This window comes from Actinomadura coerulea (genome assembly GCF_014208105.1).
Taxonomy (GTDB): domain Bacteria; phylum Actinomycetota; class Actinomycetes; order Streptosporangiales; family Streptosporangiaceae; genus Spirillospora; species Spirillospora coerulea.
Genome location: NZ_JACHMQ010000001.1, coordinates 395,445 through 452,340, shown reverse-complemented (window position 1 = coordinate 452,340; position 56,896 = coordinate 395,445). Strand labels below are relative to the sequence as shown.

The following is a 56,896-nucleotide window of genomic DNA, read 5'->3' as shown; positions in this document are numbered from 1 at the left end:
CGTAGGTGGCGAACCCGTCAACGGGACGCCGCGTCGAATGCAGGTAGTAGGCGCCGCCCAGAGCGTCGGCCACCGAATGCCCCAAGGCCGTCGCGGTCTCGGCGTAACCCAGCACGATCGCGTCTACGGGGTTCTGGGGAGTGCGCATGAGGTCACGTAGTGCGGCGGCGGCGTTCGGCTCGCCCCGCAGCCCGTCCAGCAGAAGCGAACCGGGACGGGACGGCTCGTCGCCCCGCAGGCGCGCGCGCACGAGCTCGCCTAGCAGCAGCCCCGACCCGTACACCAGGCGCGGGTCGGTCGGCACATGCTTGCCCAGCACCGCGGACACCAGCAGATGCGCGCGCTTCGGGTTGCGGCGCACGGCGAGCCCCACGAGCGACGAGAGCCCGGCGCCCGCCGGCCGCGCGCCGTCCACGAGGCGAACGCCCAGACGCGAACCCACCCAGGAACCCGTCACCGGCTGTCCGCCGCTTCCAGCAGCTCGACGAACGTCACGCCCTCCGCCGCCACCCCGAACACCTGGGCGCGCAGCATCAGCCGCTGCGCCCAGGCGCGGTGCGGCTTGGCCTCGTTCATCTTGTTGGCGTACGAGCTGGCCATCGCGCCGCCCCCGGCGACGCCCAGGATGTCGGCGGCGTCGCTGTACTCCTCGTGCGTCACCACCGACAGGGCGTGGACGGCCGCCACATGGCTCGGATGGATGACGGTCTTGCCGGTGAGACCGTTCGCCTTGTCCAGATGCACCTCGCGGATCAGCCCGTCGAGGTCGGAGGTGATGAGCCGCTGCCGAAGCGGCGCGGCGCTCTGCCGTTCGAACGGCGACTGCCGCAGCTGCGGCTTGAACATCCGCTCCCCCTGGGAGAAGTACTCCCACACGGGGCCGGTCACCACGTGGCCGGTGCCGTCGGCGCGGCCGAGGATGTTGACCACGTCGCAGATCACGCCCGCGACGGGCCGGATGTCGTAGATCGTCAGGTCGGGCGGGCGCCGCAGCCCGTACGCGGCGGACATGTCGGTCGCCCCCAGCCGGACGGCGAGGATCCGCGACCGGTGCTTGGCGAGGAGCCGCGCCACGTCGTGCAGCATCTCCGCGCGCGTCTCGGCGTACACGGCCTCCGGGCTCTCGATCACCGGCATGGCCAGCAGCCGCAGGCCGGAGCGGTCGGCCGCGTCCTCCAGCGCGTCCAGGAACGCCCCGCCGCCGGACGCGGTGAACTTCGGCAGCACGAACCCGGTGACGAGCTCCGCCGCGTCGCCGAGCCGGCCGACCAGGTCGCCGATCTGCCGGGGGTCGCGGACGCGGACGAACAGCAGCGGGATCTCCGCGCCGCCCGGCGCGGAGCGGTCGTGCAGAGTCCGCAGGTGCGCCACGAGGTTGGCCTCCCCGGCCTCGACCTCGTCGTCGGCGATCGCGTCCTCCAGGCACACCACCATGCTCATCACGCCGCGCCCCGCCGCGCGCTCGATGTCGGCGGCGAGGGCCGGGCGCGTGGACGGGCAGTACAGCGTCGCGCCGAGCGCGACCGCCAGCACGTCCGGGTCGTCGTGCCGGCCGAACGGGCGCGGATGCCGGTGGAACAGGTGCTTGCGACGCGCGGCGTCAATATGGTCGAAATGCCGCATTTACCCCTCGTCAGACGGTGCTCTCGACGGGGGGCGCGGGGGGCCGCCCCCGGGCGGACGGGCCGGGCCGGATCACAGGTGCGCCGCCACGGCGGGGAGCAGCTGCTGGAACGTGCGGCCGGTGGCGGCGGCCCCGATCGCCGTCATCGTCCAGCCCTGCCCGTCCCGCGACACCTTGGCCATGATCTGCGCGTTGTGCTGCCCGGCGCCGCTCAGCTCGTAGCGCGCGATCTCCTGGCCGGTGCTCTCGTCCACCAGCCGGCAGAACGCGCCCGCGATCTGGGAGAAGTCCTGGCCGGTGAACGAGTTCACCGTGAACACCAACTGGGCGACGCCCGCCGGGACGCTCTGCAGGTCGACGTTGATGACCTCGTCGTCGCCCTCGCCCTCACCGGTGACGTTGTCGCCGGTGTGCTGGACGGAGCCGTCCTTGCTGCGCAGCTGCCGGAACCACACCTGGTCGGCGAGTTCGCCGGACGCGTCGAACAGCAGGCACGAGGCGTCCAGGTCGATGGACTGCGGCTTGCTCTTGCCGAACAGCCCCTTCTTGGCGACGGCGTCCCAGCCGAGGCCCATCCTGACTCTGGTCAGGGTGCCGCCGCCCGGCTTGGCCAGCGAGACCTTCTGCCCCTTCTGCAGCGATATGGACATCGTCGGCTCCTCCAGTGATCGATGTGTGTCGCGGGTCGCGGGTACGCGGTCGCGCCGGTCAGACCTGGCTGGAGTGCAGCGGCCGCCCGCCGCCCGCCGCCGAGTCGGGAGAGTCCCCGCCCTCGCCGCGGTTGCGGACGACGGAGCTGGCGAACGCGGCGATGATCAGCCCGGCGCCGAGCCCGCCGGTGATCCACTCGGGCACGTGGTGGCCGATGCTCACCAGCATGCAGACCGAGAGGGCGCCGATCGCCCAGTGCGCGCCGTGCTCCAGGTAGACGTACTCGTGCAGCGTGCCCTTGCGGACCAGGAACACCGTCAGCGACCGGATGTACATGGCGCCGATGCCGAGGCCCAGCGCGATGACGATCGGGTCGGTGCTGATCGCGAAGGCGCCGATGACGCCGTCGAAGCTGAACGAGGCGTCCAGCACCTCCAGGTACAGGAAGAGGAAGAACCCCGCCTTGCCCGTGGCGAGGGCCAGGGAGCTCGGCCCGGACCGCCCGCCGCCCTTCCCGGCCTCCGCGCCGTCCTTCGCCTCGTCCTCGTCCTCGTCCTCGTCGCCCGCCTCGGAGAACAGCTCGCCGAGACCGTTGACCAGGATGTAGGTCACCATCCCGAGCACGCCCGCGATCATGACGCTGCCCGGGTCGGAGGCCGACAGCCACGCCACGAGCGCCAGCGAGCCGCCCGCCACCACGACCGACAGCTGGTCGAGCTTGCCGATGCGGGCGAGCGGACGCTCCAGCCACGGCAGCCACTTGTCGGCGCGCTCCTCGAACACGAAGTCCAGGAACAGCATCATCAGGAACATGCCGCCGAACGCCGCGATCATCGGGTAGGCGTCGTTCATCAGCTGGTGGTAGCGGTGCGAGTCGTTGAGGGCGAGGTCGAACGCCTCGACGGGGCCCAGCTTGGCCGTGATCCCCACGATGAGCAGGGGGAAGACCAGCCGCATGCCGAACACCGCGATCGCGATGCCGACGGTGAGGAAGATCTTCTGCCAGAAGGCGCTCATCCGGTCGAGCACCTTGGCGTTCACGACGGCGTTGTCGAACGACAGCGAGACCTCGAGGACGGCCAGAACGGCGACCAGGGCGAGCCCGGTCGGCCCGTCGTAGAGCAGGGCGAGGAGCAGGCCGACGACCGTGACGCCGAAGGACCACCCGAAGGTGCGAAGAATCATGCGCGTATTTCTGCTAGGAAGGGCGGCCGGGCGGAGCGGCCGGGGTGCGGGGGCGCCGGCGGTCAGCCGACGTTGACGCCGAAGTCCATCGCGATGCCCGCCAGACCGGAGGCGTACCCCTGTCCGACGGCCCTGAACTTCCATTCGCCGCTGTGGCGGTAGAGCTCACCGAAGACCATGGCCGTCTCGGTGGAGGCGTCCTCGGTCAGGTCGAAGCGGGCGAGCTCGTTGCCGTCGGTCCGGTTGACGATCCGGATGAAGGCGTTGCGGACCTGCCCGAAGCTCTGCTGCCGGTTGTCGGCGTCGTAGATCGAGACCGGGAACACGACGCGCTCGCACTCGAGCGGCACCGCGGTGAGGTCGACGTTGATCGACTCGTCGTCGCCCTCGCCCTCACCGGTCAGGTTGTCGCCGGTGTGCTCCACCGAGCCGTCCGGGCTGCGCAGGTTGTTGAAGAACACGAAGTGCTGGTCCGACATGACCTTGCCGGTGCTCGCCAGCATCAGCGCGGAGGCGTCCAGGTCGAAGTCGGCGCCGGTGGTGGCGCGCACGTCCCAGCCGAGGCCGACGGTGACCGCGGTGAGGTTGGGCGCGGCCTTCGTCAGCGAGACGTTGCCGCCCTTGGCGAGTGAGACCCCCATGTGCGGGCTACTCCCTTCCTGTCTGGACTGTTCAGACTGTTCAGATGTTGACGCCGAAGTCGGCCGCGATGCCGGCCAGGCCCGACGCGTACCCCTGGCCCACCGCCCTGAACTTCCATTCCGTCCCGTTGCGGTACAGCTCGCCGAAGACCATGGCGGTCTCCATGGACGCGTCCTCGGTCAGGTCGTAGCGCGCCATCTCCGCACCGTCGGCCTGGTTCAGCACCCGGATGAAGGCGTTGCGGACCTGCCCGAAGTTCTGCCCGCGGCTCTCGGCGTCGTAGATCGACACGGCGAACGCGACCCGCTCGGCCGTGGCGGGCATCGCGCCGAAGTTGACCTTGAGCTGCTCGTCGTCCCCCTCGCCCGCGCCGGTGGTGTTGTCGCCGGTGTGCTCGACCGCGCCGTCCGGCGTGCGCAGATTGTTGAAGAAGACGAAGTGCTGGTCGGTAATGATCTTTCCGGAGGCGTCCAGGACCATGGCGGAGGCGTCGAGGTCGAAGTCGGTCCCGGTCGTCGTGCGCAGGTCCCACCCGAGACCGACGGTCACCGCGGACAGGCCGGGGGCCTGCTTGGTGAGCGAGACGTTGCCGCCTTTGCTCAGGCTGACGGGCACGATGGGCCTCCAAGATCGCATGCCGGATCGGACGCCGAACGGGCGCCCAGCCTTATCGACGTTGCAGCGATGCTATCCGTTCCATCCTTTATGAAGGGATGGCGACAATCTTTGTGACTCGGCCGCCGCCCGGCCGTCGTCGCGCGCCCCGCCGCCTGCGCGCATGGACGAAACCCGGGCCGGTTGCGCCAGACTGGGGGGCGGACGAAGGGAGGCTGCGTTGCGGGGACCGGGCGACCAGCGCCGCCGGGGCGGCCGCGGGGCACAGGCGGCGGCCGAGGCCGTCGAGGCGCGGGAGGCGGCCGCGGCCGCCTTCTACGACATGGACCAGGCGCAGAAGTACATCGACGGCCGCGTCACCGTGTTCGAGGACCTGGACGCCAGGGCGGCCGAGCCCGCGCGCCGGGAGTTCACCCGGCTCGCCGAGGCCGCCGACGCCGCCTCGGTGGCCTACATCTCCGTCCTGGACGCCCACGACCTCGATGACCGGGACCGGTCACCGGCCGAGTACGACGCGGCGCGGCGCGCGTTCGTCGCCTCCACCGAGCGGCTGCGGAAGACCGCCGGGGACCTCAACGGCTTCGCCGAGCGCCTCGCCCCGCAGATGGCCCGGCTGGAGTCCGCGCTCGACCAGCTCCCGCCCCGCCTCACCGCCGCCCGCGAGGCCGTGGCCGCCGCCGACGCCGCCGTGACGGCGGCCAGGGCCGCCGGGATGGACGCCGCCGACCCCGAGGAGGAGCTGGACCGCGCCAGGCGGGTCCTCGCGCAGCTCGGCTCCCAGGGGCTCGGCGGGCTCGGCCTCGACGGCGCCATCCGCAAGGCCGACGAGGTCCGCGAGATCGCCGAGGGGGCGCGGGAGGCGGCCGCGGAGCTGCCCCGGCAGGCGCAGAAGGTCCGCGACTCGCTCTCCTCCGTCCGGACGCGGGCCGACGCGGTCGCGAACCGCGCGGGGGCCGTCAGGGAGGCGATGCGCGTCCTCGTGCGCGGCTACTCGCAGGCGTGCTGGCAGGACCTCAAGGGCGCCCCCGAGTCGGTCGAGGCGGCCGTCACGCGGGCCCGCGAGCGGTTGAACGAGGCGTCCGCGCACGCGGGCCGCGCCGAGTGGAAGCGGGCGCAGCAGGCGCTCACCGCCGCCCGCACCGAGCTGAACGCCGCCGACCGCCGCGCCGGGCAGGTCACCGGGCGGGTGGAGGAGCTGAGAGCGGTCGCCGAGGATCCGGAAGGGCCCGTCGAGGGCGTCCGGTTCGCGGTGCGCGACGCCCAGCGGCTCGCCATGGCCCAGCCGGGCGGCGCCCCGCCCCAGCACGCCCGCGTGCTCGACTCGCTCGTCGAGCGGCTGGAGAGGGCGCCACGGCGGCTCACCGGCGCCCACCCCGACTACTGGGCCTATCTGCAGGAGCTGGAGTCCATCAGGAGGGCCGCCGGCGACGTGGTGGCGCGGATACGCTCGGAGCGTGCCCAGCAGGGCTAGCCCCCGGCCCCAAGGCGGAGGCGGCCCGTCAGGCGAAGAGGGTGTCTCCCCAGTAGCCGCCCTTGCGGACGCCAGGGGGGCACGCGTAGACGCCTGACCCGACGTGCTGGATGTACTCGTTCAGCGCGTCGGTGGCCAGCGAGTTCTGGACGCGGATGAACCCCGTCCGCGGATCGCGCTGGAAGGCGATGAAGAACAGCCCCGCGTCCAGCCGGCCGAGGCCGTCCGACCCGTCGGTGAACGAGTAGCCGCGCCGCAGGATGCGCGTCCCCTGGTTGGAGTCGGGGTGGGCGAGCCGCACGTGCGCGTCCGGCTTCATCCGGGACAGGACGGGCCTGTCGCGCTCCTTCTTCAGCCCGACCGGCGCGCCCTCGCCCTTGTTCCGCCCGAAGATGTCCTCCTGCTCGCGCAGTGACGTGCGGTCCCAGGTCTCGATGTGCATCCGGATGCGGCGGGCGACGAGGTAGGAGCCGCCCGCCATCCAGCCGGCCCCGTCGCCCCCGGCCGCCCACACGTGGCGGTCGAGCAGGTCTCCCTCGGTTCCGGCGATGTTCTCGGTGCCGTCCTTGAACCCGAACAGGTTGCGCGGGGTCTGCGCGTCCGGCGTCGTCGAGGACGTCTTGCCGAAGCCGAGCTGGGACCAGCGGACCGCGACCACGCCGAACCCGATGCGCGCCAGGTTCCGGATGGCATGCACCGCGACCTGCGGGTCGTCGGCGCAGGCCTGCACGGCGATGTCGCCGCCGCTGCGGGCCGGGTCGAGGTTGTCGCCCGGGAAGTGCGGCAGGTCGACCAGGGCGGCGGGCCGGCGCGACCTGAGGCCGAACCGGTCCTTGCCGTCCTTCTCGAACAGCGACGGCCCGAAGCCGATCGTCAGCGTGAGCCGGGACGGCGGAAGCCCGAGCGCCTCGCCGGTGTCGTCCGGCGGCGCGACCGAGGGGCCGCCGACCGCACCGTCGCCGACCGGCCGGCCCGCGGTCATGGCGGCGGCCGCGGCCGTCCACTCCTTCAGCATCCGCACGAGCCGGTCGCGGTCGCCCGTCGTGACGTCGAAGGCCGCGAAGTGCAGCCGGTCCTGCACCGGGGTGGCGATGCCCGCCTGGTGCGGGCCGTGGAAGGCGATCGCGTCGCCCGCGCCGTCGTCCTCCTCCGCGGAGGCGACCCGGTCGAGGCCCGCCCCGGCGGCGGCCCCGACGAGCAGGCTCGCGCCGGAGAACCCCAGCATCCGCCGCCGGGACACGCCCGGCCGCTCCTGCGTCCCTTCGCCCGTCATGCCGCTGCCGTTCCTCTCGTCCGGATCACTTGGCGACGGCGGCGGCGAGCCTGGACAGGGGCTCGCCCAGCGCGTTCACCGCGTCGGCCAGCTCCTTGCGCTCGTCCTCGCCGACCTTGTCGTAGGAGACGTAGCCGTCGCCCTTCTCGTGCTTCTTCAGCAGCGTCTCGACGCCCGCGAAGTTGTCGTCGAGGTCCTTGGCGAGCTGCGCGTCCCGCTCCTGGACGACCGGCTTGAGCAGATCGTAGATCTTCTTGGCGCCGTCCACGTTGGCCTTGAAGTCGACGAGGTCGGTGTGGCTGAACGCCTCCTCCTCGCCGGTGACCTTGCCGGTGGCGACCTCGTCCAGCAGCTCCTTGGCGCCGCCCGCCATGTCGTTGACGGGGTCGAGCGTGAGGCCGGGCAGCCGCGACTTCAGGGTGCCGAGGTCGGCCAGCAGCTGGTCGCCGTACTTCTCCTTGCCCTTGACGGAGCCGTCCTTCCAGAGGGCCTTCTCCAGCAGGTGCCAGCCGGACCAGTCCTTCTTCTCCTCCGGCTTCAGGTCGGCCTCGCGCGCGTCGACCTTGGGGTCGAGATCGGAGAACTTCTCGGCGACGGGCTCGATCGTCTCCCAGCCGACGCGGGACGGCGCGTACAGCTCCTTGGCCTTCTCGACGTCGCCGTCCTTCACCGCGGCCACGAACTTCTCCGTCTTGGCGATCGTGTCGTCGGTCTGGGCGATGACGAAGGCCTTGTAGTCGGCCGCGGCCTTGGTCAGGCGCGGGTCCGCGCCGACGGCGGAGCCGCCGGTGACAGTGACGTCCTGGGACGGGCCCTTGCCGGTCTGCCCGGCACTGCACAGCAGCTTGTACTGCCCGGCGGGCAGGTTCACGACGAAGTCGACGCTGGTCCCGGGGCCGATGTTCTCCCGCTCGGCGAGGATCTTGCCGTCCGCCTTGAGCACCTCGAACTCGTTGACCTTGGAGCCCTTGTTGGCCACCTTGAAGGTGGTCTTGCCCGCGGGCAGGTCGGTCTTGGCGACCTCGCAGGCGTCGTCGGTGGCCGTCACGGCGATGGCGCCCGCCGCGCCCGCCTCGTCCCCGTCACCGCCGCACGCCGTCAGAAGGGACATCGACACCGCGGCGGCGCCGGCGAGCGCGAGGACGGACACAGGACGCATCAGGTCTCCAGGGGCGTGCAAATGGTTAGGCTTACCTAAATTAGCGAAAGCTAACCTCAGCACGTCAAGTGGGGTCGGAGACAGTGAGTCATCCCACGCCGTGGCGCCCTGTTCCGGGCCGTCCGGCGGGACGGCTCAGCGCGGGCGGTCGTGCAGGCCCATCGTGAGGTTGCGCGCGGCCATCGGCGGGCCCCCGGCCTGCGGGTCGCCGTACGGGGGCAGGTGCCCCGGATGCTGCGGCCGCTGCTGGTGCTGGGGCGCCTGCTCGCGCTGCTGCGCCGCCGGCTCCGCCCAGACGGCCGTCCCGTACGCGCACACCTCGATGCCGCCGCCGAGCAGGGCGGTGTCGAACCTCATGCCCACCACCGTGTTCGCGCCCTTGCGGCGGGCCTCCTCGCCGAGCCGGTCCACCGCCTCGCGGCGCGCCGCGGCCAGTCCGGCGCCCGGCTGCTCCCCCGTCACCCGGAAGGTCGCGCTGCTCCCGCCCTGCCCGGGCGCGTGGACCGCGCCCTGATCCGCTCGGACCGCCAGCCCGAGGACCTCTCCGAGCACGCTCCTGATCTCGTACCCCGCCACGCCATCAGTCGTCACGATCAGCATGGTCACCACGGTAGGACACGGTTGGGACGAAATGCGACGTAACAGCGGTAACGCGTATCTCTCGCACCGCCGGACGCCGTGCCGGGCGCGGCCGCCGGCGCGCCCGGGGCCGCCCTCCCGGCGGACGGCCGGGAGGGCGGCCCGCCGGGCGGGCCCCGGCGTCACTCCAGATACTCCCGGAGCATCTGGGCCCGGGACGGGTGGCGCAGCTTCGCCAGCGTCTTGGACTCGATCTGGCGGATCCGCTCCCTCGTCACGCCGAACTCGCGCCCCACCTCCTCGAGGGTGCGCGGGTGGCCGTCGGCCAGGCCGAAGCGCAACTGGATGATGCGCTGCTCCCGTTCCGACAGCGTGGCGAGGATGTCCTCCAGCTGGTCCTGCAGCAGGATGAACGCCGCGGCCTCCATCGGCACGACCGCGTCGGCGTCCTCGATGAAGTCGCCGAGGTCGGAGTCCTCCTCGCCGATCGGCGACTGCAGCGAGACCGGCTCCTGCGCGATGCGCTGGATCTCCACGACCCGGACGGGCGACAGGCCCATCTCCAGGCCGATCTCCTCGGGGCTCGGCTCCCGGCCGAGGTCCTGGTGCATCTGGCGCTGCACGCGGACCAGCTTGTTGATCGTCTCCACCATGTGCACCGGGATGCGGATCGTCCGGGCCTGGTCGGCGATCGCCCGGGTGATCGCCTGCCGGATCCACCAGGTGGCATAGGTGGAGAACTTGAACCCCTTGGTGTAGTCGAATTTCTCGACCGCGCGGATCAGTCCGAGATTTCCCTCCTGGATCAGGTCGAGGAACAGCATTCCCCTGCCGACGTAGCGTTTGGCGATCGAGACCACGAGCCGGAGATTCGCCTCGATCAGCCGTTGCTTCGCCCGCGCCCCCTCGCGGGAGAGCAGTTCGAGGTCGAGCAGTTCGCCGCGGGCGAGGACGGCGGTGCGCGCCATCTTCTCCTCGGCGAAAAGTCCCGCCTCGATCGATTTCGCGAGTTCTACCTCATCTTCTGCCGTGAGCAGCGGTACGCGACCGATCTCTCTCAGGTAGATCCGAACCAGGTCGCTCGTCGGCGCCCGCTTGCCGAGGTCTCCCTCATCCGCTCGCGTGACGTCCTCGGTCTCCTGCTGAGAGTCGAGAACGTCCACCCCCTGCTCTGCGAGCATCCGCACGACCCGCTCCAGCGAGTCGTCCGGCAAGTCCGAGCGATCGAGCGCGGCAGCGACGTCCTCGACGGTCACACCGCCGCGCTCTCTGCCGCGTGCGACGAGGTCCGCCACCTGATCAACCGATGGCGCCTCGCTTGGCAGCACCGAAGGGCCCACGCAGACAGTCTGCGTCAAACGGGGCCTAGATCACAGGACCCATTTTCGCGGGACGGGCGCCTATTGCGACCCAAGCCCCCGCTCACGCAACACCCGTCTCTGCTGCTCAAGCGCGACAAGATCACCGAAGAGCCGGTTGTACTCCTCGGCCGCCTCGACCGGATTCAGCCGCCCGAGTTTAGATTTCACGTTCGCGATCATGTGCGTGAGCTGCCGCTCCTGCATTCGGGCCAGCAATTCCGCGGCATAGCGGTCATCCGATTCCTGGGCCGACCGGACCGGCTCCACGCCGAGCTTGGTGAGCAGATCTCTGACCTGGTCGTTCGGCGCCCGGTCCAGGAGGTGGGCGACCCACTCCGCGACGCTCCCCGCCGCCGTGACGCCGCCGGCCTCCGCGATCACCGCTCGCACCGCCGTGTGCGGGGGCGCGAGGAACGCCTCGACCGGGAGCTCGTCGAACGCCGGGCCGAGCAGCGCCGGGCGCTGGACCGCCAGTTTCAGCAGCTCGCGCTCGCGCTGGACCTCGGGGTCGGAGGGGTCGAAGGCGGGGCGCCGCGGCGCCCGGGACTCCGCGTCGCCGCCGCGCCCGTTCTCCGCGACCGGGCCGTTCCCCCGGCCGTCGCCGTTCTGCGCGCGCCCGTGCCCGTTCTGCCCGTTCTGGCCGCGCCCGTTCTGACCGCGCCCGTTTCCCGCCTGCGCGCGGCCGTGCTGCCGGCCGGCCAGTTCCCGGACGCGGCGCAGCACGAACTGCTCGTCCATGATGCCGAGCCAGCGGTCCAGGTTGACCGCGTACATGTGGCGGCGGGAGCGGTCCTTGATGGCGGCGACGACCGGGGCGGCCGCGTCCAGCGCGCCGAGGCGCCCCTCGACCGTGTCGAGGTCGTGCTGCTCGATCGCGCTGCGCACGGCGAACTCGAACAGGGGCAGCCGGGACGCCACGAGGTCGCGCACCGCCGCGTCGCCGTGCCGGATGCGCAGGTCGCACGGGTCGAGGCCGTCCGGCTGGACGGCCACGAACGTCTGGGACACGAACTTCTGCTCGTCGTCGAAGGCGCGCAGCGCCGCCTTGCGGCCGGCCGCGTCGCCGTCGAAGGTGAAGATCACCTCGCCGCGGAACTCGTCCTGGTCCATCAGCAGGCGGCGCAGCACCTTGATGTGCTCGTCGCCGAACGCCGTGCCGCAGGTGGCGATGGCCGTCGGGACGCCCGCCAGATGGCAGGCCATCACGTCGGTGTAGCCCTCGACCACCACGGCCTGCCGCCGCCGGGCGATCTCCTTCTTGGCGAGGTCGGCCCCGTACAGCACCGAGCTCTTGTGGAAGAGCGGCGACTCGGGGGTGTTCAGGTACTTGGGGCCGTCGTCGTCCTCGAAGAGGCGCCGCGCGCCGAACCCGATGACGTCGCCGGACAGGTCGCGGATCGGCCACATCAGGCGGCCGCGGAACCGGTCCATGGGGCCGCGCCGCCCCTCCTTGGCCAGGCCGCCGGCGACGATGTCGCGGTCGGCGAAGCCGCGCCCGCGCAGATGCCGGACGAGGCCCTCCCACTCGCGGGGCGCGAACCCGACCCCGAAGCGCTCGGCGTCGGCGGCCTCGAAGCCGCGCTCGGACAGGAACGTGCGGCCGGGCGCGCCGGCGGCGGAGTTCAGCTGCTCGGCGTAGTACTCGGCGGCCGCCCGGTGCGCCTCGACCAGCCGGGCGCGCTGCCCGCCGTCCTGGCGGGGGCCGCGCCCGCCGCCCTCCTCGTAGCGCAGCTGGATCCCGGCCTGGGCGGCGAGCCGCTCCACCGACTCGCCGAAGGTCAGGTGCTCGATCTCCTGGACGAACTTGATGACGTCGCCGCCCGCCTCGCAGCCGAAGCAGAAGTACAGCCCGCGCGAGGGCGTCACGTTGAACGACGGGGACTTCTCGTCATGGAACGGGCACAGGCCCTTGAGATTGCCGCCGCCCGCACTGCGCAGCTGCAGGTACTCGCCGATCACGTCGGCGATGGACGAGCGCTCCCGTACGAGTGCGATGTCCTCATTGCGAATCCGGCCTGCCACGACCAAGGAGTCTACGGCGGGCCCGTGACATCGAGGGCATCGCACCGCGACGGGCATGGGTGGGCCCCCGCCCCTGCGCGGACCGCAGGGGCGGGGGCGCCTCACCTCAGCCCGCCCGGAAGCGGCCGAAGAGCCTGTACATGAACTCCGTGCCCTGCTTGAGCGCCTCGACGGCGATGCGCTCGTCGTTGCCGTGCATCGCGATCAATTGGTCGTTGTCGACGACGTAGGGGTAGACGCCGTAACCGGGGACGCCCTTGGAGGTCCACGGCGAGAGGCTCGTCCCGGCCTCGAACAGGGCGGGCGCGAAGACCGCGTCCGGATAGGTCTCGGCGGCGGCGGCGCCGATGGCCCTGAACAGGGGCGAGTCCAGGCTGGACGGCGCCTTGGCCCAGGTCTCGTCCAGCCTCTTGAGAGCGTCCTCCTCCGACTCCCCCGGATTGCCCGCGAGCGCGACGGTCACCTCGCGGTCGGCGAGGCGCCGCCGGATCGCGGCCAGGAAGTCGCGCGGCCGCTGGCCGCCGGGGACGCCCCGGCAGTTGAGGCGCAGCGTGGCCTTGGACGGGATGACGTTCTCCTTGTAGCCCGCGTCCTCGATCACGAAGGCGTGCGTCGTGCGGAGGAGGGCCTGGTGGAGCCACGGGTAGGAGCTGCGCCTGACGACGAGCGCGGCCGCCCGCTCGCGGGCCTGCTGGGAGCGGGCGGACAGCAGCAGCCGCAGCGCCCGTTCGAACGGGCGGTCGTCGGTGGCCTTGGCCAGCGCGCCGAAGTACTCCCGCGTCACGGGGGTGAGCGCGACCGGCGCGAGCCAGGTGTCGAGGTCGGCGACGGCGCGGGAGAGCCGGGCGATGGCCGAGTCGGGGTTGGGCTTGGAGGAGTGGGTGGCGGTGCCGCCGGCGGCGAGGTCGAGGTTGAAGTAGACCTTGTCCTGGCGGGTCACCGTGATGAGCATCGGCGTCCGCCGGTCCTTCTGGGCGAGGAACCAGCCGCCCTCGGTGAGCACCATGCCCGCGTTGATCTTGTCCCAGTGGTGCTCGGCCAGCCAGTGGGAGCCGTACTGCCCGGCCTCCTCGTCACAGTCGGTGAGGACGATGATGTCGCGGTCGAACCTCGCGCCCTCCTTGACGTGCCTGAGCAGGGCGCTGATGTTCGCGGAGTTGGCGCCCTTCATGTCCAGGGCGCCGCGGCCGTAGACCTCCCCGTCGCGAACGATTCCGGCGAACGGGTCGACTGACCATTTGTCACGTTCCACCGGAACGACATCGGAATGTCCGAGCAGCAGCAGCGGCGGCGCCGCGGTGGCGCCCTCGATCCTGGCGATCAGGTGGACGTTGTCCTTCTTCGGCGTGGGGACGATCTGCGCGGGGACCCCCGCGGCCTCCCAGACCGCCTTGAGCATCTCGGCGTGGGCACGGGTGGCGCCGCCCTCCCCGAAGTTCTGGGTGTCGAACGACAGCATCTTCCTCAGCAGGGCCAGCGGGTCGAGGTCGGCGGGCGCGGGCCCGCGGGCGGGGCCGGCGAGGGCGGATCGGCCGGCCGGCGCGGCGGCGGCGGTTCCGCCGGCGAGCACGCCGCCCGCGAGCAGGACGGCGCCCGCGCCGGTGCGGTGCAGGAAGGCGCGGCGGGTGACGGCGGGTGGGGAGTCGGGCATGGGAGCTCCTCCTTCGAACCCCGGACGGGCTTCGTGATCAAAGGTGACACGGCGGAGCGCCGATCTCCAGGGCGGCGGTCCGCCGGTCCCCCCGGCACGGCCTCCGAGCAGCTCGAAGCCGGGAAACATCCCGCGGCGCCGGAATATACGATCATGGCCGGACTCGGCCGGGTTAACGGCGGGTAACCCCGGTTTTACTCTGGACAACGTGGACCGCACCGCGATGAGATGGCCCACCGTAGATTTGCCCACCCCCAGGCGGACTCGATGACGGATGTTGTGCTGGACGGCGTCGACAAGGTGTATCCCGGCGGGCACGCGGCGGTCCGCAACGTCCGCCTGCGCATCAACGACGGGGAGCTGTTCGTCCTCCTCGGACCGTCCGGCTGCGGCAAGTCGACCATCCTGCGCATGATCGCCGGGCTGGAGGAGATCACCGGCGGGGACCTGTGGCTGAACGGCACCGTGGCCAACGACCTGCCGCCGCGCGACCGCAACGTGGCGATGGTGTTCCAGGAAGGCGCGCTCTACCCGCACCGCACGGTCAAGGGCAACATGATGTTCCCGCTGGAGGTGTCCGGGGACGACCGCGCCGAGGCCTCCGCGAAGGTCGTCGAGCTGGCGCGCGCGCTCGGCATCAACACCATGATCGACCGGTTGCCGCGCACCCTGTCGGGGGGCCAGCGGCAGCGGGCCGCGATCGGGCGGGCGCTGATCCGCGAGCCGTCGCTGTTCCTGATGGACGAGCCGCTGTCGAGCCTGGACGCGGGCCTGCGCACCGAGCTGCGCGTCGAGATCGCCGCGCTGGTGCGCTCCAGCGGCACCACCACCGTCTACGTCACGCACGACCAGGTCGAGGCCATGACGATGGCCGACCGGATGGCCGTGCTGCGCGACGGCGTCCTGGAGGACGTCGGCACCCCCGAGCAGATCTACGAGGACCCGGCGACCGTGTTCGTGGCCGCGTTCCTCAGCTCGCCTCCGATCAACCTGCTGCAGGCCACCCTGTGGGCGGTCGAGGGCCAGGGGCTGATGCTCGACCTCGGACCGCAGCGGCTCACCCTGCCCTGGGACGACCCGCGGGCGTCCGCGCTGATCAGCCATCAGGGCCGGCCCGTGATCGTCGGGATCCGCCCCGACACGATGATGCCGATCGCCCCGGGCTCGCCCGCCCCGTCCGGGACCGTCCTGTCCGGCCAGGTCCGCGCGCTCGAGTTCCACGGCCACGAGTGGCTCGCCTACGCCGAGGCCGGCATCCCCACGGTGGACGCGAACGAGGTCGGGCGTCCCGAGCGGCCCCCGGTCCTCGCGGAGGAGCGGGCCGGGCTGCGCGACCGGGTGCGGGCGCTGTTCGGCAGGCCGGCCGAGGCGCAGGAGCCGGCCGAGGAGCACGCGGGCCACCACCGGCGGTCCGACCTCGTCTTCCGCATCGCGCCCGGCGGGCGGCCCGACCGGGGCGAACGCGTCGCGCTGGCGGTCGACCTGGACCGTGTCCTGTTCTTCGGCGCGGACGGCCGGCGCATCACGCCCGTTCACCGCTAGCCGCGAAGGACCCCCGCCAGCCGGCGCATCCCCTCGTCGATCTCGGGCGGCGTCACGGCGCCGTACCCGAGGACCAGGCCCGCGCCGGGCGGCCCCGTCACGGCGAACTCCGACAGCGCGAACAGCCCGACGCCCGCGGCGAGCGCCTTCGCGGCGACGGCCGCGTCGTCCGCGCCGTCCCGGAACACCGCGCTCAGATGCAGCCCCGCCTCGGACGGGACGAGGTCGAGCCGGTCCCCCGGCAGCCCGGCGACCCGCTCGGCGACGCGCTCGTGCCGCGCCCGGTACTCGCGGCGGGACCTGCGGATGTGCCGGGCGAGCAGCCCCTCGTCGATGAACCGGGCGAGCGCGGCCTGCGCGGGCAGCTCGGCGTGCCACGACGAGACGTAGCGCGCCATGCGGAACGCGTGGTGCAGCGCCGGGGGCGCCACCAGGAACCCCAGCCGCAGCACCGGCCGCATGATCTTGGAGAAGGTGCCGGTGTACAGGACGCGGCCGTCCTCGTCGAGGCTCTGCAGCGGCTCGACGGGCCGCCCGCCGTAGCGGTACTCGGTGTCGTAGTCGTCCTCGACGATCACCACGTCCCGGCGCCGCGCCCAGTCGAGCAGCGCCCTGCGGCGCGGCAGCGACATCGGCATGCCCAGCGGGAACTGGTGCGAGGGCGTGACGTAGACGGCCCGCGCCTCGGCGGGCAGCGCGTCCACCCGGAGCCCCTCGGCGTCGACCGGCACGCCGCGCACCCGCATCCCGGCGGCGGCGAGGAGCATCCGCACGGGCGGGTATCCGGGGTCCTCCACGGCCACCACGTCGCCCGGTTCCAGGAGGACCCGGACGATCAGGTCGAGGGCCTGCTGGACGCCGGAGGTGACGACGACGTCGGCCGCGCTCGCCCGCACCGACCGCGAGACGCCCACGTGCCGGGCGACGGCCTCGCGCAGGGCGGGCAGCCCGGCAGGGTCCGCCGCCGAGGCGGGGTCGGCCAGCCCCGACGGCCGCAGCAGGCCCGACGTGATCCGCCGCCAGGCCTCGTAAGGGAACAGCCGCACGTCGGGCAGTCCGGCGCGGAAGTCCCACCGGATCCCGGGCATCGGCGCCGGCCAGACCGACACCTCCCGCCACACGGCGCGCGGCCGCAGCGGCGAGGCCGAGGGCGAGGGCGCGCCGCGCGCGGCGGACCCGGTCTCCCGGACGAACGTCCCCGCGCCCACCCGGCTCGTCAGGAACCCCTCGGCCGCCAGCCGGTCGTAGGCGACGCCGACCGTGTTGCGCGAGATCGCCAGGCGCCGCGCCAGCTCGCGCGTCGGCGGGAGCGCCTCGCCCGCGCGCAGCCGGCCGTCCAGGATCGCGGCGCGCAGCTGGCCGTAGATCTGCCCGGCGAGGTCGCGGCGCCCCACCAGGCTCACGTGGAGGTCCACGGCGCCGAGCCTAAATCGGCTCAGTCATTATGCGCAATTTTGGACCTGTACCTGGGCCTCTGCGACTCCCTAGCGTGGCGGCATGGACCTGCTCAACGAACTGCTCACCACCGATTTCCGGCCACTCGACCGGAAAGCGGCCGATCTCTATCTGTCCGTCGTCGCGCAGGTGAAGCCGGACGCGCTGCGCCTGCCGACGCCGTGCCCCGACTGGACCCTGCACGGCCTGCTGCGCCACCAGGTGAGCCAGGACGAGGGCTTCGCGGCCGCCGCCCGGGGCGAGGGCGCGCGGCTGTCCGCCTGGCGGGGCGGCGACCTCGGCGACGACCCCCTCGCCGCGGCGCGGGCCTCCGCCGACCTCGTGACGGAGGCCTTCGCAGCGGTGGCCCTGGACGCCGGGTTCGCCCTCCCCGAGGTCCGCGACGGCGGCGCCTTCCCGGCCGCGCTTGCGATCAGCTTCCACTTCGTCGACCTCGTCGTGCACGCCTGGGACGTCGCCGCCTCGATCGGCGCCGCCTGGGAGCCCGCCGGCGAACTCGTGGAGGCGTCCCTGAAGGTCGCCGCCATAGTCCCCGAGGAGGGCCGGGGCCCCGGCGACTCGTTCGCCTCGTCCGTCCCCTCCCCGGCCGGCGCGGAGCCGCGGGACCGCCTGCTCACCCTCCTCGGCCGGGACCCCTCATGGCGCTCCTGAGGACCCGCTGGCGCGCCGGGTCGGTCCGGGCGACGGGCCCGGTCCTCGTCAGCGTCACCGACTTCACCTGCGCGCACACCCTCGACCTGCCGAGGGCCTTCCGCGCGGGCATGGCGTTGCGCCGGTCGTGGCCCGACCTGGAGGGCGCCGTCGGCCTGTGGCTGTGGACCGACCTCCGCCGGCGCAGGTGCGGCTCCGTCTCGGTCTGGACCGGCGACGCCGCGCTGCGCGGCTTCGTCGCCTGGCCGCCGCACGTCGCCGTCATGCGCAGGTTCCGGCGGCGCGGGACGATCCGCGCCGACACCTGGTGGGCGGACGCCTTCGATCCGGCCGGGACGTGGGAGCGCGCGGAGCGCGCCCTCGCTCAGGCGGAGGCGGGGGCGGGCTCGCAGGTCAACGACGCCTCCCGGTAGAAACCGATCTTCACCTTGATCTGCCGCTGCTGCGCGCGCAGCGTGGCGATCTGCTCCTCCACCCGGCGGTCGTGCTCCTGGAGCAGGTCGAGCCGCTCCTGGACGGTCTCGCCGCCGCCGCGGGCCAGCTCGGAGTAGCGCAGCATCTCGGCAATCGGCATCCCGGTGCCGCGCAGGCAGCGCAGCATCCCGAGCCACTGCAGGTCGTCGTCGGAGAACACGCGCCGCCCCGACGCGTTCCGCGCGATCCCGGACAGCAGCCCGATCTTCTCGTAGTAACGCAGCGTGTCGATGCTGAAACCGCTCTTCTCGGCGGTCTCGGCGGGAGAGTAGGAGCTCACGCACCCCAGGATCGCACCTGGAGCGCACTCCAGGTCAACGCCGGGCCGGTGCGGCCGCTTGACCTGGAGCGCGCTCCAGGTCGCAGAGTGGAAAGGAGAGACGTAGGCCACGAAGCACGGAGGAGTCGCCATGCGCATCGGACTTCAGGTTCCCAGCTTCACCTTTCCCGGCGGGACGGAGCGGATCGGCCCGGCGTTCGGCCGCGTCGCCCGCGAGGCCGACCAGGGCGGGCTGCACTCCCTGTGGGTGATGGACCACTTCTTCCAGATCGGCGCCGTGGGCCCGCCGGAGGAGCCCATGCTGGAGGGCTACTCCGCGCTCGCGTACGCGGCGGCGCTGACGGAGCGGATCACGCTGGGGACGATGGTCACCGGCGTCACCTACCGGCATCCGGGCGTGCTGGTCAAGACCGTGACCACGCTGGACGTCCTGTCGGGCGGGCGCGCGTGGCTCGGTGTCGGCGCCGCCTGGAACGACGAGGAGTCGCGCGGCCTCGGCATCCCGTTCCCGCCGACCGCGGAGCGGTTCGAGCGGCTGGAGGAGACGCTGCGGATCGCCCGCCGGATGTGGGACGGCGACGAGTCGCCGTTCGAGGGCGAGCACTACGCGCTGGAGCGCCCGCTCAACTCGCCGCCCGCGCTGCGGCGCCCCCACCCGCCGATCCTCGTCGGCGGGGGCGGGGAGAAGAAGACGCTGCGGTTCGTGGCGAAGTACGCCGACGCCTGCAACCTCTTCGACGGCGACGAGCTGCCCCGCAAGCTGGAGGTCCTGGGAGAGCACTGCGAGCGCGAGGGCCGCGACTACGCCGAGATCGAGAAGACCTCGCTGACCTTCTTCACCGGAACGCCCTCGGTCGGCGCCGCCGTCGACACCGTCGGCCGGCTCGCCGAGCGGGGCGTCGACCAGGTGATCTTCTCGCAGGGCACCGGCCAGGACCTGGCCGGTGTCCTCGCCGAGGCCCTGGCCCAGACCGAGAAGATCGTCCCGGCGGGGCGGTGAGACCGGCCCCGGTGCTCAGATCCCGCGCAGGGACGTGAGCTTGTCGGGGTTGAGGACCCGGCGGACGGCGGTGACGCGGCCGCCCTCGACCTCCACGGTGTCGACCGCGGCCGTCCGCCCGTCCCGCCGCACCAGCAGCTCGCGGCGGCCGTTGATCTCCGCGAACTCCAGCCGCAGCCGGTTGCGGGCGCCGACGCGCAGCAGCGCGGTCGCCACCCGTCCCGCCCCGGCGATGACCTTCCGGGCGGCGAAGACGCGCCCGCCGCCGTCGGCGGTGTAGACGGCGTCCGGGTCCAGCAGCGCGAGCAGCGCGGCCTCGTCGCCGCGCTCGTAGGCGGACCGGAAGGCCGCGAGCACCCGGTCGCGCTCGGCCGCCGGGGCCGGGCGGGGCGGCAGCGCCATGGCGATCTTGCGGCGGGCGCGGGACGCGAGCTGCCGGCACGCGGCGGCCGACCTGCCGAGCACCCCGGCGATCTGCTCGTAGGGCACCTCGAACGCCTGGTGCAGGACGAACGCCACGCGCTCCGGCGGCGACAGCTCCTCCATGACCACGAGCATCGCGGTCCCGGCCGTCTCGTCCATCAGCACCGGCTCGGCGGCGTCCGGCCCGGTCAGCAGCGGCTCGGGCAGCCACGGCCCCACGTAGTCCACGCGCCGCGCGCGGGCCGAGCCCAGCAGGTCGTAGGCGCGGCGCGCGGCCACCGTGAGCAGCCAGGCGCGCAGGTCGCGGACGTCGTCCAGCGGCTCCCTCGCGGAGGCGCGCAGCCACACGTCCTGGGTGATGTCCTCGGCGTCCGCGACGCTCCCGGTGATCCGGTACGCGGCGCCGAACACGGCGGACCGGTGCTCGGCCCATTCATCGTCGAGTCGGCTCACGCCCGCTCCGTGCGTCGGCTGTGCTTGCGTGAGGAGACAACCCCCGCGGCCGCCGTTTCATGCCGCGGCGGGGGTGAACACCCACTTCTTGTACGACCAGTAGCGGAACGCCGCCCCGAGGCCGACGCCCGCGAGGAGCCCCAGGTTGTAGGCGATCCCGCCGTGCAGGCCGAGGGTGTAGTAGGTGAAGCCGGTGCACAGCACCTGGATCAGCAGCCCCACGCCGTTCAGCGCGAAGAAGATCGCGACCTCCCGGCCGGAGCCGTCGCTGTCGCGGTGCCGGAACGTCCAGAACCGGTTGAGCAGGTAGGACGACAGGGTGGACGCCACGGTCGGCACGACGACGCTCGTGACCGGGCTGCCGCCGAGCCAGGCGCGCATCAGGTTGGCGCCGAAGATCATGATCAGCGTGCCGAGGCACCCCACGAAACCGAAACTGAGCAGTTCGCCAAGGAATGTCCGCAGCGCCGGGGCGGACGCGACCGTTTCGGCCGGTCTCGACCGCTGCATGGTGCTCACTCGCCCAGACCTTACCTGAGTAGGACATATACGAAGGTCGCAACCCCGCAAAAGATCAACGACTCGGCCGCCTCCGCCCGCCGTCACCGCTCGGCCGTCGCCGCCGCCGGGGCGAGCAGGACGATCAGCCCGACCAGCGCGACCGGGACGGCCAGCGCCCACGCCAGGCCCACGCCCTGCGCGACGAACCCGATGACGGGCGGGCCGCCGAGCAGGCCGAGGTAGCCGACGCCGGTCACCCGGGAGATGCCGGCCGCGGGCGGCACGCCGGGCACGTTGCCCGCCGCGCTGAAGGTGACGGGCGCCACGACCGCGACGCCGAGGCCGAACAGCGTGAACCCGGCCACGGCCGCGGTCGGGTCGCCCGCCGCGAGCCCGAGGCCGAGGCCGAGCGCGGCGACCAGCGACCCGCCCCGCAGGACCGGGACGGGCCCGAAGCGCGCGACGACCTGGTCGCCGGTGAGCCTCCCCACGGTCATCGCCACCGCGCACCCGGCGTACCCGAGCCCGGCCACGCCGGGCCCGGTGCCGAGGTTCTCCCGCAGGTAGATGGCGCTCCAGTCGGCCATGGCGCCCTCCCCCACGAACGAGCACAGCCCGATGACGCCGAGCAGCACCAGCGGCCGGCGCGGGGAGCGCGAGGGGGCGGGGGCGTCCTCGGCCGGCGCGGGGAGTTCGTCGGCGGAGCGGTCCAGCAGGCCGCGGCAACCGAAAGCCAGCAAGGCGATCAGCAGCGCCGCCGCGACCGCCAGGTGCGGCGCGACGGGGACGCCCGCGTGCGCGGCCGCCGCGCCGGCCAGCGCGGCCAGCAGCGTCCCGATGCTGTAGGAGCCGTGCAGCCCCGACATCAGCGGACGGCCGTAGCCGCGCTCCACCGCGACGCCCTGCGCGTTCATCGCCACGTCCATCAGCCCGAGCGAGGCGCCCATCAGCAGCAGCGACAGGATCAGCCCGCCGAGGTTCCAGGACAGTCCGAGCGGGACGAGCGCCAGCGCGCCGGCGGCCCCCGCCGCGATCGTCGTCGCGCGGCTGCCCCACCGGCCGATGATCCTCCCCGCGAACCGGACGGCCGCGACCACGCCGACGGGCGCGCCGAGCAGCGCCACGCCCATCGCGCCCTCGCTCAGCCCGAGGTGCTCCTTGATCTGGGGGATGCGGGCGACCCAGGCGGCGCCGAGCAGGCCGTGCGCCGCGAACGCCAGCGTCACCGCGACGCGCGCCCGCGCCAGCGTCGTGATCTTCTCGGTTGCCACCCGGCAGACCCTACGTGGCCTACCGGACGGACCCCGGCCCCGGGCGCGTCACGCCAGGTCCGCGAGCGGCACCCCGGGGTCGGCGAGGCGGGCGGCGTCCACCGGGCGCCCGGACCGGATCAGCGCCTGGACGTCCCCGGTGACGTCCCACACGTTGACGTTCATGCCGGCGACGACCCGCCCGCCCGACAGCCAGAACGCGAGGAACTCCCGTCCCGGGACGTCCCCGCGGTACACGACCTCGTCGTACTCCCCCGGCGCCGCGGCGCCCGACATCTCCATGCCGAGTTCGTACTGGTCGCTGAAGAAGTAGGGGAGCTGGTCGTAGACGACGTCCCGGCCGAGCATCGCGCGGGCCGCGGCGGGCCCCCCGTTCAGCGCGTTCGCCCAGTGCTCCACGCGGATCCGGCGGCCGAGCAGCGGATGGTAGGCGTTGGCGACGTCCCCGGCCGCGTAGATGTCGGGGTCGGACGTGCGCAGCGACTGGTCGACGAGGATCCCGTCGGACACCTCGAGCCCGGCCTCCTCGGCGAGCCGGCTGTTGGGCCGCACCCCGATGCCGACGATCACGACGTCCGCGGGCACCTCCGCGCCGCCGGAGGTCACGACCGCCGAGACCTGCCCCGCGCCCCAGAACCCGGCGACGCCCTCGTCCATCCGCAGGACGACGCCGTGCTCGCGGTGCAGGTCGGCGAACATCCCGCCGAGCTCGGGCCCCATCGCGGCGTGCAGCGGCACCGGCTCCGGCTCGATGAGCGTCACCTCGTTGCCGTGCTCGCGGGCGGCCGCCGCCGCCTCCAGGCCGATCCAGCCCGCCCCGGCCACCACGACCCGGCGGCCGCCGGGCGCCAGCGCCTGCTTCAGCGCGGCCGAGTCGGCCATCGTCCGCAGGTAGTGGATGCCCTGGAGCTTGGAGCCCGGCACGTCCAGGCGGCGCGGGGAGGCGCCGGTCGCCAGCAGCAGCTTGTCGTAGGCGATCGGCTCCCTGGTGGACAGCCGGACCTGGTGCGCGCCCCGGTCGACGGCCGCCACGGACGTGCCGACCCGCAGCTCCACGTCGTGCTTGTCGTACCAGTCCGCCTCGTGGACGTGGGCCTTGTCCCGGGGCTCCTTGTCCAGCAGGAAGCCCTTGGACAGCGGAGGCCGCTCGTACGGCCGCTCGATCTCCTCCCCGACCAGCAGCACCCTGCCCGCGAAGCCCTCCTCTCGGAGCGTCTCGGCCGCCTTGGCCCCGGCCAGGCCGGCGCCGGCGATGACGAACGTCTCCTCGGGCATGGTGACCTCCTGTAGTGGACCTGTAGCTATCCCTACAGCGGCGCCTGCCACGAGACAAGGGTCCGTCGGCTGGCGCGTCGAGGCGTGTCCCCTCTCCCGCGCCGGCCGCGCCCCGGATCAGTACCCGCGTCCGCCCAGCATGCGGTGGCGGGCCATCGCCGACAGGTCGGTCAGGGAGGCGATCTGGTCGATCACCGCGCGCAGCCGGGCGGCGTCGTCGGAGGCGTCGGTGAACGCGTCGCGGAAGCCCGGGTCGAGGGTCTCCGGCGCGCCCGCGAGCATCATCTCCGCGAGTTCGGTGATCAGCGTCCGCTGGCGGGCCCTGACCTCCTCGTGGCTGATCCACACGTAGTGCGCCGTGATGCCCTTGAGCAGGGCGTTCTCCAGCCGCTGCCGCCGCGGCACGATCAGCTCCGCCGCGTAGCGGGTGAGCGGGCGGTCGCCGTAGGCGTCCCGCGTGGCGGCCTCGGCGGCCAGGCAGAACCGCCCGATCAGCGTGCTGGTCAGGTTCTTGAGGGCGGCGTGGCTGCGCGGGGTGCCGTCGTAGCGGTCGGGCCAGCAGGGCTCGGCGAGCAGCGCGGCGAAGCGCTCCTCCAGCTCGGCCTGGCCGGCGTCGGGGCAGTACAGCTTCGCCGCCGTGGCGGCGACGAGGCGGCGCTCGGCGGCGTCGGCGAGGCGGACGAAGTCGACGTGCCCGGCGACCAGCGCGTCCTCCAGGTCGTGGACGGAGTAGGCGACGTCGTCGCTCCAGTCCATGACCTGGGCCTCGAAGCAGGTGCGGCCCGGCTCGGCGCCGTCGCGCACCCAGCGCGCCACGTCCGCGTCGTCGTCGTAGACGCCGAACTTGCCGTTCACGGCCTCGGCCTGCGACCACGGGTACTTCATCGCGGCGTCCAGCGCGGCGCGGGTCAGGTTGAGGCCGACGCTGCGGCCGTGCAGGGGCGGGCCCTCCGCGGCGAACGACTTGGGCTCCAGCCTGGTCAGGACACGCAGGCTCTGCGCGTTGCCCTCGAACCCGCCGCAGTCGCGGGCGACGATGTCGAGCGCGTACTCGCCGTTGTGCCCGAACGGCGGATGCCCGATGTCGTGCGACAGGCAGGCCGTCTCCACCAGGTCGGGGTCGCAGCCGAGCGACTTGCCCAGCTCGCGGCCGACCTGCGCGCACTCCAGCGAGTGGGTGAGGCGGGTGCGCAGGCTCTGCACGGTGTCGGCCACGGCGTCGGCGCCGGGCGAGGCGACCTGCGTCTTGGCGGCCAGCCGGCGGAGGGCGGCGCTGTGCAGCACCCGGGCCCTGTCGCGCTCGAACGCCGTGCGGTCGCGCCGCTTGGGGGGCTCGGGCGCCCAGCGTTCCTTGTCACGGCCGTCGTAGCCCGTGGTCACGTTGATCGTCATGTCCCTACCCAGGGTAGAGGGCCGCGGGGCCCCTCAGCGGCCCGGCGACGGCGAGGACGGGGGCGGAGGCGACGAGGAGGGGGCCTGGGACGTCGAGGGCGACGCGGACGGGTCGATGTGGATCCGCTTGATGGTCTCGTCGGGCACCTGGACACTCTTGCCCAGCAGCACGTACGACAGGTACCCGCCGGTCTCGCGGACGATGTAGTGGAACTGGGTGTCGCGGGTCTGCACGCTGGGGCCGCTGCGGGTCGGCGACGCGGCGGCCGTGATGCCGCTGTCCTCGGCCATCTTCTTGGAGCGCAGCCCGTGCCACGGGTCGGTGACGATCACGCCCGACGACCAGTGGTGCCGGTCGAACTCCTTGCCGACGGCCTTCATGCTCTCCAGCGTGTCGCGCCCGACGGGCACCTCGAAGACCCGGGAGGCGGGCACGCCGCCCTTGGAGACCAGCCAGTTCCGGCCGGCCCCGGCCTCGGTGTAGTTGTCGCCGGGCGCCTTGCCGCCCACCGTCACGATGGCCGGCGCGACCCCGTCGCGGTACAGGTCCAGGGCGTGCTGGAGCCGCCATTTCAGCGTCGGGGACGGCACCCCGTTGTACTGCGCGGCGCCCAGCACGATGATCGCGTCCGAGCGGGGCCGCTCGTCCTGGCGGGCCTGGTGCCAGATCCGCGCACCGACGGCGAGCGGCGTCAGCACCGCGATCGCCAGCAGCCCCGCGACGATCCCGGCCGGGATCGCGAACCAGGGCGACCGGCGCCACCGGCCCCGCCCACGGCGGCGCCGCGGCCCGTCCGCCCGGTCCTCGGGCCCGTCCGCCCCATCGTCTTCCGGCGTGAACTCCGGCAACTCCGCTTCCAACGTCATCGCATCGGACACGTTAGTGAGATGTTCCGGCATGCGCGCCAGGTTCGCCAGGACGGGCGTGTCATCCGTCCCACATCGGCCCCGGCGGCCGGACCGGGCGGTGGCCCGGCCGCCGGGCGCGGCGTCAGCGGCTGTCGCTGCCCCCGGAGGCGTCCGCGGCCTGGATGGCCGCGCGGCCCGCCTCCAGCCGCGCCACGGGGATGCGGAACGGCGAGCAGGACACGTAGTCGAGGCCCACCTCATGGCAGAAGTGCACCGAGTCGGGATCGCCGCCGTGCTCGCCGCAGATGCCGAGTTTGAGGCCGGGCCGCGCCCGGCGGCCCTCCTCGGCGGCGATCCGCACGAGCCTGCCGACGCCCTCGCGGTCGAGGGTCTCGAACGGCGACACCCCGAAGATCCCGAGCTCCAGGTAGCGCGAGAAGAACGCCGCCTCCACGTCGTCGCGGGAGAAGCCCCAGGTCGTCTGGGTGAGGTCGTTGGTGCCGAAGGAGAAGAACTCGGCGGCCTCGGCGATCTGCCCGGCGGTCAGCGCCGCCCGGGGCAGCTCGATCATCGTGCCGATCAACGCCGGCACGTCGACCCCGCTCGACTCCCGGACCGCGGCGAGGATGCCGCGCGCCTCGTCCCGGACGGCCTCCAGCTCCTGGACCGCCCCGACCAGCGGGATCATGATCTCCGGGCGCGGGTCGCCGCCCGCCCGCCGGCGCGCCGCCGCGGCCTCCGCGATCGCGCGCACCTGCATCCCGAACAGACCGGGAATCACCAAACCCAGCCGCACGCCGCGCAGGCCCAGCATAGGGTTCTGCTCGTGCAGTCGGTTGACTGCTTCGAGCAGTCTCCGGTCCTTGGCGTCCGCTTCGTCGCCCGCGAGCGCGACCCTGACCGACAGCTCGGTGATGTCGGGGAGGAACTCGTGCAGCGGCGGGTCGATGAGCCGGATGGTGACGGGCAGTCCGTCCATCGCCTCGAAGATGCCCTCGAAGTCGCTCTTCTGGTGCGGCTCCAGGGCGTCCAGCGCGGCCTGCCGCTCGTCGTCGTCCTCGGCGAGGATGAGCTCCTCGACGAGCTGCCGCCGGTCGCCGAGGAACATGTGCTCGGTGCGGCACAGCCCGATGCCGGCGGCGCCGAACCTGCGGGCCCGGGCGGAGTCCTCCGGGTTGTCGGCGTTCGCGCGGACCTTCAGCGCGGCCCGGGCGTCGGCGTGCTCCATGACCCGGTGCACGGCCTTGACGAGGTCGTCGCCGTCCCCGACCGGGAGCTGCCCCTCGAAGTAGCGGACGACGGGCGAGTCCTCGACCGCCACCTCCCCGAGGTAGACGTCGCCGGACGACCCGTCGATCGAGATGACGTCGCCCTCCCGGACCGTGACGCCGCCGGGCGCGGTGAAGTGGCCGCCCTTGACGTCGACGTCGAGCTCCTCGGCGCCGCACACGCACGTCTTGCCCATGCCGCGCGCGACGACCGCGGCGTGCGAGGTCTTGCCGCCGCGGGAGGTCAGGACGCCCCTGGCCGCGACCATGCCGGCGAGGTCGTCGGGGTTGGTCTCGCGGCGGACGAGGATCACCTCCTCCCCCCGCCCGGCGAGCTCCACGGCCCGCTCGGAGGTGAACACGGCCTTTCCGACGGCCGCGCCGGGCGAGGCGTTCATGCCCTTGGTGATCTTCTTGACCCCGTCCACCCGGTCGGTGAAGCGGGGGAACATCAGCTGGGCGAGCTGGTCGCCGGTGACGCGGCGGGCGGCCTCGTCCAGGTCGATGAGCCCCTGGTCGAGCAGCTGGCAGGCGATCCGGAACGCCGCGCCGGCGGTCCGCTTGCCGACCCGGGTCTGCAGCATCCACAGCTTCCCGCGCTCGATCGTGAACTCGATGTCGCACATGTCGCGGTAGTGGTTCTCCAGCGTCTCCATGATCTCGAGAAGCCGGTCGTAGGACGCCTTGTCGATGCGCTCCAGTTCCTTCAGGGGGACGGTGTTGCGGATGCCCGCGACGACGTCCTCGCCCTGGGCGTTCTGCAGGTAGTCGCCGTAGATGCCCTGCTGCCCGGACGCGGGGTCGCGGGTGAAGGCCACGCCCGTCCCCGAGTCCAGCCCCATGTTGCCGAAGACCATCGAGCAGATGTTGACGGCCGTGCCGAGGTCGACGGGGATGCGCTCCTGCCGCCGGTAGAGGATGGCGCGGGGCGCGTTCCAGGAGTCGAACACCGCCTCGACGGCAAGGTCCATCTGCTCGCGCGGATCGGTCGGGAACTCTCGACCCGCCTTCTCCCGTACGATGACCTTGAACCGGTCGACGAGCTCCCTGAGGTCCCCGGCGGTCAGGTCGCCGTCGTCGTCGCTGCCCCGGGCCCGCTTGACGTCCTCGACGGCGTCCTCGAACAGGTCGCCGTCGATGTCCATGACGGTCTTGCCGAACATCTGGATCAGCCGGCGGTAGGAGTCCCACGCGAAACGCTCGTCGCCCGCCTGCGAGGCGAGGCCGTGCACGGACTCGTCGTTCAACCCGACGTTGAGGACGGTCTCCATCATGCCCGGCATGCTGAACTTGGCGCCGGACCGCACGCTGACAAGGAGAGGGTCGTCGCTCTGGCCGAGCTTCTTGCCCATCGCCGACTCCAGGGCGGCCAGGTGCCGGTTCACCTCGTCCGCCAGGCCGTCGGGCAGGCTCCCGTGCTCAAGGTAGTGCCGGCAGGCCTCCGCGGTGATCGTGAACCCCGGCGGCACGGGCAGGCCGAGATTGGTCATCTCGGCCAGGTTGGCGCCCTTGCCCCCCAGGAGGTCCTTGAGGTCCTTGTTTCCCTCAGTGAAGTCGTACACGAACTTCCGCACGGGGAGCTCCTTCTCGCTCCGGTTCCACCCAGTGGCAGTTCCGGGCCCGCCTCCGCGGGGCGCGCGGCGACGCGTCACCCCAGGCGGCGGCGGGTCCGCTGCCCTGTTTGCCGGGACTGTACCCGCGAACCCGGGACTTGCTCGGCGCCCGGTGCGCCGAGGGAAGTTATCCCAGCTCAGACCGCGGATAGTGGTCTATTCCAATAGGAAGACCAGGGACACACCGCTCAAACCGCACCACCCGGGCGCCCCGTCCCGGGGGGCGGCCCGTACCCAAGACACGCCCATCGCGCGGGAGAGGGAATGATGAATCAAGGAGGTGACGTTGTGAGGCCGAAGGTCGCCGGCGGCCGGGCGGGAGATCCGTTCGCCCCCATCGCCGATTTCGGGTTCCTGTCCGACTGCGAGACGACCGCCCTGGTCGCGCCCAGCGGCAACATCGAGTGGATGTGCCTGCCGAGGATGGACTCGCCCAGCGTGTTCGGCTCCATCCTGGACCGTGACGCCGGATACTTCCGGGTCGGCCCGGCGGGCGTGGAGGTGCCCGCCGCGCAGCGCTACATCCCGGGGACCATGGTGATGGAGACCACCTGGTGGGTGCACGGCGGCTGGCTGGTCGTGACGGACGCTCTGCTCATGGGCCCGTGGCACCACGAGACGGAACGGTCCCACACCCACCGCAGGGCGCCCACCGACTACGACGCCGACCACGTTCTGCTGCGGATGGTGCGGTGCGTGAACGGGCAGGTGCAGGTCCGCCTCGACTGCATGCCGGTGTTCGACTACGGGCAGACGCCGGCGCGCTGGGAGCACACCGGCTCCGGCTACCACGAGGCCGCCGCGCGCGGCAACGGCGTCGGGCTGCGGCTCACCACCGACATGAACGTCGGTTTCGAGGGGTCGCTCGCCACGTCCCGGACGCTGCTGAAGCAGGGCGAGTCCCGGTTCGTCGCGCTGTCCTGGAGCGAGCACGCGGCGCCCTCGTCGTGGGAGGAGGCGCAGGAGCGGCTCGTCTGGACCGTCCACCACTGGCAGCACTGGCTCGACCGGGGCCGCTTCCCCGACCATCCGTGGCGCAGCCACCTGCAGCGCAGCGCGCTGACGCTGAAGGGGCTGACGTTCGCCCCGTCCGGCGCGGTCGCGGCCGCGGCGACGACGTCGCTGCCGGAGACGCCGGGCGGCGACCGGAACTGGGACTACCGCTACACCTGGATCCGCGACTCCACGATGGCCCTCTGGGCGTTCTACACGCTCGGCTACGACTGGGAGGCCAACGACTTCTTCTACTTCATCACCGACGTCGCCGAGGCCGCCGAGGGCAAGCTGCAGATCATGTACGGGCTGGACGGGCGCGAGGAGCTGCCCGAGTCCACGCTCGACCACCTCACCGGCTACGACAACGCCCGCCCGGTGCGCATCGGCAACGAGGCGTACATGCAGGCGCAGCATGACGTCTGGGGCGCGATCATCGGCTCCATCTACCTGTTCGTGCGCAAGCGGGACCGGCTCGACGACCGGCTGTGGAAGATCGTCGTCAAGCAGGTCGAGGACGCCCTCGCCAACTGGCGGACGCCCGACTGCGGCATGTGGGAGGTGCGCGGCGAACCGCAGCACTTCACCTCCTCCAAGGTGTTCTGCTGGGTCGCGGCCGACCGCGGGGCCCGGCTCGCCCGCATCCGCGGGGACCAGGAGCGGGCGCTGCGCTGGCAGGCCGCGGCCGACGAGATCCACGCCGACGTGCTCGCCAACGCGCTGGACGAGCGCGGCGTCTTCACCGCCCACTACGGCGCGACGGCGCTGGACGCCTCAGCGCTGCTGATCCCGCTGCTCGGTTTCCTCCCCGCCGACGACAAGCGCGTCCGGGAGACCGTCCTCGCCATCGCCGACGAACTGTCGGAGGACGACCTCGTCCTGCGCTACCGCGCGGCGGAGACCGACGACGGGTTCGAGTCCGACGAGGGCACGTTCACGATCTGCTCCTTCTGGCTGGTCAGCACCCTGGTGATGGTCGGCGAGCTGGAGCGGGCCCGCGCCCTGTGCGAGAAGCTGCTGTCCTACGCGAGCCCGCTGCAGCTGTACGCCGAGGAGATCGACCCGCACACCGGCCGCCACCTCGGCAACTTCCCGCAGGCGTTCACCCACCTGGCGCTGATCAACGCCGTCATGCAGGTGATCAGGGCGGAGAACCCCCAGGACCAGCCGCCCCTGGCCTGACCCCCGGACCCGTGGCCGGGCCCCTTCCCCGGCCACGGGATCACTTGATCACGACTCGACGACGACCGCCCGAAAGGCCGGTTTTTACCGATTTTCCGGCCTACGGTTTCGCCGTGACCACGCCACCACCTCCTGACGACGTCCCGGACGGCCCCGCGATGGATCCCGCCTGGGCACCTCCCGACACGCCCACGTCCGACGCGGACTCCACGCCCGGTCCGGCCGACGCGCCCTCGCCGGCGGATGGCGCGGACGAGACCTCGCCCGCGGACGGTCCGGATCCCTCGCCCATCGCGGGCGAGCGGCCCGACCGGGCGCGGACGAACGGCTTCGCCATCGCCGCCCTGGTCACCGGTGCCGTGGGCCTGGTCCTGTTCGCGATCGCCTTCGCCGTCGCCGCCCTGGTGCAGATCCGCCGCCGGGGAGGCGGCGGCAGAGGCCTCGCTCTCGGTGGGCTCGGCGCCTCGGCGGCCTGGCTCGCGGCAGCGGCGATCATCGCGGCGCTGTTCGGCCGCTCGCTGTTCTCGGCCGCAGAAGGAGAGGCCGACCCGCGTCAGCGGGACGGCTACGTGCTGTCGTCGACCCTGAGGGTGGGTGACTGCTTCACGGCGCAGACCCATGACTCGGCCGATCCGTACGTGTATCCCCTCCCCTGTGCCAGCCCCCACAACGGTGAGGTGGTCGCCGAGGCGCCGCTCCCCGCCGGCCCCTTCCCCGGAGTCGGACGGCTCACCGCCCGGGCGGCGGCGCTGTGCGAGGAACGCACCCCGGACAACGTGAAGAAGGTCGTGGACGACGATTTCGACGCGCGGGCCGAGCTCCCCAAGCGCAAGGACTGGGAGAGCGGGAAGCGGACTGTGACGTGCACGCTCGTCTACGTCGGCGAGGACAAGGCGCTCACCGCACCGCTCAGCCGCTCCGTGATCACTCCCCGGCACGAGGCGATGTTCGAGCAGGGCGTCTGCCTGGAGAAGTGGGACGACAACATGACCCCTCCGGTCGTGGACTGCGATCTGCCGCATCAGTTCCAGCTGCTGGCGACGTACAAGCTCCAGGACAAGGAGTACCCGGGCAGAAGGAAACTCGAGAAGATGGTCTTGGAGGGCTGCGCGAAGCGGGCGGCGGACATCTGGGGGGCCGACCCGCCGCTCGACCGCGTCTACCCCACGTTCTCCACGCCGACCAAGCAGCAGTGGAGACGCGGCTATCGGGACGTGTACTGCCTGATCACGGGCAAGAAGGGGCCGCTCAATCGGTCATTCGTGCCGAAGAAGTGACGTCCCCGCCGGGCCGTCGCCGGGGCGGGCGGCGGCCCGGCGGGCGTCAGACGACGGCGCCCGAGTCGTCGGGGGTGCGGCGGACGGGCCTGGACTTCTGCTTGGGCCGGGGCGGCGGGGCCTTCGTGCGGCGCTCCAGGACGACGGCCAGCGGCGTCGCGGTGAAGACGCTGGAGTAGGTGCCGACGACGATGCCGATCAGGAGCGCGACGGCGAAGTCGGTCAGGGAGTCTCCGCCGAGGACCGCCAGCGCCGCCAGGATGAACAGGGCGCCCACGCCGGTGTTGATCGTCCGCGGGACCGTCTGCAGCGTGCCGCGGTTGGCGATGTCGGCGAACCTCCCCTTGGGGTTCGCGGCCCACATCTCCCGGACGCGGTCGAACACGACGACCGAGTCGTTCACCGAGTAGCCGATGACCGTGAGCAGCGCGGCGAGGAAGACGCCGTCGATCGGCTTGCCCAGCCAGGCGAAGATCCCGGTGACGATCGCGATGTCGTGGAACATGGCGAGCACCGAGCCCGTGGCGAACGTCCAGCGGAACCGGATCGTCAGGTAGGCGAGCTGGGCCAGCAGGGCCACGCCGAGGGCGATGAGGGCCTTGGTCCGCAGCTCCTCGCCCAGGCTGGGGCCGATCAGCTCGTCGCGCTGCTTGGCGGCGCCGCCGCCCTCCTTCGCGAGGGCGTCCTGGATGCGCTTCTCCTCCGCGTTGCTCAGGTCGGCCGTCCTGACCGAGATGTCGTCCTTCCCCGAGGTCTGGACGACGGCGCGCGGGAACCCGGCCTCGGCGACGGCGGCGCGGGCGGCGTCGATGTCGACGTGCCTGGAGGTGGAGTACTCGACCAGGCGGCCGCCGGTGAACTCCACGCCGAAGTTCAGGCCGCGGGCGAAGATCCCCGTGACGGCGAGGACGACGGCGAGCGCGGAGACGCCGAGCCACAGGCGGCTGCGCTTCATCAGGTCGGGGCCGCTGTCCTCCAGCCACCGGCGGATGCGGCCGGCGCCGCCGATGCCGCCCCATCTGCCCTTGCTGAGCCGGGGCATGCGCGCGGCGGCGGCGTCGGTGAGGACCCGGCTCAGCAGCATCGCGGAGACGAGGGAGCCCAGCACGCCGATGGTCAGCGTGACGCCGAAGCCCCTGACCGGCCCGGAGGCCAGGAAGAACAGCAGTCCGGCGGCCAGCACGGTGGTGGCGGCCGAGTCGGCGATCGCCGACCACGCCTTGCCGAACCCGACGGCCAGCGCCGTCCGCGCGCTGCGGCCCGGCGCCGCGGCGCGCTCCTCTCTGGCGCGCTCGAAGGCCAGCACGTTGGCGTCGATCGCCATGCCGATGGCCAGGACGAACCCGGCGAGGCCCGGCAGCGTCAGGGTGGCGCCGACCGCGACGAGGGCGCCGTAGGAGATCAGCGCGTACCCGGCGAGCGCGACCGTGGCGAGCAGGCCCGCCAGCCGGTAGACGGCCACGATGAACAGGCCGGTGAGGACGATGCCGATGACGGCGGCGCGGGCGCTGGCGTCGATCGCCTCGTCGCCGAGCGTCGGGCCGACCACCCGCTGCTCGATGATCTTCACGGGGACGGGCAGGGAGCCGCCCTGGATGAGCGCCGCGAGGTCCTTGGCCTCGGCGGGGCTGAAGTCCCCGGTGATCTGGGTGGAGCCGCCGGTGATGCCGACCCCGCAGGCGACGCTCTCGGTGACCTGCGGCGAGGAGATCACCTTGCCGTCCAGCACGATCGCGACGCGGCGCTCGTCGCCGGCCGCGCAGGCGGCCTTGGCGGTCAGCCGCTCCCAGGTGGCGCCGCCGCCGTCCTTGAACCGGACGTCGACGGCCCAGCCGCCGAGGTTCTGCGGGTCGTAGGAGGCGCTCGCCGAGCCGATCCCGGCGCCGGTGAGCGCGGCGGGGCCGATCAGGATCCGCTGCCCGCTCTCGTCGGGGATCAGCTGCTGCCCCCGCGCGGGCGTGCCGGTGGCCGCCAGGACCGGATGGGCGGTGAGCTGCGCGGTCTTGCCGATGGCGGCGGCCGCGCGGGTCGGGTCCTGGACGTCCGGCAGCTCGACGATCAGCCGCCGGTCGCCGGACCGGGTGATGGACGACTCGGCGACCCCGAGCGCGTCGACGCGCCGGTGCAGCACCTCGCGGGCGCGGTCGGTGGACTCCCGGTCGGCCTTCACGGCCGGGGAGTCCTGCGTCTCCAGGACGATCTGGGTGCCGCCGCGGAGGTCGAGGCCGAGGCGGGCGGGTTTGGACCAGGCGAAGTAGAACGATGTGGCGAGCACGGCGAACGCCAGTACCGCCCGCACCACGTTGGCGCGAGTCAAGGGGTACCTCCACGCAGGGTTTCGGCACCGCACGCCTGGGTGCGGCACCGGGGACAGAGAGCTCAGATCCCTGTGGAGGCGGGCGGCGCGCGCCCGCGCGGGGCGCCCCTGGGCGCGACGTCCGGCGCGACGTGCGCGGAACCGGCCCGGACGAGGCGTCCGGACGGGGGCCGGGTCTCGTCGCCGGACGCGGGGGGCGTCGCGTGCTCGTGCTGGACGTACGGCGCCGCCGCCCCCGCGGCGCGGAGAGCGGTGGCGGCGGTCTGCGTGCGTCCGGCGGTGCGCGTCTTGCTGGCGATCCTGGTGCGGGCGGGCCCCTGGAGGACCGCCCCGGTCCGGACGCCGGAGACCGTGCCGGTGGAGGACGCCCGGCCGTGCGTGCCGCCGCCGGCCGGCATGCCCGCGCCGACCGGGCCGGCGACGAAGCCGAGGAGGCCGAGCACGACGACGAGCAGCCGCGCGAGGGGCCGCCGGAAGGCGGGATGGTGCGCGTCGCCCATTCCGCCCTCCTCCCCCGGACACCGGCGGGTCGCTCGCCCGGCCGTTCCCGCCAACCTAGCCCACTTTCCCCCGGGCGGTGCCCGTCCTGACCCAGCAGGGGAAAGGCCTGAAAGCAGGCCCGTCAAGGAGGGGTCGCGTGACAAAGACCTTGCCCGCCCCCGGGCACGCGGCCTTACCAGCAGACACTGGCTGGTGTCCCGATCCGGCCAGCCGGCAGTCCGCCGTCCGCCATTGCCCACGCGTTTTATGCGAATTACTTTCGCGTATGCCCACCCCGAACCGGACAGAGGAGTCTCCGGTGGCACGAATCAGACAGACCGCGATCGTCGGAACCGCCGCACTGGCCGTCCTCGCCGCGGGGGTCGCCCCCGCGTACGCAGCGGGCACGACCATCCGCAAGGGCTCGGCCACGGCCGCCGCCTACTCCGGCAAGGTGCAGGCCTCGCTGCTCGGCACCGCGACGGTCAGCAGCTCGATCGGCAGCGGCTCCTGCAGCCAGTCGACGATGACCGGCTCCATCAACGCCGACGGCAGCGCGCTGAACGTCAGCGCCGCCACCTTCACCGGCACCGGCGGCGGTCCCTGCAGCGGCAGCACCAGCTCGACGATCACCGCGCAGAACCTGCCCTGGACGGGCGGCAACGTCACCTTCGATCCCGCGCACACCGGCGGCCGGGACGCCACCGTCACGATCGCGAACTTCAAGGTGAAGGCCGTGGTGGACATCTTCGGCGGCATCACCTGCGTGTTCGGCGGCAACCTCACCGCCAACGGCTACAACGGCGACAACGGCTCGCGGCCGGTCACCACCAGCAGCGACGCGCAGGTCGGCGTGAAGAACGCGACGGTCAGCAAGCAGTCGGGCAGCAGCTTCCTCTGCCCGTCCACCGCCACCGTGACCGCCACGTACGCGCTGCGCGGCGAGGCGGTCGCCGGATCCGGCACCTACAACCAGGCCCTCTACGTCACGAGCTGACCGGAGGTCGGAACGGAGCTCCCGCGGAGGGCCGCAGCCGTCCTCCGACGCGCTCCCGGCAGAAGACGGGCCGCCCCATCCGGGGCGGCCCGTCGCGTCGTCACCGGGACACCGCCCGGAGCGGGGTCAGCAGCCGACGAGCTGCGCGGCGAGGAACGACTCGACCTGGCTGAGCGCGATGCGCTCCTGGCTCATCGAGTCGCGCTCCCGGACGGTCACCGCGTCGTCCTCCAGGGTGTCGAAGTCGACGGTGACGCAGAACGGGGTGCCGATCTCGTCCTGGCGCCGGTAGCGGCGGCCGATGGCCCCCGCGTCGTCGAAGTCGACGTTCCAGTTGCGGCGCAGCTGCGCGGCGAGGTCGCGGGCCTTCGGGGACAGGTCGCTGTTGCGCGACAGCGGCAGCACCGCGACCTTCACCGGGGCGAGCCGCCGGTCGAGCCGCATGACGGCGCGCTTCTCCATCTTGCCCTTGGCGTTGGGCGCCTCGTCCTCGGCGTAGGCGTCCATCATGAAGGTGAGCGTGCAGCGGTCGACGCCCGCCGCGGGCTCGATCACGAACGGGGTGAACCGCTCGCCGGACTCCTGGTCGAAGAACGACAGGTCGGCGCCGGACGCCTTGGAGTGCGTCGTCAGGTCGTAGTCGGTGCGGTTGGCGATGCCCTCCAGCTCGCCCCACTCGCTGCCGACGAAGTCGAAGCGGTACTCCACGTCGACGGTGCGCTTGGAGTAGTGGGACAGCTTCTCCTGCGGGTGCTCGAACAGCCGCAGGTTCTCCTTGCGGATGCCGAGGTCGACGTACCACTGCATGCGCTCGTCGATCCAGTACTGGTGCCATTCCTCGTCGCTGCCGGGCTTGACGAAGAACTCCATCTCCATCTGCTCGAACTCGCGGGTCCGGAAGATGAAGTTGCCGGGCGTGATCTCGTTGCGGAACGACTTGCCGACCTGGCCGATGCCGAACGGCACCTTGCGGCGCGCGGACTGCTGGACGTTCAGGTAGTTGATGAAGATGCCCTGCGCGGTCTCGGGACGCAGGTAGGCCAGGCCCGACTCGTCCTCGACGGGGCCGAGGTAGGTCTTGAGCAGCCCGTTGAACATCTTCGGCTCGGTGAACGAGCCCTTCACGCCGCAGTTGGGGCAGGAGATGTCGGCGAGGCCGTTCGCGGGCGGGCGGCCGTGCTTCTCCTCGTAGGCCTCCTCCAGGTGGTCGGCCCGGAAGCGCTTGTGGCAGGACTGGCACTCGGTGAGCGGGTCGACGAACGCCTGGACGTGGCCGCTGGCCTCCCAGACCTCGCGCGCCAGGATGACGCACGAGTCGAGGCCGACGACGTCGTCGCGGCCCTGCACCATCGACTTCCACCACTGGCGCTTGACGTTGTTCTTCAGCTCGACGCCGAGGGGGCCGTAGTCCCAGGAGGCGCGGAGCCCGCCGTAGATCTCGCTCGACGGGTAGACCAGGCCCCGCCGCTTGGCGAGGTTGACGATCGTGTCCAGCACATCGGAACGGCGTGCCATGAAAGATTCTCCATCCGGCTGGCGGTCGGCGGGAACAGTGAGTGCGCCCCGGTCCCGCGGCGACGGCGGGCGGCGGCGAGTGTGATCCCCGGTGATGTGCTCCGGCGCGGGCGCCGCCGCCGCCGGAGAGTCCCCCAGCTTAGGGCACCGGGGCCCCTGAGCAGGAACTAGTAAACGCGCCCGTCGACGACATCGCTGTCGATGTTCAGGGTGACCCCGCCGTGCGTCTCCCGATGGCCGCCGCGGTACTGCTTGACCCGGCGGTGCGGCGACCACCAGGCGTCCGGCAGGAACGGGTCCCCGTACACGCTGGCCCGGCGGTCCCAGTTGGCGAACCAGACGCAGGAGGGCTTGCTGATCGAGGACCGGCCCACGTCGCGGATCCCGGACTTGGAGCTGCTGTAGAGGCACGGCTTGTAGCCCTCGGTCTTCAGCCGGTCGACCCAGTTGTCGACGAACCGCAGGACGGCGGCCCGGCAGGCGCTCTTCTTGTGGTCGTAGGCCTCCATGTCGTAGTAGAGCGGCTTGCTCGCCGGGATGCCGAGCGCCCTGGCCCTTCGGGCGGCGTCCGCGGCCGCCTGGGTGCCCTGCCAGGCGGCGCTCCTGGCGGTGAAGCGCTGGGGGCGGCTGCCGCACGGCGCCTGGAGGCCCACGTAGGTGGCGGTGAGGCGGTAGCCCATGGCCCGCACCTGCCTCACCCACGACGCGGTGAGGTTCGGCTGGGCGCATCCCCGCGCCGCTCCGCCGATGTAGATGTTGGTGACCTTGAACGAGGGCCGCCAGGCCCTCATGGTCGCCAGGGACGGGGCGGTGCAGGTGTCGAAGCCCTTGCCGCGCACCCAGGAGCGCTCCAGAGCGGTCCCCTGGCTGGAGGGCGGACTCTCGTCGGCCACCGGCGCCTTGGGCGGCACCGGGCCTCCGCTGGGGGCCGTCCCCTCGGCCGGCGCCGTGGGCACGCCGGTCGCCATCCGGCGGACGTCCGGCTTGGCCGGCGCGGCGGTCCACCGGCCGGACAGCCGGGTGCCGCGCAGCAGCCGCTGGAGCGCCTCCGGGTCACTGCCGTACACCCCGGTGATCGTGACTCCGGCCTCGGGCAGGGTGAGCCGCGTCTCGTGGTCGGCGGTCCGCGGCACGGTCAGCGAGGCGAGCTTGTCTGCGTGCACGACGGTCCGCGCGCTCCGCCCGTCCCCGGCGGGCTGGATGTGGACGGCCTCGGTGCGGCCGACGGCGCGCGCCGGGCAGTCCGGCTGCGGGCCGGGGCGGCCGAGGTAGACGGCGTGCCGGTCGTAGCGGACGCACCGGGTCGGGTGCCGGTCGAGCCGGTGGACCTCCCAGCCGGCCGGAACGGGGACGCGCAGCCCCCGGTACTCGACCACGCGGCCGTGCGGGCCCTCAGCGCTCCCGGCCGTCCCGCTCAGGGCGAGCGAGGCGGCCTGGTGGGGCGCGAGCCGCGCGGGGGCCGTCCCGGCGACGGTGAGGGCGGCGGCGACGGCCGCCGCCCCGGACGACACACTGAACAGGACGGCATGGCGCATCACATTCTCCCCCGCAGGCCACGGCATGATCACGTGCGGCAAGGATGACCTTGGCGGAGGCGGCCAAACCGGGAGGGGTCGCTTCTTGACCGCCGATTGCCCGCATTCTGACCAGGCCCGCGAGGGGCGGCCGCTCAGGCTGAGGAGACCACCTCGTAGGCGCCGGGCTCGTCCACGGCGAGGGCGGCGAGCGGCATGAACCGGAGCCGCACCTCGTAGGCGCCGAGCGCGCGGCGGTAGTGCCCGGCGCCCTCCCACTCGGTGACGAGGGCCCACAGCCCGGGGTCGTCGACGGTCCGGGCGAGGCGGCCGGAGCGGAAGCCGGTGCTCGCGGCCAGGGCCTCCAGCACCGCGGTCATGCTCTCGGCGAAGCCGCCGGACTCCTCGTCCGGGACCCGGTACCGGGTTATCGCGATCATCCGTCCATCCTGGCAGTACGTTGGGCCTGTGGAGACGAGAGGTGAGCGGCCGACCGGGCTGCGGGCGGCCGTCGAGCGGCGCAGCGCGGCGCCGGTGGTGTTCCTGCACCGGATGCCGCGGTGGGTCCTGCTCGCCGCCGTGTTCGTGCTGCTGGTGGTCGGCATGGCCGGAACCGGCTGGGTGGCCGCGGCCGGGCTGCTGGTGCTCGCCGCCGCGCTCGGCTGGTTCGCCTACCTGAACTGGCCCACGCTGGACGGTCCGGGAAGGATCCTGCGCCTCGCCGCGCTGGCCGTCCTGGTGGGATTCGCCCTGGGACGCGGCATCGGTCGGTTTTGACAACCGTTTTCATCTTCGTCCATAATCGCGATGTGCCCCCACTCCGCGCAGCCCTGCGAACCGCGCCGGCGGCGGCGCTCGCCCTGGCCGGGTTCGCGGCGGGCCTGACGGCCTGCGCCGACGCCGACGCCGGCGCCGACGTCCCGCCCGGCAGGACCGCGGTGGTCGCGTCCTTCTACCCGATGGCCTGGCTCGCCGGGAAGGTCGGCGGCGGCGACGTGTCCGTCCGGACGCTCACCAGGCCCGGAACCGAGCCGCACGACCTGGAGCTGACGGCGCGGCAGGTCGCGAACGTCCAGGACGCCGACTACGCCGTCTACGTCAAGGGCGTCCAGCCCGCCGTGGACGACGCGGTCCGCAAACACGCGAAGGGCAGGTCACTCGACGCGGCGAGCCTCGTCCCGAAGCTCCCCCCGCCCGGCGAGACCGACGACGAGGAGGCCCACGACGGCCTACGGCACCGCGAGGCGTCCTACGACCCGCACATCTGGCTCGACCCGAGCCGGATGGCGACCGTGGCCGCCGCGCTGGGCGAGCGGCTGGCCGCCGCCGACCCCGCCCACGCGGCCGGCTACCGGGAGCGCGCCCGCGCCACGGCACAGGCGCTGACCGGCCTCGACCGCGAGTTCCAGGACGGCCTGCGGTCCTGCGCGCGCCGGGAGATCGTCACCGCGCACGCCGCGTTCGGCTACCTCGCGGCCCGCTACCGGCTCCGGCAGATCCCGGTCGCGGGCGTGGACCCGTCCGGCGAACCGTCCCCGAAGAGGCTGGCCGGGCTGGTGCGGCTCGTCTCCTCCACCGGCGCGACGACGGTCTTCACCGAGACCCTGGCCAGCACGAGGGTGGCCGCGAGCCTGGCGCGGGAGGCGGGCGTGCGGACGGCCGTCCTCGACCCGGCCGAGGGCCCGCCGGAAAGCGCGTCCGGCGACTACATGACGATCATGCGAGAAAACCTGCGGACCCTGCGGCCCGCCCTGGAGTGCTCATGAACGACACCACCGCCCCGCCGCTGGCGATGACCGGCGGCCTCGTCCGGCGGGACGGCCGCGCGGTGCTCGCGGGCGTCGACCTGCGGGTGGAGGCCGGCGACGTGCTCGCCGTCCTCGGCCCGAACGGGGCGGGCAAGTCCACGCTCGTCAAGGCGCTGCTCGGGCTCGTCCCGCTGGCCGCCGGCCGGACGGAGATCTTCGGCGAGCCGCCCGCGCGGTTCCGCGACTGGAGGCGCGTCGGGTACGTGCCGCAGCGGCTGCCGATGGGCGGCGGCGTCCCGGCGACGGTCCGCGAGATCGTGGCGTCCGGCCGGGTGGCCCGGCGGTCGCGCTGGCGGCCCGCGCCGCTCGCCGACCGGGCGGCCGACCGCGCCGCCGTCGACCGCGCCCTGGAGACGGTCGGGCTCGCCGGGCGGGCCCGCGACTCGGCGCACCTGCTGTCGGGCGGCCAGCAGCAGCGGGTGCTGATCGCCCGCGCCCTCGCCGGCGAACCCGACGTGTTCGTGATGGACGAGCCGACCGCCGGCGTGGACGCCGGCAGCCAGGCGGCGCTCGCGTCGGCCCTCGCCGCGCTGGCCCGAGCCGGTCGCACGGTCGTCCTCGTCGCGCACGAGCTCGGGCCGATGGAGCCGCTCGTCACCCGCACGGTCGAGCTCGGGCACGGCCGCGTCGTCCGCGAGACCGCCCGGCAGACTCTCGAAAGGCCCGCGTGAGCGAGATGCTGCAGTACGACTTCATGCGCGTCGCCCTGGCCATGGCGGTGCTGATCGGGCTGACCGCCCCCGCCGTGGGCACGTTCGTGGTCCAGCGCAGGCTGTCCCTGCTCGGCGACGGCATCGGCCACATCGCGCTGACCGGCATCGGGCTGGGGCTGCTCACCAGCACCTCCCCCGTCCTCGGCGCGCTGGTGGTGTCGGTCCTCGGCGCCGTCGCGATCGAGGTCCTGCGGGCGCGCAGCCGCAGCGGCGCGGACGCCGTGCTCGCCCTGCTGTTCTACGGCGGGCTGGCGGGCGGTGTCATCCTGACGAGCGTCGACGGCGGCGGCTCGGCGGGCCTGCAGTCCTACCTGTTCGGCTCGATCAGCAGCGTGACGGTGAGCGACCTGTACGTCGTCGCGGGGCTCGCCGCGGTCGTGCTGGCGATCGTCGCGGTGTTCGGCCGCGAGCTGTTCCTGCTCTGCCAGGACGAGGAGCTCGCGCGGGCGGCCGGGCTGCCCGTCCGGTTCCTCAGCGTGCTGATCGCCGCGACCGCCGCGGTCACGGTGGTGATCTCGATGCGCGCGATCGGCCTGCTGCTCGTGAGCGCGCTGATGGTCGTCCCGGTGGCCGCGGCGCAGCAGCTCACGCGGGGATTCTGGAGCACCATGCTGGCCGCGACGGGGATCGGTGTACTGTCGGCCGTGGCGGGCCTGGCGGGTTCCTTCCAGTACGATCTTCCCCCGGGCCCCTCGATCGTGCTGCTGGCGCTGGCGGTGTTCGTGGCCGCGGTCGCCGGGGGCTCGGTGGTGCGCCGCCGGCGTTCCCGCGCCGCGGCCGATGCCGTGACCGCGGGGGGCGACGGGCCCGGCGCCCCGCCGCGCGTGGATGCCGAGGCGGAGGTGCTGAGGGGATGACGACGGCCCGCCGGGACGCGGTACGGCAGGTGCTGGCCGGCTGCGAGGGCTTCCGCAGCGCCCAGGACATCTACGCCGACCTGCGCGCCGACGGTTCCAAGATCGGCCTCACCACCGTCTACCGGGCGCTGCAGGCGCTCAGCGACGCGGGCGAGGTCGACGTGCTGCGCACCGACGAGGGCGAGGCCGTGTACCGCGCCTGCCGCACCGAGCAGCACCACCACCACCTGGTCTGCCGCGACTGCGGACGGACGGTGGAGGTCGAGGGCCCGGCCGTGGAGCGCTGGGCCGACACGATCGCCGCCGAGCACGGCTTCGTCGACATCACCCACACCGTCGAGGTCTTCGGGACGTGCGCGAACTGCGCCGCGAAGCCGTCCTGAAGACCGAAATCCGCGCGCCCGGCAGGCCCTCCGCCCCCGATTCACCCCTGAACTCGGACAAGCCCGGTATTTCACACGCTCTGTAGGCGTTTCTTGTCAAATTGCTACATCTACTTCCCAGTAGCCCTATGTCATAAATGTCCCGTCGCCACGGCGGGCCCGACGGAGGGTTCTCGGGGGAGCGTGGCGCCCGCACGAGAGGGCGTTCATGACAAGACGGGCGTTCACCAGCCGAAGGATCACGCTCCTGGCCTCGGCGACGCTGCTCGCGTCGGCCGCCACCGCGCTCCCCGCCTCCGCGCGGCAGCCGGCGTCCCCACCGGGCCCGCGCGCCGCCGCCGAGCACGCGCTCCGGGCGCTGACCGGCCGCGCCGCCGAGGTCCGCGGCGGCGACGGGCAGGCGTTCCAGGTCGTCAGGGTCGGCATCGACCGCGACGGCACCTCGCACACCCGCATGACCCGCACCTACAACGGCCTCCCCGTCCTGGGCGGCGACATCGTCGTCCACGAGACGGCGGCCGGCACGTGGCGCGGCACCAGCCTCACCCTCGCCAAGGCGCCGGCGGACTCCAGCCCCGAGGTCTCCGCCAAGACCGCCCAGAAGCGCGCCGTCACCAAGAGCCGCAAGGCCGACGGCTCCCCCGCGCTCGTCGTGGAGTCCCGTACCGCCGACCACGCGCCCCGCCTCGCCTGGCGCGTCCAGACCGTCGGCAAGAAGGCCGACGGGACGCCCAGCCGCGTCTTCACCTCGGTGGACGCCGCGACCGGCAAGGTGCTGCTGAGCGAGGAGACGATCCTCACCGAGGCGGGCGACGGCAAGTCCCTCTACACCGGCACGGTCCCCCTCCAGACGACGCTGTCCGGCAGCACCTACCAGCTGAAGGACCCGACGCGCGGCAACACCTACACCGGCGACGCCCAGAACGACACCGACCTCTGCTTCCTCAGCTGGTGCTTCCACCGCGCCCCCGCCACGCTGTTCACCGACGCCGACAACCACTGGGGCAGCGGCACCACGTCCGACCGCGCCACCGTCGCCGTCGACGCCCAGTTCGGCACCAACGAGACCTGGGACTTCTACAAGAACGTCTTCGGCCGCACGGGCATCGCGGGCGACGGCAAGGGGTCCTATAACCGCGTCCACTACGGCAGCGGCTACGCCAACGCCTTCTGGGACGACTCGTGCTTCTGCATGACCTACGGCGACGGCGACGGCAGCCAGCTCGGCCCCCTCACGTCCCTGGACGTGGCCGCCCACGAGATGAGCCACGGCGTCACCAGCACCACCGCGAACCTCACCTACAGCGGGGAGTCCGGCGGGCTGAACGAGGCGACGTCCGACATCATGGCCGCCGCCGTCGAGTTCTACGCGAACAACTCGGGTGACGTCGGCGACTACCTGGTGGGCGAGGAGGTCGTCCTGCCCGGCTTCGGCAAGCCCGCGCTGCGCTTCATGGACAAGCCCAGCAAGGACGGCAGCTCCGCCGACTCCTGGTCGACCAGCACCAAGAACCTCGACGTGCACTACTCCTCGGGCGTCGCCAACCACTTCTACTACCTGCTGTCCGAGGGCAGCGGCGCGAAGACGATCAACGGCGTCTCCTACAACAGCCCCACGTCCAACGGCTCCACGATCACCGGCATCGGCCGGGACGCCGCCACGAAGATCTGGTACCGGGCGCTGACCACGTACATGACGTCCTCGACCAACTACGCGGGAGCGCGCACCGCGACGCTGAACGCGGCCAAGGACCTCTACGGCGCGGGCAGCACGCAGTACAACACCGTCGCCGCGGCCTGGTCCGCGGTGAACGTCAACTAGCCCCGACCCCCGGCGGAACGCCCCGCACCGGCCTCCGGCGCGGGGCGTTCCCGCGGTTCGGGTGATCCCTTCGCCGCGGCATGGTGAAGAATCAGGTCATGGCTACGACACGCACCGCGAACGCGCATTGGGAAGGCTCTCTCCTGGACGGCCAGGGGACCGTCTCGCTGGACTCCTCGAAGCTCGGCACCTACGACGTGACCTGGGCGTCGCGGTCGCAGGAGCCGGACGGCCGGACGAGCCCCGAGGAGCTCATCGCCGCCGCGCACTCCACCTGCTACTCGATGGCGCTCTCGCACGGCCTCGCCGGAGCCGGCACCCCGCCGGAGAAGGTGGACACCAAGGCCGAGGTCACCTTCCAGCCGGGCGAGGGCATCACCGGCATCCACCTGACCGTCCGGGCCAGCGTCCCCGGCCTGTCCGCGTCCGACTTCGAGAAGGCCGCCCAGACCGCCAAGGAGGGCTGCCCCGTAAGCAAGGCCCTCACAGGCACCAAGATCACCCTGGACGCGGCCCTGGTCTGACCCCCCGGGCCCGGAGCACAAGAGCAACCCGGCGGACACACCAAGCCCAGCGGGGAAGGAACGGGCCACCGAGCCCGGCCCCTTCCCCGGCCACGCGACAACCTGAACAATCGCGATCGCGTCCGAAGGCAGATTCGAGCGAAGCAAGAATCTGATCGCGCAGCGAGCCGCCAGGCGAGCCGGAGCGATGCAGCGATCGCACGCGGTCTTTTCGGGTCAGGCGCCCCTGGGCGTCTGACCCGAAAAAACCGCATTGGGCACAGCCCCTCCGTAGCGGCGGTCGCGGCTGGCGTAGAGCTCGCAGGCGTGCCAGAGGTGGCGGCGGTCGAAGTCCGGCCAGAGGGTGTCGAGGAACACCATCTCGGCGTAGGCGGACTGCCAGAGCAGGAAGTTGGACGTGCGCTGCTCGCCGGAGGAGCGCAGGAACAGGTCGACGTCGGGGATGCCGGGCTCGTCGAGGTAGCGGGCGAAGACCTTCTCGTTGATCTTGCCGGGGTCGAGCCGGCCGTCCCGCACGTCCCGGGCGATGGCGGCGGCGGCGTCGGCGATCTCGGCGCGGCCCCCGTAGTTCACGCAGAACTGCAGGGTGAGGACGTCGTTGTCGCGCGTCATCTCCTCCGCCGTCTCCAGCTCCCTGATGACGCTGCGCCACAGCCGCGGACGCCGGCCCGCCCAGCGCACCCGCACGCCCATCGCGTTGAGCTGGTCGCGGCGGCGGCGGATCACGTCCCGGTTGAAGCCCATGAGGAAGCGCACCTCGTCGGGTGAGCGCTTCCAGTTCTCGGTGGAGAAGGCGTACGCCGACAGGTACGGGACGCCGAGCTCGATCGCGCCCATGATCACGTCGAAGAGCGAGTCCTCGCCGCGCTTGTGCCCCTCGGTGCGCGGCAGGCCGCGCTCCTTGGCCCAGCGGCCGTTGCCGTCCATGACGATGGCGATGTGCCGCGGCACCAGGTCCGCGGGGATGGGGGGCGGGGTGGCGCCGTCCCGGTGCGGATCCGGCGGCGATACGGCCCTGCTCAAACTCTCTCCCTATCGGTGTCGTCGTCGCGCGTCTCGCGCTCCACATGGCGCAGGGAACGGATCCCGTGCTCCAGATGCCACTGCAGGTAGGCGGCCACCAGGCCGCTGGTCTCCATCCGGTGGCGCTGCTCGCTGCCGTCGGCGTACTCCCAGTCGCCGCGCAGCAGCGCCAGCATCAGCGCGAACGTCGGCGGCGCGGGGCTCGCGGCGCCCGGCTGGCGGCAGCCGGCGCACACGGCGCCGCCCGCCGCGATGGCGAACCCGCGCAGGCCGCCGCGGTTGCCGCACCGGCAGCACTCGTCGAGCGCGGGCGCCCAGCCGGCGACCGACAGCGAGCGCAGCAGGTAGGCGTCCAGGACGAGCCGGGGGTCGTGGGCGCGCTCGGCGAGCGTGCGCAGCCCGCCGACCAGCAGCAGGAACTGCCGCAGCGCGGGCTCGCCCTCCTCGCTGGTGAGCTTCTCCGCGGTCTCCAGCATCGCCGTCCCCGCCGTGTAGCGGGGGTAGTCGGTGACCAGGGCCTCCCCGTACGGGCGCAGGGTCTCGGCCTGCGTGATCAGGTCGAGGGAGCGCCGTTCGTACAGTTGCAGGTCCACGTGCGTGAACGGCTCCAGCCGCGCGCCGAACCGGGACCTGGTCTTGCGGACCCCCTTCGCCGCGGCCCGGATCCGGCCGGTCCGCCGGGTCAGCACCGTGACGATGCGATCGGCCTCGCCCAGCTTCTGGGTGCGCAGGACGATGCCTTCGTCGCGGTACAGGGTCACCCGTTCATTCTGACGCACGCCGCCCGATGCCTCGGTGCGCCGGGTGCATCTCCCCAGGATCTTCACATGTCACCCCAGCGGTCTCGTTGCGCCGCAGGTCGAACACACAACGTGACCGGATTCGGCCGTAGCGGTCCCCCGAAAGTCGTGGCTGGAACCACGGGCACCTGGCAGCGTTGTGGCATGAGATGCCACATCGTGCCACCGCACATGCTGGAACGGATCGCCCGCGATGCCGAGGACCCGGCCATACGCGGCCGGGCCCGCCGTACGCTGGCGCTCACCTCCGCCCAGTTCGCCGAGCGGCGGACGGCCGTGGCCGGGGCCCCCTCCCCGTCCGAGGACTTCGTCCCCCACCGGACGATCAACGACGCCGGGCACCGGGAGGACCTGCCCGGCCGCACCGTCCGGGCCGAGGGAGCCCCGGCCACCGGCGACCCGACCGCCGACCGGGCCTACGACTGGCTGGGAGCGACCTTCGACTTCTTCGAGGCGGTGTACCGGCGCGACTCGATCGACGGCGCGGGCCTCGCGATGGTCTCGACCGTCCACTACGGCGACAAGTACGACAACGCCTTCTGGAACGGCGAGCAGATGGTGTACGGGGACGGCGACGGCGTCCTGTTCACCGACTTCACCGCGCCCCTCGACGTCACCGGTCACGAACTCGTCCACGGCGTCACCCAGTACACGGCGAACCTGGAGTACTACGGCCAGTCCGGCGCGCTCAACGAATCCGTGTCCGACGTGTTCGGCTCGCTCGTCAAGCAGTGGCATCTCGGCCACAGCGCCGACCGGGCCGACTGGCTCATCGGGCAGGGGCTGCTCGCGCCGGGCGTCAGCGGCGTCGCCCTCCGCTCCATGAAGGCGCCCGGCACCGCCTATGACGACCCGCAGCTCGGCAAGGATCCGCAGCCCGGCCACATGGACGACTACGTCGAGACCTACCGCGACAACGGCGGCGTCCACATCAACTCGGGGATCCCCAACCACGCCTTCTACCTCGCCGCCACCGCCATCGGCGGCAACGCCTGGGAGAAGGCCGGACGCGTCTGGTACGAGACGCTCACGGGCGGCTCCCTCGCCACCGACGTCGACTTCGCCGGCTTCGCCGCCGCGACGCTCCGGGCCGCCACCGCGCTGTACGGGGCCGAGGCCGTCGAGACCAAGGCCGTGAATCGGGCCTGGACGGGGGTAGGCGTCTCCCTGGAGGCGAACGAGACGCAGTGAAGGTGACAGTCGTCCGCAGCGGGGGGTTTGCGGGGATCGAGCGGCGCGCCGAGTCCGACAGCGCCAGTGATCCCATGCTGTCCAGGCTCGTCGGCCGCGTCGATCTGAAGAGCGTGCCGCCGCCGGGCCGAATCCCTGACCAGTTCCTGTACGAAATCGACATCGACGGCGACCGGACCACCGTCGGTGAGGCCCAGCTCCACGGCCCCCTCCGCGAACTGGTCCACCACGTCCTCGGTCGCATCTGACCGTTTCGTCTCGGGTTCAGGAGCCAGGGGGCACCTGAACCCGAGGTCGCCGGCCGCTCAGCCCTGTGCGCGAGCCACCCGGTTGACCGCCGACAGCATGGCCTTGAGCGACGCGGTGACGATGTTGCCGTCGATGCCGACGCCCCACACCGTCGTGCCCTCGCCGTCGCCGAACCGCACGTCGCACTCGACGTAGGCGGCCGCGCGCGCGTCGCCGCCCGCGCTCATCGCGTGCTCGGCGTAGTCCAGCACCCGGACGTTGATCCCGACCGCGGTGAGGGCGTCCTCGAACGCCGAGACGGGGCCGTTGCCGACGCCCTCGATCTCGCGGATCTCGCCGTCCACGCGGACGTCGCAGCTGAGCGCGTCCTTCTCGTCCACCCGGGACGTCGCGCGGTGCGCCAGCAGCCCGGCGCGCGGGCCGTTGGCGAGGAACTCCGCCTCGAAGATCTCCCACATGCGCTCGGCCGTGACCTCGCCGCCCTCGCTGTCGGTGTGCTGCTGCACGACCCGGGAGAACTCGATCTGGAGCCGGCGCGGCAGCTCCAGCGCGTGCTCGGTCTTCATGACGTAGGCGACGCCGCCCTTGCCGGACTGGCTGTTCACCCGGATGACGGCCTCGTACGTCCGGCCGACGTCGTGCGGGTCGATCGGCAGGTAGGGGACCTCCCACGCGTGCTGCTCCACCGGCACGCCCGCGGCCTCGGCGTCGCGGCGCAGGTGGTCGAAGCCCTTGTTGATGGCGTCCTGGTGGGAGCCGGAGAACGCGGTGTAGACCAGGTCGCCCCCGTAGGGGTGCCGCTCGTGCACGGGCAGCTGGTTGCAGTACTCGACCGTCCGGCGGATCTCGTCGATGTCGGAGAAGTCGATCTGCGGGTCGACGCCCTGGGTGAACAGGTTCAGGCCGAGGGTGACCAGGCACACGTTGCCGGTGCGCTCGCCGTTGCCGAACAGGCAGCCCTCGATGCGGTCGGCCCCCGCCATGTAGCCGAGCTCGGCGGCGGCGACGGCCGTCCCGCGGTCGTTGTGGGGGTGCAGCGACAGGATGACGGAGTCGCGGTAGGCGAGGTTCCGGCTCATCCACTCGATCTGGTCGGCGTAGACGTTCGGGGTGGCCATCTCGACCGTCGCCGGCAGGTTCACGATGACCTTCCGGTCCGGCGTCGGCCGCCACACGTCGTTGACGGCGTTGCAGACCTCCACGGCGTACTCCAGCTCCGTGCCGGTGAACGACTCGGGCGAGTACTGGAAGTAGATCTCGGTGTCGCCCATGTCCTCGGCGAGCTTGGCGCACAGCTTGGCGCCCTCCACCGCGATCGCGGTGATGCCGTCCCTGTCCTGCCCGAACACCACGCGGCGCTGCAGCGTGCTGGTCGAGTTGTACAGGTGGACGATCGCCCGCCTGGCGCCGCGCACCGCCTCGAAGGTCCGCTCGATCAGCTCGGGGCGCGCCTGCGTCAGCACCTGGACGACGACGTCATCGGGGATCCGGTCCTCCTCGATGATCTGCCGGACGAAGTCGAAGTCGGTCTGGCTGGCCGCGGGGAACCCGACCTCGATCTCCTTGTAGCCCATCCGTACCAGCAGCTCGAACATCTGGAGCTTGCGGTGGGAGTCCATCGGGTCGATCAGCGCCTGGTTGCCGTCGCGCAGGTCGACCGCACACCATCGCGGAGCCTCGGTGATCACCTGGTCCGGCCAGGTCCGGTCGGTCAGCCTGACGGGCGCGAACGGCTTGTAGCGCTGGAAGGGCATGCCGGAAGTCTGCTGTTGCGGATACATCCGTTGAGTTCTCTCTGCTCGAACCTCACGGCCGACGTCCACGGCGAAGCCCCGCAGCGAGGGAGCCGGCCTGGTTACAGGGCCCCGCTGCGGCCGCTAAGGAGGAGCAGCTCACGCAACACGTCCGCCAAGCTAACAGATGCCATCCGCGTCACGGAAACCGGCGTCCGGATGCTGAGACGCTCTGCCCGTCCCGCGGCCCCGGCCCCGGCCCGGGGACGAGCACGGACAGGCAGGTCACGCAGCCGTCGAGCGCCTCGAACTCGCTGATGTCGACGCTCGTGACGCGCAGCCCGTCGGCCGCCAGCCGGGCGGCCGTGCGCGGTGCCGACGCCGCCATGAGGACGTGGTCGGGCCCGAGCACCACCACGTGGGCGCCCTCCCGCTCCGGGGCGACCCGCAGGCACGGCAGCACCGCGGTGTCCACCAGCTCCGGGACGCCGATGAGGCCGCCGTCCGGCAGCGCGGTCATCGCCGACTTCAGGTGCAGGCACCCGCGGACGTCCACCGGGACGACCCTCCGGCCGCCCAGCAGGCGCGCCAGCTGGCAGATGCCCTCCTCGTTCGTGCGGGCGCCGCGTCCCACGTAGACGGTGCCGCCGACGACGAGGACGTCCCCGCCGTCCAGCGTCCCCGGCTCCTCGATCCGCTCGACGCGCAGGCCGAGCCCGCGCGCGGCCCGCTCCGCGCCGGCGGTCTCGCCGCGGCGGCTCGGCGCCCCGGACCGGCACACGACGGCCAGGTCGCCGCAGACGACCAGGGCGTCCTCGACGAACACGGCGTCGGGGAGGTCGTCGGCGGGCGCGACGGCGCGGACGCCCCACCCCGCCGACCGCAGCGCCGCGGCGTACGCCTCGTGCTGGCGCGCGGCGAGTTCCACGTCCACCGGGCGGCGGGCGGCATGGGTGACGATGCCCTCGGCGAGAAGCGGGCCCGGCGGCCGGACCAGGGCCCTGCCCGCGGGTGCGGTACCGGCGGCGTCCATGTCAGCGCGCCGCCCCCTCCGTCGTCACGATGACGCCGAGCGCGTAGGCGCGGGACATGCCGAGCATGTCGGCGATGCCGTGCAGGGCGAGCCGTTCTCCCTCGCCGAGCGGGCCGTCCGCCAGCCCGATCCGGACGGCCTGCGCGAGGAACCACTCCTTGGCCTCGACGGCGAGGTGCGCCCCGGCCTGGATGACCTCCTGCTCCAGGAAGGTGCGGCGCAGCGCCAGATCGGTGTCCACGGCGTCCGCGTCGTAGTCGGGCTCGCCGTACCCGGTGACCGTCGCGACCGCGCGGGCGCGTGCCGCTGCGTCGGCCGGGTCGCCCGAGCGCAGCACCAGGGCCGCGGCGGCCCGCATCCCGGCGGCCAGGGCCTCGGCCATCTGCTGCGCGGTCGGCGCCCGCAGGGCCGCCACGGGGAGGCGGGCGCGGCACGTGCGGCACTCCACGGCCTGCCCGAGGCGCCACAGCGGCACGGTCGGCACGAAGAAGACCGAGAACCAGCGGCGTCCGGCGCGCCTGCGGTAGGCGCGGTCGCCCCCGCACCGCGGGCAGTGGAACGTCCCCTCGCTGACCGTACGGAACACCGCCGTCAGGCCAAAAACGAGCAACACCGGCGCTCTCCTCCCATAACGGACTTCGTTCCAACCTACCGATCCGCGGGCGCCGCGGTGGCTCACCCGGACAATGCCCGCCGTGCGTTTACGCTGGGTTCATGACCGGTGACCTGGGATCCGACGCGGGGCGCGCGCGGTCGCGCCCGTCCTTCCTGCCGCCCGTCGACGGCTACCCGCCGCAGCACGACGGCCCGGCCGAGGCCGTCCCCTCCCCGCCGGCCGCGTCCCCCCATCCGGGCGGCGCCGGCTGGGTCCTCGCCCTGATCGCGTCCGCGTCGGTCCTGCTGGTGTCGGCGTTCCTGCCGTGGGCGCGCGCCGAGGTCGTCGTCGACCTGTTCGGCCGCTCGCTGAGCCGCGACCTCGGCAGCGTCGCGGGCATCGACGCCGACGACATCGTCCTCGCCGTCCCGGTCCTCGCCGTGATCGCGATCGCGCTGGCCGCCTGGGACCTGATCGGGCGCGACGCCCGGATCGGCGCGCTCGCCGCGGTCCCCGGCGTGCTCGCCCTGCTGGTGTGCGGGATCTTCGTGCTGCGGCTCGGCCACGTCCGCGACGACCTGCCCCGGACCGGCCTGGACCTCGGCTACCAGATCACCGTCCGGTTCGGCTGGTACCTCGCGGTCGTCGCGGCCCTGCTCGTGGTCGGCTTCAGCCTCGCCCGCCCGGTCAGCGACAGGGTCTCCAAGTCGCAGCGGCGACCTGAGCAGGACCACCCGCGGTACCCCTCCACCGACCAGCAGTACGCCGGCGGGCAGGACCCGGAGCAGTCCCCGAACGGCGAGTACGCGGCCTGGCCGTCAGAGGACCAGGCGTGGGGCCGCCACGATCCCCCGCACGAGGACGCCTCGCCCCCCGAAGACGCGCCCGAGAAGGACGCCGGCGGAAGGCCCCGAACCCCCGAGCAGGATCCGGAGGACGCCGGTCAGTCGTAGAAGCCGAGCCTGCGGAGCTGCTTGGGGTCGCGCTGCCAGTCCTTGAGGACGCTGACGCGCAGGTCGAGGAACACCTTCGTGCCGAGCAGCGCCTCGATCTGCCGGCGCGCCGCCGCGCCGACCTCCCGCAGCCGCGAGCCCTTGTGCCCGATGATGATCCCCTTCTGGCTCGACCGCTCGACGAACAGGTGCGCGTAGACGTCGACGAGGTCGTCGCGGCCCTCGCGGGGCGTCATCTCGTCCACGACGACGGCGATCGAGTGGGGCAGCTCGTCCCGGACGCCCTCCAGCGCCGCCTCGCGGATCAGCTCGCCGACCAGGACCTGCTCGGGCTCGTCGGTGAGATCGCCCTCGGGGTAGAGCGGCATGCCCTCCGGCAGGTGGGAGATCAGCAGGTCGCCGACGAGGCCGACCTGGAAGCCGCTCTCGGCGGAGCACGGCACGATGTCGGCGAACTCCCCCAGCCGCCCGACCGCGAGGAGCTGCTCGGCGACCTGCTCCGGCGCGGCGAGGTCGGTCTTGGTGACGATCGCGACCACGGGCGTCTTCTTCACCCCCGCCAGCTCCCTGGCGATGTACTTGTCGCCCGGCCCGACCGGCTGGTCGGCGGGCACGCAGAACCCGATCACGTCCACCTCGGTCAGCGTGGACCGCACCAGGCTGTCGAGCCGCTCCCCGAGGAGCGTCCGTGGCTTGTGCAGACCGGGGGTGTCGACCACGACGAGCTGCGCGTCAGGGCGGTGAACGATCCCCCGGATGGCCCGCCGCGTCGTCTGCGGACGGCTGCTGGTGATCGCCACCTTCGTCCCCACCAGCGCGTTCATCAGCGTCGACTTGCCCACATTGGGCCGCCCGATGAAACAAGCGAAACCTGAGTTCATTGCCGTGCTCTCCTCCTTCGGGCCTGGCGGCCCTCCATCGTCGAGCACCGCGGGCGATCGCCGGCATCGCTCCGTCTCGCCTTGCGGCTCGCTGCGCGATCAGGTTCTCGCACGCTCGAACCTGCCTTCGGACGCGATCGCAACCCTTGAGGTTGTTGCGTGGTTGCGGCGAGGACTGAGGTCGGTTCGTCCATTGGGACGGGTGCGCTTATGACGTCTCTCCTTGCCGGGGTCATGGCGGCCCGCCACCGTCGACGACCGCGCGAACGTCGGCATCGCCCAGACCGCCCGCGCCAGTTTAGTCGGGTTGGACGAGGGCGGGGTCACGCCGCCGTGCCCAGGGCCGCGAGGGAGGCGGTGGCCTTCTCCGCCCAGAAGGGGGCTTCGAGGCGGTCCGCGACCTCCGCCGCCGTGCGGTAGTGGGCGGCGGCGACCTCGGCGGGACGGTCCAGGAAGCGGGCGAGGTCGCCGAGGACCTGCGCGACCGGGCCGACCGTCGCGACGGCGGTGGCGCCGCCGGAGAAGTGGCCCTCGTAGGGCAGCAGAGCCGCGTAGGCCTCCTCGGCCAGGGGGCGGTCGTCCAGGGCGACGGCGCGCAGGCCGCGGACCGCCATGGTCAGGTCGAAGAAGTAGTCGAGCCGCACGGGACCGGCGCCCGCCACCACCCGGCGCGCCTCGGCGATGCGGCCCGCGGAGGCCAGGGTGAGCGCGTAGATGTCGGCGGTCGCGGCGACGTGCCTCCACTGCTCGTGCAGCCAGGCGGCCTCCTCCATCGCCTCCTCGGCCCGTCCCTGGACGAGCCGAAGGCAGAACGGGCCGAGGAGCGCCATGCCGCGCTCGCTGAACCAGATTCGGGTCCGGCCGATGGAGCCGCCGACCTCGGCGAACGCGCGTTCCGCCTCCTCCGGGCGGGCGGCGAAGGCGCGCACCAGGGCCGTGTACCAGTCCGCGATGCGGGCCAGCAGCGGCAGCCCGTACTGCTCGGCGAGCCGGCGCCCCTCCGCGCGGTGCCGGTGCGCGGCGGGCAGGTCGAGCGCGGCGACGCTCGTCTGCTGGAGTTGCAGGTGCGCGAGGACGCGGTAGGTGCCGAGGTCGTGCTCGACGGCGAGGTCGAGCAGCTCGGACGCGAACCGGTGCCGCTCGGTGAGCCCCTCCGCGCTCCGGTAGGCGTTGATGTAGGCGCCGTTGAGGGCGAGGGCGATCAGTTCGGGCGAGCCCAGCGCGCGGGCCAGGCGCAGCGCCGCCGCGGCGGCCGCGGCGCCCCGGTCGTGCTGCTCGCCCTCCGACTCGATCGCCAGCGTGGTCAGCAGCCTGACCCGCGACTCCGGCTCGCTTTCGGGGACGCTCGCCAGCGCCTCGCCGGTGGCCTCCACGACGGTGAGGTCGAGGGTCCCGTACTCGCGGCTCGTCCACAGCGTGGGGACGTCGAAGGCGACGATGATCCGGGCGAGCAGGCGGACGTCCCCGAACGCGCGGGCGTCGGCGATGGCGGCGATCCGCCGGGCCCGGGCGTCGACGATCTGTCCGGCGAGGGCGCTCGCCCGGATCGCGGCGGCCTCCGCCTCCAGCCGGTCGCGGGCCGCCTCGGGGCCCCGCGCGCGGAGCGCGTCGACGGCGCGCGCCCACAGGTCGGCCGCGGCGCCGTGCGCGAACCGCGCCTCGGCGGCCGCGGCGGCGCGCCGCGCGTACCGGACGGCCTTGTCGGGGTCGGTGCCCGCTTCGAGGTAGTGGTGCGCGATCGCGGCGACCTCGCCCGGCAGGTGGCGCTCCAGCGCGGCGGCGACCCGGCCGTGCACGCGGGTGCGGCGGGCCCGGGACACGGCCGCGTAGAGGGTGTCGCGGACGAGGGCGTGCGCGAACCGGATCCGGCCGGGCGCGGGCTCGGTGACGAGCCCGGCGGCCAGGCCCGCCTCCACGGCGTCGATCACCGTCTCCTCGTCCCCCGCCAGGTCGGCCAGGACGCGCAGGTCGGTGTCCCGGCCGATGACCGCGGCGTCGCGCAGCACGGACTGGACCGGTCCCGGCAGCCGCGCGACGCGGCGGCGCAGCACGTCGCCGACGCCCGCGGGGACCCGGCGCGTGGCGGCGGGCAGTCCCTCGGCGTCCAGGAGCCGGGCCGTCTCCCGGGTGAAGAACGGGTTGCCGCCCGTGCGCTCGGCGATCGCCGACAGCTCCTCGTCGTCCAGGCCGGTGGCGCAGGTGTGCCGGACGAGGGCCGCGACCTCCGCCGGCGACAGCCCGGCGAGCTCGATCCGCGCGGGCTCGTGCCGGGCGAGCGCGGCCAGCGCCGCGGCGAGGCCGTCCGGCACCTCGGTCTGGCGGAACGTGGCCAGCAGCAGGACGCGGCGGTCCCGCAGCCGCCCGGCGAGCCGGATCAGCAGGGCGAGGGTCTCCTCGTCGGCCCAGTGCAGGTCGTCCAGGACGAGCAGGAGCGGCGCCGTGTCCGCGAGCTCGGCGAGGTAGTCGCCGACGGCCAGGTGGAGCCGGAACCGCCCCGTGACGACGTCGGCGTCGCCGCGCCCGATGACGGAGTCGTCCAGCAGCGGCCCGAGCCGTCCGGCGAGGCCGCCGGCGGGCGGGGCGGCGTTCGCCAGCTCGCGCAGCAGTTCGGCCCAGGGCCAGGCCGCGGGCGCTCCGGCGGTCTCCGGCGCCGTCCCCCACGCGCACGTCCAGCCCCGTCCGGCCAGGTCGCGCGCGAGCCTCTCGGCGAGCGCGGTCTTGCCCATCCCGGCGTCCCCGCACACGATCACGACGCCGCCGCGGCCCGCGGCGGCGTTCCCGGCGGCCTCCTCCAGCCTCGCCAGCTCCTGAACGCGGCCGACGAAGGCCGGGCCCACGTCCGGACGGGGCGCCGGCGCGATCCGCAGGACGGGACGGGGCGCCACGGGCCGTTCCAGCGCTCCGAGCGCGGGCTCCTGCGCCAGGATGTCGCTCTCCAGGCGGCGCAGCGCCGGGCCGGGATCGACGCCGAGCTGCTCGGTCAGCACCGCGCGGGCGCGCCGCAGCGCGGCGAGGGCGTCGCCCTGGCGCCCGGCGCGGTAGAGGGCGAGGGCGAGCAGCCGCCACGCCTCCTCGCGCAGCGGGTTGGCGGCGGCGTGGGTCTCCAGGTCGGGGACGGCCTCGGCGGCCGATCCGAGCCGCAGCATGGCCTCCGCCCGGCGCTCGGCCGCGAGCCGGCGCCGCTCGTCCAGGCGGGCGGCCTCGGCCGCGGCCCACGGCAGGTCGGCGAACTCGGCGTAGGCGGGCCCGCGCCACTCGGCGAGCGCCGCCTCCGCGCGGCGGAGCGCCTCCCGCGGGTCGGACGCCGCCGGCCCGGCGGCCTCGTCGATCAGCGTGTCGAACCGCCACGCGTCGACGGCGCCGTCCGGCAGCCGCA

51 protein-coding genes (2 of these 51 only partly in view) are annotated in these 56,896 nt (G+C 73.0%); 18 read left to right on the top strand and 33 right to left on the bottom strand.

The genetic code is table 11. The features are described from left to right. The 6 genes from BKA00_RS02110 to BKA00_RS02085 all read right to left on the bottom strand — a co-directional run. Positions 1 to 442, bottom strand: the beginning of a protein-coding gene (locus BKA00_RS02110; RefSeq protein WP_230298513.1) for a phosphoribosyltransferase domain-containing protein. Its footprint begins 902 nt before the window's first position; 442 of the gene's 1,344 nt are visible here — the first part of the coding sequence; the start codon lies at positions 440 to 442; its stop codon lies beyond the left edge, outside the window. Positions 443 to 453: 11 nt separating this feature from the next. After that, positions 454 to 1,623, bottom strand: a complete 1,170-nt coding sequence (locus tag BKA00_RS02105; protein ID WP_185023318.1) for an HpcH/HpaI aldolase/citrate lyase family protein — start codon at positions 1,621 to 1,623, stop codon at positions 454 to 456. Positions 1,624 to 1,695: 72 nt separating this feature from the next. Then, a complete protein-coding gene (locus BKA00_RS02100) occupies positions 1,696 to 2,274 on the bottom strand; it encodes a TerD family protein (protein WP_185023317.1) in 579 nt (192 codons plus the stop codon). A 58-nt stretch (positions 2,275 to 2,332) separates the two neighbouring features. Further along, positions 2,333 to 3,460, bottom strand: a complete 1,128-nt coding sequence (locus BKA00_RS02095; protein ID WP_185023316.1) for a DUF475 domain-containing protein — start codon at positions 3,458 to 3,460, stop codon at positions 2,333 to 2,335. 62 nt (positions 3,461 to 3,522) lie between these two features. Next, a complete protein-coding gene (locus BKA00_RS02090; protein WP_185023315.1) occupies positions 3,523 to 4,101 on the bottom strand; it encodes a TerD family protein in 579 nt (192 codons plus the stop codon). A gap of 40 nt (positions 4,102 to 4,141) precedes the next feature. Further along, the gene (locus BKA00_RS02085; protein WP_179843092.1) at positions 4,142 to 4,717 is read right to left on the bottom strand and encodes a TerD family protein; all 576 of its coding nucleotides are present in this window, start codon (positions 4,715 to 4,717) and stop codon (positions 4,142 to 4,144) included. A 220-nt stretch (positions 4,718 to 4,937) separates the two neighbouring features. Between BKA00_RS02085 and BKA00_RS02080 the strand changes: the two genes are divergently transcribed. Beyond that, complete coding sequence (locus BKA00_RS02080; RefSeq protein ID WP_185023314.1) at positions 4,938 to 6,188, top strand: molecular chaperone DnaJ; 1,251 nt, start codon at positions 4,938 to 4,940, stop codon at positions 6,186 to 6,188. Between the two features lie 28 nt (positions 6,189 to 6,216). On the opposite strand, the gene efeB is transcribed toward BKA00_RS02080, so the two are convergent. The 6 genes from efeB to BKA00_RS02050 form a co-directional block, all read right to left on the bottom strand. After that, a complete protein-coding gene (gene efeB / locus BKA00_RS02075; protein WP_185023313.1) occupies positions 6,217 to 7,461 on the bottom strand; it encodes an iron uptake transporter deferrochelatase/peroxidase subunit in 1,245 nt (414 codons plus the stop codon). A 25-nt stretch (positions 7,462 to 7,486) separates the two neighbouring features. Further along, a complete protein-coding gene (gene efeO, locus BKA00_RS02070; RefSeq protein WP_185023312.1) occupies positions 7,487 to 8,620 on the bottom strand; it encodes an iron uptake system protein EfeO in 1,134 nt (377 codons plus the stop codon). Positions 8,621 to 8,755: 135 nt separating this feature from the next. Further along, positions 8,756 to 9,220 carry a YbjQ family protein gene (locus BKA00_RS02065; RefSeq protein WP_185023311.1) on the bottom strand — a complete coding sequence of 155 codons (465 nt, stop codon included), beginning with the start codon at positions 9,218 to 9,220 and terminating at the stop codon, positions 8,756 to 8,758. 161 nt (positions 9,221 to 9,381) lie between these two features. Next, on the bottom strand, positions 9,382 to 10,527 hold the full coding sequence (gene rpoD, locus BKA00_RS02060) for an RNA polymerase sigma factor RpoD (protein ID WP_420829710.1): 1,146 nt from the start codon (positions 10,525 to 10,527) through the stop codon (positions 9,382 to 9,384). 72 nt (positions 10,528 to 10,599) lie between these two features. Then, the gene (gene dnaG / locus BKA00_RS02055; RefSeq protein WP_185023309.1) at positions 10,600 to 12,582 is read right to left on the bottom strand and encodes a DNA primase; all 1,983 of its coding nucleotides are present in this window, start codon (positions 12,580 to 12,582) and stop codon (positions 10,600 to 10,602) included. Positions 12,583 to 12,688: 106 nt separating this feature from the next. Beyond that, entirely contained in the window at positions 12,689 to 14,233 is a 1,545-nt protein-coding gene (locus BKA00_RS02050) for a M20/M25/M40 family metallo-hydrolase (protein ID WP_185023308.1), read from the bottom strand. Between the two features lie 267 nt (positions 14,234 to 14,500). Between BKA00_RS02050 and BKA00_RS02045 the strand changes: the two genes are divergently transcribed. Then, positions 14,501 to 15,775 (top strand): ABC transporter ATP-binding protein, encoded by a 1,275-nt coding sequence (locus tag BKA00_RS02045; RefSeq protein ID WP_185023307.1) that lies wholly within the window; start codon positions 14,501 to 14,503, stop codon positions 15,773 to 15,775. Here the strand turns inward: BKA00_RS02045 and pdxR are convergent. Continuing rightward, positions 15,772 to 17,190, bottom strand: coding sequence for a MocR-like pyridoxine biosynthesis transcription factor PdxR (pdxR, locus tag BKA00_RS02040; RefSeq protein WP_185023306.1), 1,419 nt, complete (start codon positions 17,188 to 17,190; stop codon positions 15,772 to 15,774). The two genes, BKA00_RS02045 and pdxR, sit on opposite strands and share 4 nt — an antisense overlap. Before the next feature lie 82 nt (positions 17,191 to 17,272). Here pdxR and BKA00_RS02035 point away from each other — a divergent pair, with 82 nt between their 5' ends. Beyond that, complete coding sequence (locus tag BKA00_RS02035; RefSeq protein ID WP_185023305.1) at positions 17,273 to 17,881, top strand: TIGR03086 family metal-binding protein; 609 nt, start codon at positions 17,273 to 17,275, stop codon at positions 17,879 to 17,881. Continuing rightward, the gene (locus BKA00_RS02030) at positions 17,869 to 18,294 is read left to right on the top strand and encodes a hypothetical protein (protein WP_185023304.1); all 426 of its coding nucleotides are present in this window, start codon (positions 17,869 to 17,871) and stop codon (positions 18,292 to 18,294) included. Before BKA00_RS02035 ends, BKA00_RS02030 begins: the two co-directional genes overlap by 13 nt. Here the strand turns inward: BKA00_RS02030 and BKA00_RS02025 are convergent. Then, a complete protein-coding gene (locus tag BKA00_RS02025; RefSeq protein ID WP_185023303.1) occupies positions 18,246 to 18,635 on the bottom strand; it encodes a MerR family transcriptional regulator in 390 nt (129 codons plus the stop codon). The two genes, BKA00_RS02030 and BKA00_RS02025, sit on opposite strands and share 49 nt — an antisense overlap. Before the next feature lie 130 nt (positions 18,636 to 18,765). Between BKA00_RS02025 and BKA00_RS02020 the strand changes: the two genes are divergently transcribed. After that, positions 18,766 to 19,635: an LLM class F420-dependent oxidoreductase gene (locus tag BKA00_RS02020; protein WP_185023302.1), complete on the top strand. Its 870-nt coding sequence runs from the start codon at positions 18,766 to 18,768 to the stop codon at positions 19,633 to 19,635. Positions 19,636 to 19,650: 15 nt separating this feature from the next. On the opposite strand, the gene sigJ is transcribed toward BKA00_RS02020, so the two are convergent. From sigJ to ppdK, 7 genes are all read right to left on the bottom strand, one after another. After that, positions 19,651 to 20,511 carry an RNA polymerase sigma factor SigJ gene (gene sigJ, locus BKA00_RS02015; protein ID WP_185023301.1) on the bottom strand — a complete coding sequence of 287 codons (861 nt, stop codon included), beginning with the start codon at positions 20,509 to 20,511 and terminating at the stop codon, positions 19,651 to 19,653. 57 nt (positions 20,512 to 20,568) lie between these two features. Continuing rightward, on the bottom strand, positions 20,569 to 21,021 hold the full coding sequence (locus tag BKA00_RS02010) for a GtrA family protein (protein WP_221493525.1): 453 nt from the start codon (positions 21,019 to 21,021) through the stop codon (positions 20,569 to 20,571). A 92-nt stretch (positions 21,022 to 21,113) separates the two neighbouring features. After that, positions 21,114 to 22,283 (bottom strand): MFS transporter, encoded by a 1,170-nt coding sequence (locus tag BKA00_RS02005; protein WP_185023299.1) that lies wholly within the window; start codon positions 22,281 to 22,283, stop codon positions 21,114 to 21,116. Between the two features lie 48 nt (positions 22,284 to 22,331). Next, positions 22,332 to 23,558: an NAD(P)/FAD-dependent oxidoreductase gene (locus BKA00_RS02000; protein ID WP_185023298.1), complete on the bottom strand. Its 1,227-nt coding sequence runs from the start codon at positions 23,556 to 23,558 to the stop codon at positions 22,332 to 22,334. Positions 23,559 to 23,675: 117 nt separating this feature from the next. Then, complete coding sequence (locus BKA00_RS01995; protein WP_185023297.1) at positions 23,676 to 24,950, bottom strand: deoxyguanosinetriphosphate triphosphohydrolase; 1,275 nt, start codon at positions 24,948 to 24,950, stop codon at positions 23,676 to 23,678. A 33-nt stretch (positions 24,951 to 24,983) separates the two neighbouring features. Then, positions 24,984 to 25,817: a YdcF family protein gene (locus BKA00_RS01990; RefSeq protein WP_185023296.1), complete on the bottom strand. Its 834-nt coding sequence runs from the start codon at positions 25,815 to 25,817 to the stop codon at positions 24,984 to 24,986. A 124-nt stretch (positions 25,818 to 25,941) separates the two neighbouring features. Next, a complete protein-coding gene (ppdK, locus tag BKA00_RS01985) occupies positions 25,942 to 28,641 on the bottom strand; it encodes a pyruvate, phosphate dikinase (protein WP_185023295.1) in 2,700 nt (899 codons plus the stop codon). 327 nt (positions 28,642 to 28,968) lie between these two features. Between ppdK and BKA00_RS01980 the strand changes: the two genes are divergently transcribed. Further along, entirely contained in the window at positions 28,969 to 30,855 is a 1,887-nt protein-coding gene (locus tag BKA00_RS01980; RefSeq protein WP_230298515.1) for a glycoside hydrolase family 15 protein, read from the top strand. Between the two features lie 113 nt (positions 30,856 to 30,968). Beyond that, positions 30,969 to 32,132: a septum formation family protein gene (locus BKA00_RS01975; protein WP_185023294.1), complete on the top strand. Its 1,164-nt coding sequence runs from the start codon at positions 30,969 to 30,971 to the stop codon at positions 32,130 to 32,132. 46 nt (positions 32,133 to 32,178) lie between these two features. On the opposite strand, the gene secD is transcribed toward BKA00_RS01975, so the two are convergent. Together secD and BKA00_RS01965 are read right to left on the bottom strand one after the other, a co-directional pair. Beyond that, positions 32,179 to 34,449 carry a protein translocase subunit SecD gene (gene secD / locus BKA00_RS01970; RefSeq protein ID WP_185023293.1) on the bottom strand — a complete coding sequence of 757 codons (2,271 nt, stop codon included), beginning with the start codon at positions 34,447 to 34,449 and terminating at the stop codon, positions 32,179 to 32,181. 62 nt (positions 34,450 to 34,511) lie between these two features. After that, entirely contained in the window at positions 34,512 to 34,949 is a 438-nt protein-coding gene (locus BKA00_RS01965) for a hypothetical protein (RefSeq protein WP_185023292.1), read from the bottom strand. Positions 34,950 to 35,248: 299 nt separating this feature from the next. Here BKA00_RS01965 and BKA00_RS01960 point away from each other — a divergent pair, with 299 nt between their 5' ends. Beyond that, the gene (locus tag BKA00_RS01960; protein WP_185023291.1) at positions 35,249 to 35,926 is read left to right on the top strand and encodes a hypothetical protein; all 678 of its coding nucleotides are present in this window, start codon (positions 35,249 to 35,251) and stop codon (positions 35,924 to 35,926) included. A gap of 126 nt (positions 35,927 to 36,052) precedes the next feature. Here the strand turns inward: BKA00_RS01960 and BKA00_RS01955 are convergent, their stop codons facing one another. The 3 genes from BKA00_RS01955 to BKA00_RS01945 form a co-directional block, all read right to left on the bottom strand. After that, a complete protein-coding gene (locus BKA00_RS01955) occupies positions 36,053 to 37,441 on the bottom strand; it encodes a glycine--tRNA ligase (protein ID WP_185023290.1) in 1,389 nt (462 codons plus the stop codon). Between the two features lie 167 nt (positions 37,442 to 37,608). Continuing rightward, on the bottom strand, positions 37,609 to 38,976 hold the full coding sequence (locus BKA00_RS01950) for a DUF1906 domain-containing protein (RefSeq protein WP_185023289.1): 1,368 nt from the start codon (positions 38,974 to 38,976) through the stop codon (positions 37,609 to 37,611). 134 nt (positions 38,977 to 39,110) lie between these two features. Then, on the bottom strand, positions 39,111 to 39,395 hold the full coding sequence (locus BKA00_RS01945; RefSeq protein ID WP_185023288.1) for an antibiotic biosynthesis monooxygenase family protein: 285 nt from the start codon (positions 39,393 to 39,395) through the stop codon (positions 39,111 to 39,113). A 28-nt stretch (positions 39,396 to 39,423) separates the two neighbouring features. Here BKA00_RS01945 and BKA00_RS01940 point away from each other — a divergent pair, with 28 nt between their 5' ends. The 7 genes from BKA00_RS01940 to BKA00_RS01910 all read left to right on the top strand — a co-directional run bounded on the left by BKA00_RS01940 (position 39,424) and on the right by BKA00_RS01910 (position 45,062). Beyond that, positions 39,424 to 39,732, top strand: a complete 309-nt coding sequence (locus tag BKA00_RS01940) for a DUF6703 family protein (RefSeq protein WP_185023287.1) — start codon at positions 39,424 to 39,426, stop codon at positions 39,730 to 39,732. 32 nt (positions 39,733 to 39,764) lie between these two features. After that, positions 39,765 to 40,721, top strand: coding sequence for a metal ABC transporter solute-binding protein, Zn/Mn family (locus BKA00_RS01935; RefSeq protein WP_185023286.1), 957 nt, complete (start codon positions 39,765 to 39,767; stop codon positions 40,719 to 40,721). After that, positions 40,718 to 41,434, top strand: coding sequence for a metal ABC transporter ATP-binding protein (locus BKA00_RS01930; RefSeq protein ID WP_420829659.1), 717 nt, complete (start codon positions 40,718 to 40,720; stop codon positions 41,432 to 41,434). Before BKA00_RS01935 ends, BKA00_RS01930 begins: the two co-directional genes overlap by 4 nt. After that, positions 41,431 to 42,333 carry a metal ABC transporter permease gene (locus tag BKA00_RS01925; RefSeq protein ID WP_185023285.1) on the top strand — a complete coding sequence of 301 codons (903 nt, stop codon included), beginning with the start codon at positions 41,431 to 41,433 and terminating at the stop codon, positions 42,331 to 42,333. Before BKA00_RS01930 ends, BKA00_RS01925 begins: the two co-directional genes overlap by 4 nt. Then, positions 42,330 to 42,716, top strand: coding sequence for a Fur family transcriptional regulator (locus BKA00_RS01920; RefSeq protein ID WP_089312674.1), 387 nt, complete (start codon positions 42,330 to 42,332; stop codon positions 42,714 to 42,716). The genes BKA00_RS01925 and BKA00_RS01920 overlap by 4 nt, the downstream gene beginning before the upstream one ends. A gap of 208 nt (positions 42,717 to 42,924) precedes the next feature. Further along, the gene (locus BKA00_RS01915) at positions 42,925 to 44,538 is read left to right on the top strand and encodes a M4 family metallopeptidase (RefSeq protein ID WP_185023284.1); all 1,614 of its coding nucleotides are present in this window, start codon (positions 42,925 to 42,927) and stop codon (positions 44,536 to 44,538) included. Positions 44,539 to 44,636: 98 nt separating this feature from the next. Next, positions 44,637 to 45,062 carry an OsmC family protein gene (locus BKA00_RS01910; protein ID WP_185023283.1) on the top strand — a complete coding sequence of 142 codons (426 nt, stop codon included), beginning with the start codon at positions 44,637 to 44,639 and terminating at the stop codon, positions 45,060 to 45,062. A 216-nt stretch (positions 45,063 to 45,278) separates the two neighbouring features. On the opposite strand, the gene BKA00_RS01905 is transcribed toward BKA00_RS01910, so the two are convergent. Together BKA00_RS01905 and recO are read right to left on the bottom strand one after the other, a co-directional pair. Further along, a complete protein-coding gene (locus BKA00_RS01905) occupies positions 45,279 to 46,085 on the bottom strand; it encodes an isoprenyl transferase (RefSeq protein WP_185023282.1) in 807 nt (268 codons plus the stop codon). Next, positions 46,082 to 46,846 carry a DNA repair protein RecO gene (gene recO / locus BKA00_RS01900; RefSeq protein ID WP_185023281.1) on the bottom strand — a complete coding sequence of 255 codons (765 nt, stop codon included), beginning with the start codon at positions 46,844 to 46,846 and terminating at the stop codon, positions 46,082 to 46,084. Before recO ends, BKA00_RS01905 begins: the two co-directional genes overlap by 4 nt. A 210-nt stretch (positions 46,847 to 47,056) precedes the next feature. On the opposite strand from recO, the gene BKA00_RS01895 reads away from it, so the two are divergent. Together BKA00_RS01895 and BKA00_RS01890 are read left to right on the top strand one after the other, a co-directional pair. Next, a complete protein-coding gene (locus tag BKA00_RS01895; protein ID WP_244993761.1) occupies positions 47,057 to 48,076 on the top strand; it encodes a M4 family metallopeptidase in 1,020 nt (339 codons plus the stop codon). After that, positions 48,073 to 48,324 (top strand): protealysin inhibitor emfourin, encoded by a 252-nt coding sequence (locus BKA00_RS01890; protein ID WP_185023279.1) that lies wholly within the window; start codon positions 48,073 to 48,075, stop codon positions 48,322 to 48,324. The genes BKA00_RS01895 and BKA00_RS01890 overlap by 4 nt, the downstream gene beginning before the upstream one ends. A 57-nt stretch (positions 48,325 to 48,381) precedes the next feature. On the opposite strand, the gene leuA is transcribed toward BKA00_RS01890, so the two are convergent. The 3 genes from leuA to BKA00_RS01875 all read right to left on the bottom strand — a co-directional run bounded on the left by leuA (position 48,382) and on the right by BKA00_RS01875 (position 51,704). Then, positions 48,382 to 50,106, bottom strand: coding sequence for a 2-isopropylmalate synthase (gene leuA / locus BKA00_RS01885; RefSeq protein ID WP_185023278.1), 1,725 nt, complete (start codon positions 50,104 to 50,106; stop codon positions 48,382 to 48,384). A 151-nt stretch (positions 50,107 to 50,257) separates the two neighbouring features. After that, positions 50,258 to 51,091: a dimethylargininase gene (gene ddaH / locus BKA00_RS01880; RefSeq protein WP_185023277.1), complete on the bottom strand. Its 834-nt coding sequence runs from the start codon at positions 51,089 to 51,091 to the stop codon at positions 50,258 to 50,260. A gap of 1 nt (position 51,092) precedes the next feature. Beyond that, on the bottom strand, positions 51,093 to 51,704 hold the full coding sequence (locus BKA00_RS01875) for a zinc ribbon domain-containing protein (RefSeq protein ID WP_185023276.1): 612 nt from the start codon (positions 51,702 to 51,704) through the stop codon (positions 51,093 to 51,095). A 101-nt stretch (positions 51,705 to 51,805) separates the two neighbouring features. On the opposite strand from BKA00_RS01875, the gene BKA00_RS01870 reads away from it, so the two are divergent. Continuing rightward, complete coding sequence (locus tag BKA00_RS01870) at positions 51,806 to 52,639, top strand: hypothetical protein (RefSeq protein WP_185023275.1); 834 nt, start codon at positions 51,806 to 51,808, stop codon at positions 52,637 to 52,639. Here BKA00_RS01870 and era read toward each other — a convergent pair. Then, positions 52,630 to 53,520 (bottom strand): GTPase Era, encoded by an 891-nt coding sequence (gene era, locus BKA00_RS01865; RefSeq protein WP_185023274.1) that lies wholly within the window; start codon positions 53,518 to 53,520, stop codon positions 52,630 to 52,632. The genes BKA00_RS01870 and era overlap by 10 nt on opposite strands. A 323-nt stretch (positions 53,521 to 53,843) precedes the next feature. Next, on the bottom strand, positions 53,844 to 56,896 hold the 3' portion of the coding sequence (locus BKA00_RS01860; protein WP_185023273.1) for an ATP-binding protein. It continues 289 nt past the right edge of the window; the window shows 3,053 of its 3,342 coding nt (coding positions 290-3,342); its start codon lies off the right edge, out of view; its stop codon occupies positions 53,844 to 53,846.

Excerpts from the sequence above, each read along its gene's own strand:
- BKA00_RS02105 (WP_185023318.1), bottom strand. The coding sequence starts at position 1,623 with ATGCGGCATTTCGACCATATTGACGCCGCGCGTCGCAAGCACCTGTTC.
- BKA00_RS02100 (WP_185023317.1), bottom strand. The coding sequence starts at position 2,274 with ATGTCCATATCGCTGCAGAAGGGGCAGAAGGTCTCGCTGGCCAAGCCG.
- BKA00_RS02095 (WP_185023316.1), bottom strand. The coding sequence starts at position 3,460 with ATGATTCTTCGCACCTTCGGGTGGTCCTTCGGCGTCACGGTCGTCGGC.
- BKA00_RS02090 (WP_185023315.1), bottom strand. The coding sequence starts at position 4,101 with ATGGGGGTCTCACTCGCCAAGGGCGGCAACGTCTCGCTGACGAAGGCC.
- efeB (WP_185023313.1), bottom strand. The coding sequence starts at position 7,461 with ATGACGGGCGAAGGGACGCAGGAGCGGCCGGGCGTGTCCCGGCGGCGG.
- efeO (WP_185023312.1), bottom strand. The coding sequence starts at position 8,620 with ATGCGTCCTGTGTCCGTCCTCGCGCTCGCCGGCGCCGCCGCGGTGTCG.
- BKA00_RS02065 (WP_185023311.1), bottom strand. The coding sequence starts at position 9,220 with ATGCTGATCGTGACGACTGATGGCGTGGCGGGGTACGAGATCAGGAGC.
- BKA00_RS02050 (WP_185023308.1), bottom strand. The coding sequence starts at position 14,233 with ATGCCCGACTCCCCACCCGCCGTCACCCGCCGCGCCTTCCTGCACCGC.
- BKA00_RS02045 (WP_185023307.1), top strand. The coding sequence starts at position 14,501 with ATGACGGATGTTGTGCTGGACGGCGTCGACAAGGTGTATCCCGGCGGG.
- BKA00_RS02035 (WP_185023305.1), top strand. The coding sequence starts at position 17,273 with ATGGACCTGCTCAACGAACTGCTCACCACCGATTTCCGGCCACTCGAC.
- BKA00_RS02030 (WP_185023304.1), top strand. The coding sequence starts at position 17,869 with ATGGCGCTCCTGAGGACCCGCTGGCGCGCCGGGTCGGTCCGGGCGACG.
- BKA00_RS02020 (WP_185023302.1), top strand. The coding sequence starts at position 18,766 with ATGCGCATCGGACTTCAGGTTCCCAGCTTCACCTTTCCCGGCGGGACG.
- BKA00_RS02010 (WP_221493525.1), bottom strand. The coding sequence starts at position 21,021 with ATGCAGCGGTCGAGACCGGCCGAAACGGTCGCGTCCGCCCCGGCGCTG.
- BKA00_RS02000 (WP_185023298.1), bottom strand. The coding sequence starts at position 23,558 with ATGCCCGAGGAGACGTTCGTCATCGCCGGCGCCGGCCTGGCCGGGGCC.
- BKA00_RS01995 (WP_185023297.1), bottom strand. The coding sequence starts at position 24,950 with ATGACGATCAACGTGACCACGGGCTACGACGGCCGTGACAAGGAACGC.
- BKA00_RS01990 (WP_185023296.1), bottom strand. The coding sequence starts at position 25,817 with ATGACGTTGGAAGCGGAGTTGCCGGAGTTCACGCCGGAAGACGATGGG.
- BKA00_RS01965 (WP_185023292.1), bottom strand. The coding sequence starts at position 34,949 with ATGGGCGACGCGCACCATCCCGCCTTCCGGCGGCCCCTCGCGCGGCTG.
- BKA00_RS01955 (WP_185023290.1), bottom strand. The coding sequence starts at position 37,441 with ATGGCACGCCGTTCCGATGTGCTGGACACGATCGTCAACCTCGCCAAG.
- BKA00_RS01950 (WP_185023289.1), bottom strand. The coding sequence starts at position 38,976 with ATGCGCCATGCCGTCCTGTTCAGTGTGTCGTCCGGGGCGGCGGCCGTC.
- BKA00_RS01945 (WP_185023288.1), bottom strand. The coding sequence starts at position 39,395 with ATGATCGCGATAACCCGGTACCGGGTCCCGGACGAGGAGTCCGGCGGC.
- BKA00_RS01930 (WP_420829659.1), top strand. The coding sequence starts at position 40,718 with ATGAACGACACCACCGCCCCGCCGCTGGCGATGACCGGCGGCCTCGTC.
- BKA00_RS01920 (WP_089312674.1), top strand. The coding sequence starts at position 42,330 with ATGACGACGGCCCGCCGGGACGCGGTACGGCAGGTGCTGGCCGGCTGC.
- BKA00_RS01915 (WP_185023284.1), top strand. The coding sequence starts at position 42,925 with ATGACAAGACGGGCGTTCACCAGCCGAAGGATCACGCTCCTGGCCTCG.
- BKA00_RS01910 (WP_185023283.1), top strand. The coding sequence starts at position 44,637 with ATGGCTACGACACGCACCGCGAACGCGCATTGGGAAGGCTCTCTCCTG.
- BKA00_RS01895 (WP_244993761.1), top strand. The coding sequence starts at position 47,057 with ATGCTGGAACGGATCGCCCGCGATGCCGAGGACCCGGCCATACGCGGC.
- leuA (WP_185023278.1), bottom strand. The coding sequence starts at position 50,106 with ATGTATCCGCAACAGCAGACTTCCGGCATGCCCTTCCAGCGCTACAAG.
- ddaH (WP_185023277.1), bottom strand. The coding sequence starts at position 51,091 with ATGGACGCCGCCGGTACCGCACCCGCGGGCAGGGCCCTGGTCCGGCCG.
- BKA00_RS01870 (WP_185023275.1), top strand. The coding sequence starts at position 51,806 with ATGACCGGTGACCTGGGATCCGACGCGGGGCGCGCGCGGTCGCGCCCG.
- era (WP_185023274.1), bottom strand. The coding sequence starts at position 53,520 with ATGAACTCAGGTTTCGCTTGTTTCATCGGGCGGCCCAATGTGGGCAAG.